Genomic DNA, 57,671 nt, shown 5'->3' with positions numbered 1-57,671 from the left:
TGGCCTCGTGCGAGCGGCCCGTCGTCCTCGTCCGTGCTGCCGAGCACAGCGAGGAGGAGGCGACGCCGGAGACCTCGGCACGCGAGGTCTCCGCCGTCTCTGGCCACCGTGACGTCGTCTTGGGCCTGGATCTGCACAAGCCCCATGACGCGGTGATCGACTACGCGATCGAGGCGGCTTCACGGCGCGCCGCACGCCTACGGATCATTCACGGCTGGACGCTGCCGCCCTACTACTACGGCGGTGCGCTCATGCCTGACCTGAACGACGGCATGGTCAAGCAGGTACGGAGCGAACTGTCCGACCTCCTGCGACCGTGGCAGGACAGGTACCCCGCTGTGGAGGTTCACGCGCAGGCCACGATCGGTGGTGCCGGGCGCCACTTGGTCGACGCCTCCTACGACGCCGCCCTCGTGGTGGTGGGCAGGCGGAGCCGTCGGGCGGCCGTAGGCGCTCATATCGGTCCGGTGACCCAGGCGCTGCTGCATCATGCCGTCGCTCCGGTGGCGGTGATCTCGCACGACTGACCGAGAAGGACTGCCCAGGACTGCGAACGCAACGAGGCAGACTTTCCCTGTCCGTTCCTCAGCCCGCCTGTACGCGGTGCGTGTGACACGCCGCTTGCAGGCGGACTGTTTCATCGCTGGTGGCCCTGGGGCATGTGGCGGTCGCTCCGATGGAGTCGACGTTCCACGCGTGGGCCGGGGCGGCGTGGGCGGACTGGCTGTTCATGCTGGGTCTGCTGGGGATCGGGCCGGCGTTGACGGCGGGGGTGGCGCTGCGTGTGGCGGCCTTCGCGGGGTCGGTGATGACGGCGTTGATGTGGGTGGCGGAGTGGGGCTCTCACCGCCGGGCAGCTCCCGCAGGTGGTCCTGCGCCTCGGACACGCGCCACACCTCCGGGCTGTCCGGGGACTGCGGCTCCATCAGAGGGCGTTCGCGTGAGCCTTCCCCCTACTCGATCGAGTACCGGGCGGCCGCAAGCCGTGTGTACGGAAGGGTCCGGTCGGCCCTGTCGGGTACCCGGTGAACGGGGCAGGGTGAGACGAAAGACCTCGCAGGGCTCTCCGTCGAGCCGACCATCGATCCGCAAGGGAACTCACGATGCGCGCCCATTCGCAACAGGTGTCCAGCCCGCTCTCGGGCGAGGAATTAAGGAGGCTGGACGCCCACTGGCGTGCAGCGAACTATCTCTCCGTGGGCCAGATCTATCTGATGTCCAATCCTCTGCTCACCGAACCGCTGCGCGCTGAGCACGTCAAGCCGCGGCTGCTCGGTCACTGGGGCACTTCACCCGGCCTCAACCTCGTGTACACACACCTCAACCGACTCATCCGCTCCCGGGGCCTGCAAGCCCTCTGCATCTGGGGGCCCGGTCACGGCGGCCCCGCCGTGGTGGCCAATTCCTGGCTGGAAGGGTCGTACACGGAGACCTACCCGGACATCACCCGGGACGCCGCCGGGATGGCCCGGCTGTTCCGGCAGTTCTCGTTCCCCGGAGGCGTCCCCAGCCACGTGGCCCCGGAGACGCCCGGCTCCATCCACGAGGGCGGGGAACTCGGCTACGCCCTCTCTCACGCCTACGGCGCCGCCTTCGACAACCCCGGCCTGCTGGTCACCTGTGTCATCGGTGACGGTGAGGCGGAGACGGGGCCGCTGGCCGCCTCCTGGCACTCCAACAAGTTCCTGGACCCCGTGCGGGACGGCGCCGTCTTGCCGATCCTGCACCTCAACGGCTACAAGATCGCCAATCCCACCGTGCTGTCCCGGCTTCCGGAGTCCGAACTCGACGAACTCCTCAAGGGATACGGACACGAGCCCATCCACGTCACCGGAGACGAGCCGGCCGCCGTCCACCGCGCGATGGCCCAGACCATGGACACCGCCGCGGACCGTATCGCCGCTGTTCAGCGCGCCGCCCGCGAGGAGGGGGAGATGGAGCGGCCCCGCTGGCCTTTGATCGTCCTGCGCACCCCCAAGGGCTGGACCGGCCCCGCCGAGGTCGACGGCCTTCCCGTGGAAGGGACCTGGCGAGCTCACCAGGTCCCCCTGTCGGCCGTCCGGGACAATCCCGACCACCTGCGGCAGCTCGAGGAATGGCTGCTCTCCTACCGGCCGCAAGAGCTGTTCGACGAGCACGGGGCACCTCGCCCGGACGTCCTGACGTGCGTCCCCGACGACGCACGCAGGTTGGGATCGACCCCGCACGCCAACGGCGGCCTGCTGGTGCGCGAACTCCCGCTGCCGCCTCTGGAGAGGTTCGCCGTCCCGGTGGACAAGCCGGGCGCGAACCTGCACGAACCCACTCGCGTCCTCGGCGACCTGCTGGAGTACGTCATGCGAGAGACCGCCGGCCGACGTGACTTCCGCGTCGTCGGCCCCGACGAGACCGCTTCCAACCGCCTCCAGGCCGTCTACGCCGCCAGCGGCAAGGCATGGCAGGCCCGTACCCTTGAGGTGGACGAGCACCTGGACCGCCACGGCCGGGTGATGGAGATTCTCTCCGAACATACCTGCCAGGGCTGGCTGGAGGGATACCTCCTCACCGGCCGGCACGGGCTGTTCTCCTGTTACGAAGCGTTCGTCCACATCGTCGACTCCATGGTCAACCAGCACATCAAGTGGCTGCGCGTGACCCGCCGGCTGCCGTGGCGTGCCCCCATCGCCTCCCTCAACTACCTGCTCACCTCGCACGTGTGGCGCCAGGACCACAACGGCTTCTCCCACCAGGACCCCGGCTTCGTCGACCACATCCTCAACAAGAGCCCCGAAGCCGTACGGGTCTACCTGCCGCCGGACGCCAACACCCTGCTCTCCGTCGCCGACCACGCCCTGCGCAGCCGCGACTACGTCAACGTGATCGTCGCCGGCAAGCAGCCCTGCTTCGACTGGCTGACCATGGAGGAAGCCCGGGTGCACTGCGCGCGCGGCGCCGGCATCTGGGACTGGGCCGGCACCGAGGACGGCACCCGGGAACCCGACGCGGTCCTCGCCTGCGCGGGCGACGTCCCCACCCAGGAGGTACTGGCCGCCGCACAGCTGCTGAGGCACCACCTGCCGGAGCTGGCCGTCCGGGTCGTGAACGTCGTCGACATCGCCCGACTGCTGCCGAGCGAGGAACATCCCCACGGAATGAGCGACTTCGAGTACAACGGCCTGTTCACCCCCGACAAGCCGGTCGTCTTCGCCTACCACGGCTACCCGTGGCTGATTCACCGACTGGCCTACCGCCGCACAGGCCACCAGCACCTGCACGTGCGCGGCTACAAGGAAATGGGCACGACCACCACACCGTTCGACATGGTGGTCCGCAACGACCTGGACCGCTACCGGCTGGTCATGGACGTCATCGACCGTGTCCCCGGCCTCGCGGTGCGCGCGGCGGCCGTGCGCCAGGGGATGGAGGACGCCCGGCTGCGCCACCACGCGTACATCCGCGAGCACGGTGTCGACCTTCCCGAGGTGGCCGACTGGACGTGGGACGGCTGACAGGAACCCCGAAGGGCCCGGACCGCGGACGTCGGATCCGCTGTCCGGGCCCTGCTGCGTCCGCTCCCCGGGGCGAGTGGGTGGCGCCCGCGGAGAACTGCCCGCCCGTCAGCGAGACCGGCTGAAGCCCCCACTTGGGCGGTCGGCGAAGGCTGGCACGGCGGGTCGGTACTCGCGGGGCTGGAAACTCAGGGCGTCCGTCAGCGATCTGTAGACATCGAAGGCGCCCGCCAGTCCGGTGCGGCGCATGATGTCGCGTAAGCGGTCGCTGCCGGAGACGAGACGCAGCCTGCCGTGCCGCTCACGGATCCGCGCGCGTGCCCTGCACAGCACTCCCAGCGCGGCGCAGGCCAGGAAGGGCACAGGACGGAGGTCCACGACCAGATCGGGGTGTGGGCATGCGGTGAGGGCGTCCAGCCGGGCCGTGACGATCGGTGTCACGGCGATGTCGAGGTCTCCACGCAGTTCCAGGACGGTCGTGTGGCCGACGGTGTACTCGGAGCGGATCGGGCCGGTGCGGGCGTGCTCGTGCGTCATAGGGACAGCCAAGACCAGGTGCTCGCCGGGCAGTAGGGTCCGATGGCCCATGCGCAGGGGCCCGTGCGACCCCTCGGGGCGTCAGCCCCGCCGGGCACGGCGAAGCCGCCGCGCGGAAGCTGTCAGGCTCCCGCGCGGCGGCCTCCGGCACGGCCTGTTCAGCCGTGGTACGCCGTGCGCATGAGTTCCTGCATGTCGTCGAGCATCGGCATGCGCGGGTTGGCCGGCGCGCACTGGTCCTCGTAGGCGTTGAGGGCCTGCTGGGGCAGGGCGTCGAGGAAGGCGCGCTCGTCGACGCCGAGGGCCTGGAACGTCGGCTCTATGCCGACGGCGTCGCGGAGCCGCTCGACGGCCGCGGCGAGTGACTCCACGCCCTCGGCCGGAGTGGCCGCGGGCAGCCCGAGGGTGCGGGCGATGTCCTGGAAGCGTTCGGGGGCACGGTAGTTCTCGTACTTGGGCCAGCCGGTCAGCTTCGTCGGGACGGTGCCGTTGTATCGGATGACGTGCGGCAGCAGGACCGCGTTGGTGCGCCCGTGCGCGATGTGGAACGTGGCGCCGAGGGTGTGCGACATGGCATGGACGATGCCAAGGAAGGCGTTGCCGAAGGCCATGCCCGCGATGGTGCCGGCGTTGTGCATCTTCTCCCGGGCCTCCGCGGCGTTGGCACGGTTGTTCACCGCCGCCTCGATGTTTCCGAAGATCAGGCGGACGGCGTGCAGGGCGAGGCCGTCGGTGAAGTCGTTGGCGTAGACGGACACGTACGCCTCGATGGCGTGGGTGAGAGCGTCGAAGCCGCTGTCGGCGGCGAGCGCCGGGGGCAGCGCGGTCGTGAGGAGGGGGTCGATGATCGCGACGCTGGGGGTGAGGGCGTAGTCGGCGAGCGGGTACTTCTTGCCGGTCGCGGGGTCGGAGATGACGGCGAACGGGGTGACCTCGGCGCCGGTGCCGGAGGTGGTGGGCACGCAGACCAGGCGGGCCTGCTTGCCGAGGGTGGGGAAGCGGAAGGCGCGCTTGCGGATGTCGGAGAACTTCTGCCGCATGTCCGCGAAGTCGATGCCGGGCTGCTCGTACAGCAGCCACATGACCTTGGCGGCGTCCATGGGGGAGCCACCGCCGAGCGCGATGATCGTGTCGGGGCGGAAGTCCCGCATGAGGTCGGCGCCGTGCTGGACGGAGTCGATGCTGGGTTCGGGCTGCACGTTGTCGATGATCTGGAGGGTGACCGGTTCCCGACGCCGTTGCAGGACGCGGCTGATCCGGTCGACGAATCCGAGGCGGGTCATAGTGGCGTCGGTGACGACGGTGACGCGGTGGACGTCCGGCATGGAGGTCAGGTAGCGGATGGCCTGCGGTTCGAAGTAGATCTTTGGCGGGACCTTGAACCACTGGAGGTTGTTGCGGCGGGTGGAGACCCGCTTGACGTTGAGGAGCTGGGCGGCGGAGACGTTGTTGGACACCGAGGTGCTGCCCCAGGAACCGCATCCCAGCGTGAGCGAGGGCAGCAGACCGTTGTAGATGCCGCCGATCGCGCCCTGCGAGGACGGCGAGTTGACGATGATCCGTACGGTCTTCATCCGCATGCCGTACGCCTCGGCCACGGCAGGCTGCTCGGTGTGGATGACGGCGCTGTGGCCCTGGCCGTGGAAGGCGACCATGTCGGCGGCGAGGTCGAACCCGCGGCGCTCGTCCTCGGCGCGCAGTACGGCGAGAACCGGGCAGAGCTTCTCACGGGTCAGCGGCTCGTCCGGGCCGACCCGTTCGGCCTCGACCAGGATGACCGAGGTCTCCGTCGGCACCGAGAATCCGGCCCGCTCGGCGATCCACGTCGGGCTCTGCCCGACGGCGGCCGCGTTGACCTTGGGTTCGCAGCCGGCGCCCGAACCGCCGGTGGCGGGAAAGAGGAAGGACTCCAGCTTCGCCTTCTCCTCCGGGGTGGCCAGATGGGCGTGCAGGGAGCGGAACTCGGTGATCGCGGCGTCGTAGATCTCCGTGTCCAGGATGACGGCCTGCTCGGAGGCGCAGATCATGCCGTTGTCGAACGACTTGGACAGCACCAGGTCGTTGACTGCCCGGCGCAGCTTGGCGCTGCGGTGGACGTAGGCCGGGACGTTGCCGGCACCGACCCCGAGGGCCGGCTTGCCGGCCGAGTAGGCGGCCTTGACCATGGCGTTGCCACCGGTGGCGAGGATCAGCGAGACGCCCGGATGATGCATGAGCGTGCGGGTGGCCTCGACGGACGGGGCCTCGATCCACTGCACGCAGTGTTCCGGTGCTCCGGCGGCGACGGCCGCGTCCCGCACGACGCGGGCCGCTTCGGAGCTGCACCGCTGGGCGGACGGGTGGAACGCGAAGATCACCGGGTTGCGGGTCTTCAAGGCCATCAGCGCCTTGAAGACGGTGGTCGAGGTCGGGTTGGTGACGGGGGTGACCGCGGCCACCACGCCCACCGGTTCGGCGATCTCCACCATGTCCTCGATGTCGTCCCGGCCGATGACCCCGACGGTCTTCGTGTGGCCCATGCTGTGCGTGACGTGCTCGCACGCGAACATGTTCTTGGCGGCCTTGTCCTCGAAGACCCCGCGCCCCGTCTCCTCGACCGCCAGGCGGGCCAGGGCGGTGTGCTGGTCCAGGGCGGCGACCGACGCCTTCTTGACGATGTGGTCGACCTGTTCCTGGGAGAGGGCCTCGTAGTCGGCGAGAGCCTTGAGGCCGGCCGTGACCAGACGGTCCACGGCGACCGCGGTGTCGGACGGGGCGTCGATCCCGACGCGGTCCTTGGTCCGCACGTCCTGTCGGGTCATGGTGGTGTGCCTCCGTTGTCAGGGACCGCCGTGCTCATGCGGCGGCTCGGGACGGGAGGGACACCGCGGGGGACCGGCGCCCCTCCCTGGCTCCACTCTCCGACGGGTCCCGGTGCCGTGGCAGGCGCCGAAGGGCCCCTCTCGCGTCCGTCCGGCCCGGCTCGGCAGGGACCGTCGGCCCTGGCCCGGCCGAGCCGCCGCACGGCAGCGGCGGCCGCTGAGGTCACGGGCTCCCGGTCAGGTGGGACGGGGTGGGTGACTCGCGGTCGTCGATGCGGAAGTCCAGGCCGTTCACCACGCCGACCACGCCGTCGAGCCGCCAGACGGCGTGCACGAGTTCCGGCACCTGGCTACGCGCTTCCACCCGGCCGTCGAGGGTGACGACGCCGTCGCGGACAGCGACGCAGACCGCGTCGGACGGCAGCCCCATCGCGGTCCCGACGATCTCCTCGCTCACCTGGCGGCGGATGTCGTCGTCCGCGCGCAGGAAGACCCGTAGCAGGTCACGGCGGGTGGCGATGCCGATGAGGCGGTCGGCCTCGTCGACCACGGGCAGTCGCTCGACGCCGCGGCGCTCCATGAGCCGTGCGGCGTCCGGCACGGTCTGCTCGGGGTGCACGGTGATGGCGGGAGTCGACATCACGTCGCCCGCCGTCACGCCGGGCGGCGGAGCGGGGCCGTCCCGGTGCGCCTGGGTGCGTACGAGGTCGCTGCCGGACAGGACGCCGAGGACCTTGTCGTCGGCGTCGACCACCGGCAGTCCGCTGATCCGGTGGTGGTCGAGCAACCGGACGACCTCCTTGAACGGTGTCGTCCGGCGGGCGTGCACGACGTCCCTGGTCATTACCTCGCCGACGATGTGAGCGGTCACGGCGGATCTCCTTCGCGGGCGCGGGCGGGGAAGGGCCGGAGCCCGGGTCGGCTCCGGCTCCCCGCCGGGTCGGGCGGGCGCCGTGTGGCGCCTACTTCTGCGGGCCGCCGCGCCACGGGGGCGGGGCGGCCGTCCGGCGGGTGGTGTCGCTTCGGTGGGTGACGCGCTCGGTGGCGGAGCGCAGCCGGTCGTGGAGCCGGTCGGCGAGTTCGCGGGCGCTCGCCTCACGTGCGTGGACGACGACGAGGTCGCTGCCGACCCGGATGTCGGTGCGGCCGGACCAGGGCAGTTCCACGTGGTGGGCCGATGCCCGCCGTACGCGCACCTCACCGTTCACGGGCGGCAGGCCGGGCCGGTCCAGAGCGGCGGCGACCTTCTCGTGGAGGTAGGCGAGAGATTCCTCGTCCACCTCGCCGTCGGCGCGGACCAGCACGGCGGCGGCGGTCTCACGGGCACCGATGTCCTTGGCGGTCATGTGTTCCACTCCCTGTGATCGTTCTGCGTCGCCTCAAGCCTGCTGCGCCGGTCGCTCCCGTCCCAGGGGCGACCGGCCCCGGGGGAGGAGCGGCCGGTCCCTGGCATGAGGGCCGAGCGGCCCCACCCCGCGGTTCACCTGCTGTCGCTCCTCTCGGTCTCCTCCAGCGCCGCCCGCCCCGCCTCCAGCCGCGCCACCGGCACCCGGAACGGCGAGCAGGAGACGTAGTCCAGCCCGGCGGTGTGGAAGAAGTGCACCGAGTCGGGGTCGCCGCCGTGCTCACCGCACACCCCGATCTTGAGGTCCGGGCGAGTGGCGCGGCCCTCGGCGACCGCGATGCCCACCAGCCGGCCGACCCCCTCGCGGTCGAGCGCCTCGAAGGGGGAGGTGGAGAAGACGCCCTTGTCCAGGTAGGCGGTGAAGAACTCCGCCTCGACGTCGTCGCGGGAGAAGCCCCAGGTCGTCTGGGTCAGGTCATTGGTGCCGAAGGAGAAGAACTCGGCTTCCTCGGCGATCCGGCCCGCCGTCAGGGCGGCCCTGGGCAACTCGATCATGGTGCCGACCGGGCAGTCGAGTACGACTCCGGCCGCCCGTGAGATCTCGGCCAGCACCCGCTGGACCTCCGCGCGCACGAGGCGTAGTTCACGGACGTCACCGACGAGCGGGACCATGATCTCCGCCTGGGGTGCGCCACCGGCCAACAGGCGCTCGGTCACGGCCTCACCGATCGCCCGGACCTGCATGGTGACCAGGCCGGGCACGACCAGGCCCAGGCGTACGCCGCGCAGCCCGAGCATCGGGTTCTCCTCGTGCATGCGGTTCACCGCGCCGAGCAGTTCGACGTCGTGCGCGTCCGGCTCCTCGCCACGGGCCTGTGCGGTGGCGATCCGCACCGCCAGTTCAGTGTGGTCGGGCAGGAACTCGTGCAGTGGCGGGTCCAGCAGCCGGATGGTGACCGGCAGACCGTCCATGGCCTCCAGGATGCCGACGAAGTCCCGCCGCTGAAGGGGCAGGAGGTCCGCCAGGGCCCGGTCGCGCTCGGCGTCCGTGCCGGCCAGGATCATCTGCTCGACCAGCTTGCGGCGTTCACCGAGGAACATGTGCTCGGTGCGGCACAGGCCGATGCCCTGCGCTCCGAACCGGCGGGCCCGGGCGGCGTCCTCCGGGGTGTCGGCGTTGGCCCGTACCTCCAGCCGCCGCACGGTGTCGGCGCGGGCCAGCGCCCGGGCCACCGCGTCGACCACGTCCACGCCCTGCGAGCCACCGCCGCCCCGGCCGTCCTCCAGATACCGGATCACCGCCGAGTCCATCAGCGGTACCGAACCGGCGTACACCGCTCCGGCGGAGCCGTCCACCGAGACGAGGGTGCCCTCCTCGACCACGGTGCCGTCCGCGGCGGTGAAGAGCCGGGCCTCGGTGTCCACGGTGAGGCCCTCGGCGCCGCACACGCAGACCTTGCCCATGCCGCGGGCGACGACGGCCGCGTGGCTGGTCTTGCCACCCCGGCTGGTGAGGACCGCCTGAGCGGCGATCATGCCGGGCAGGTCGTCCGGGGTGGTCTCCTGGCGGACCAATACCACCTTCTCGCCGGCCGCGGCGCGGCGCACCGCCTGGGCGGAGCCGAAGACCACGGTCCCGACCGCCGCGCCGGGAGAGGCCGGGACGCCGTGGGCGAGTGCGGTACCGGTCGCCGAGGCGTCGAAGCGGGGGAACATCAGCCGGGCCAGGCCCTCGCCGCTCACCCGGGCCAGCGCCTCGTCCGGGGTGATGAGCCCTTCGTCGGCCAGCTCGGCCGCGAGGACGAAGGCGGCCTCGGCGGTGCGCTTGCCGACCCGGGTCTGGAGCATCCACAGGGTGCCGCGTTCGATGGTGAACTCGATGTCGCACAGATCCCGGTAGTGGCGTTCCAGGGTGCGCATGTGCGTGCGCAGCCCGTCGTAGGATCTGGCGTCCAGGCGCTTCAGCTCGGCCAGCGGCACCGTGTTGCGGATGCCGGCGACGACGTCCTCGCCCTGCGCGTCGGGCAGGTAGTCGCCGTACAGGCCGGAGTGGCCGGTGGCCGGGTCGCGGGTGAAGGCGACGCCGCTGCCGGAGTCGGCCCCGAGGTTGCCGAAGACCATGCGCTGGACGGTGACGGCGGTACCCAAATCGTCGGCGATGTGCTCGCGGCGCCGGTACAGGCGGGCGCGTTCGCCGTTCCAGGACTCGAATACGGCCAGGACCGCCCGGCGCAGCTGCTCGGCGGGGGACTGGGGGAAGTGGTCACCTGTCTCCAGGTGGATCAGGTTCTTGTACGTCTCGACCAGCTCGGCCAGGTCGGATGCCGTCAGGTGCACGTCGTCCTGGACGCCGCGCAGGTCCTTGAGGAGGACGAGGGACCGACTGAAGCGGGAGGAGTCGACGCCCATGACCGTGCTGCCGAACATCTGGACGAGGCGGCGGTAGGAGTCCCAGGCGAAGCGTTCGCTGCCCGAGACCTTGGCGAGCCCCAGAACGGAGTCGTCGTTGAGGCCGATGTCGAGGATCGTCTCCATCATGCCGGGCATGGAGAACTTCGCGCCGGAGCGGACGGACAGCAGCAGCGGGTCGTCCGGTTGCCCCAGCGAACGGCCGGCGGAGGCTTCGAGGGCGGACAGGTGTGCGGAGACCTCCTCCCACAGGCTCGCGGGTTCGCTGCCCGTCTCCAGGAAGGCGCGGCATGCCTCGGTGGTGAGGGTGAATCCCGGCGGTACGGGGAGCCCGAGCCGGGTCATCTCCGCCAGGTTCGATCCCTTGCCGCCGAGGAGACCGGCCATGTCACGGCCGCCCTCAGTGAAGTCGTACACGTAACGGACCATGACGCTGCGCTCCTCAAGCGTTGGGGCGTGATGATTCCAGCGTCGGACGGGGGCGGGCCCGGCGCGAGGTGCCGGCCGTCCCGTGTGAGGGACCGGTCGGCCCCCGATGAGCCCTTGCCGTTCCGGAGGGACCATCGGCGCCCTGGCGGGGCTGTACGGCCCGTGGACCACCGGCGCGGCCGGGCCGAGGCTCGAGGTCATCGGAATTCGACGAACAGGGAGGGGACCCGTCATGCCGCACGACATCGTGGTGGGGATCGACGGATCGACGGAGGGACTCGCCGCCGCGCACTGGGCGGCCCGGGAGGCTCAGCGGCGAGGAACGGGGCTCGGCGTGGTCCACGTCTGGCACCGCCATCCCCGCCCCGCGCCGTACGTTCCCATGGACAGCACCGAGGGCGACTGGGCGGAGCATCTCCTGGGCGAGGCTGTGAGCAGTGTCCGGGCCGCCCATCCAGGGCTACGGATCACCGGCCGACTCGTGTGCGACGCCATGGTGGCCGGCCTGCTGAAGGCCGCGGCCGACGCCGACCTGCTGGTCCTCGGCTCCCGTGGCCTCGGACCTGTGGGCGGCTTCCTCACGGGCTCCGTGTCCCAGAGAGTCGTCGGCCGGTCCCCCCACCCGGTCGTCCTGGTCCGCGCGGGACGGTCCGCCGCCGACGAGCACCTGCCGGTTGCCGACGGCGTCGCCCCGGAGGAGATACCACAGACGCCCTACCGTCACGTGGTTCTGGGGCTGCAGACGGATCGTCCTTGCGACGAACTGATCGAGTTCGCCTTCGAGGCCGCCCTCCGGCGTGGCACCGGCCTGTCAGTGGTCCACGCCTTTCGGACCGCCTTCCGGCCCGCTTCCGTTCCGTCCGTGCCTCTGGAGTCCGCGGCCCCGGAGGGCCCGGCTCCCGTTCCTTGGCCGCAGGCTCAGGCGCTGGCGGACCAGGAGCGCACCGTGGCGGCGGTGCTGCGTCCCTGGCGGGTGAAGTACCCGACCGTCCCCGTGACCGAGACGGTCACCGAGGGGCGCGCCGCGGTGGTTCTGGTGCGGGCCGCTCAGGACGCGGGCCTCCTGGTGGTGGGCCGCCGCGGGGTCGATCACCAGGTCGGTGTCTCCACGGGGCCGGTCACGCACGCCGTCCTGCACCACGTCGGATGTCCCGTCGCCGTGGTTCCGCACGACTGAGACCACGGCTGCCGGTCGGGGCCGAAGGTCCCGGCCGGTCGGGGCCGTACGGAACCACCCGGTGACCTGTCCGGCACTCCTCGCCGCGCACCCGTACGACGAGCATCGACAGTGACAAGACCGTACGACGAGAGGACCTGTGATGACCGCGACGGTGACAGCCGGCCCCCGGACCGCCGACGCCTGGCGGCAGTTCGCCGGGAGCCGGTGGCGTGAGCGCATCGACGTGCGCGACTTCATCCAGGCCAACTACACGCCCTACGAGGGCGACGCCTCCTTCCTGGCCGGCCCCACGGACCGCACCCGCGCGGTCTGGGAGAAGGTCAGCGCGCTGTTTCCGGAGGAGCGGCGCAGGGGGATCCTCGACGTGGACGCCGCCACCCCCTCGACCATCACCTCGCACGCCCCCGGCTACATCGACCGCGACCGCGAGCTGATCGTCGGCCTGCAGACGGACGCCCCGCTGAAGCGGGCGATCATGCCGGGCGGCGGCCTGCGCATGGTGGAGAACGGGCTGAAGGCGTACGGCTACGAGCCCGATCCGTTCGTCACGAAGGTGTTCGACTCCTACCGCAAGACCCACAACGCGGGCGTCTTCGACGCCTACACCCCCGCCATGCGCGCCGCCCGCAAGGTCGGCATCATCACCGGTCTGCCCGACTCCTACGGCCGCGGCCGGATCATCGGGGACTACCGCCGCGTCGCCCTGTACGGCACTGACCGGCTCACCGAGGCCAAGCGCGCCGAGCGGACCCTGCTGGACGCCCGGCCGTCCACCGCCGACGTCGTCCGCGACCGCGAGGAACTGGCCGAGCAGATCCGGGCGCTGGGCGAGCTGGCCGAGATGGCCGCGTCCTACGGCTGTGACGTCACCCGGCCCGCGGCTACCGCGCACGAGGCCGTCCAGTGGCTCTACCTCGGGTTCCTCGCGGCGGTGAAGGAGCAGAACGGCGCGGCCATGTCGCTGGGCCGTACCTCCACCTTCCTGGACGTCTACCTCCAGCGCGACCTCGACGAGGGGCTCCTCGACGAGCGGCGGGCCCAGGAGCTGATCGACGACTTCGTCATCAAGCTGCGCATCGTGCGCTTCCTGCGCACCCCCGAGTACGACGCCCTGTTCTCCGGCGACCCGACCTGGGTGACGGAGTCCATCGGCGGCATCGGCGTCGACGGCCGCCCGCTGGTCACCCGCACCTCCTTCCGCTTCCTGCAGACCCTCTACAACCTCGGCCCCGCCCCGGAACCGAACCTGACCGTCCTGTGGTCGCCCCGGCTGCCGGCCGGCTTCAAGGAGTTCTGCGCCCAGGTGTCCATCGACACCAGCGCCGTCCAGTACGAGTCCGACGACCTGATGCGCCCGCGCACCGGCGACGACACGGCCATCGCCTGCTGCGTCTCCGCGATGGCGGTGGGCAAGCAGATGCAGTTCTTCGGCGCCCGCGTCAACCTCGCCAAGGCGCTCCTGTACGCCGTCAACGGCGGCCGGGACGAGATGACCGGCGACCAGATCACCCCGGAGATGCCGCCGCTGTCCGGCGAGTACCTGGACTACGACCAACTGTCGGTCGCCTACGACCGTGTACTGGACTGGCTGGCCCAGACCTACGTCGACGCACTCAACGTCATCCACTACATGCACGACAAGTACGCCTACGAGCGCATCGAGATGGCCCTGCACGACCACCCGGTGCACCGGTTCCTGGCGTGCGGCATCGCCGGCCTGTCCGTCGCCGTGGACAGCCTCTCCGCCGTCAAGCACGCCCGCGTGAAGGTCATCCGCGACGCGACCGGACTGGCTGTGGACTTCCACACCGAGGGCGACTTCCCGGCGTACGGCAACAACGACGATCGGGCTGACGCCCTCGCCGTCGAGCTGGTGGAGTCGTTCATGGCGAAGGTGCGCGAGCACCCCACCTACCGCGACGCCGAACACACGCAGTCGGTGCTGACCATCACCTCCAACGTCGTGTACGGCAAGCACACCGGCAACACCCCCGACGGCCGCCGCGCCGGACAGCCCTTCGCTCCCGGCGCCAACCCGATGAACGGCCGCGACCGGCACGGCGTGGCCGCCTCCGCCCTCTCGGTGGCCAAGCTGCCCTACGAGGCGGCCCGCGACGGCATCTCCCTGACCACCACGATCACCCCGGAAGGGCTGGGCCACGTCCCCGAGGAGCGGGCCGGTCACCTGGTCGGCATCCTCGACGCCTACATGTCCGCGGGCGGCTTCCACATGAACGTCAATGTGCTCGACCGCGCCGTGCTGGAGGACGCGATGGAACACCCTGAGAAGTACCCCGAGCTGACGATCAGGGTCTCCGGCTACGCCGTGAACTTCGTCCGCCTGTCTCGCGAGCAGCAGCTCGACGTGATCAGCCGCACCTTCCACGGATCGCTGTGAGCACGGTGCTTCCGACCGTGGCACCGGGATCGGTCACCGGACGGATCCACTCCTGGGACCTGTCCACCGGCGTGGACGGTCCCGGTACCCGGTTCGTCCTCTTCACCAGCGGCTGCCCCCTGCGCTGCCTCTACTGCGCCAACCCCGACACCTGGCACATGCGCGACGGCCGGGAGGCCACCGTCGACGAGGTGATGGCGGAGATCGACAAGTACCGGGACTTCCTCGTCACGGCCGGCGGGGGAGTGACCCTCACCGGCGGCGAACCCCTGCTCCAGCCGGCCTTCACCGCGGCGGTCCTGCGCCGCTGCAAGGAGGCCGGCCTGCACACCGCCCTCGACACCTCCGGCTTCCTCGGCGCCCGCGCCACGAACACGCTCCTGGCCGACACCGACCTGGTGCTGCTGGACATCAAGTCGTTCGACGTCCCGACGTACCGGAAGCTGACCGGCGGCGCCCTCGCCCCCACCCTGAACTTCGCCACTCGCCTCGACGGGCTGGGCAAGCGCGTGTGGATCAGGTACGTCCTGGTGCCCGGCTGGACCGACGACGAGGACGCCGTCGACGGACTCGCCGAATTCCTCTCCGGCCTCGCCTGCGTGGAGCGGGTCGACATCCTGCCGTTCCACAAGCTCGGCGCCGCCAAGTACGACGCCCTGGGCATCCCCTTTCCCCTGCGTGACGCCCCGGTCCCCGATCTGGCGCTGGTGGACCGGGTACGGGGCCAGTTCCGCGAGCGCGGCCTCATGGCCCACTGACGCAGGCGAAATCGGGGCCGACCGGCCCTGGACCTCGGCCATCCTGGGAAGAAAGGATTTCGACACAGACCGAGGCATTGCGAGGAGCATTCGATGGCGCACAGCGAGCAGGGCGACAGCACGGGAAGCCCGATCAGGGTCTTCCTTCTGGACGACCACGAAGTGGTACGACGCGGGGTGCACGACCTGCTGGACGACGAACCGGACATCACCGTGGTCGGAGAAGCCGCGACGGTGGAACAGGCGCTGGTCCGGGTCCCCGCCCTGCGCCCCGACGTAGCCGTCCTCGACGTGCGCCTGCCCGACGGCGACGGCGTGACCGTCTGCCGAGAGCTGCGGTCGCAGATGCCGGACCTGGCCTGCCTGATGCTGACCTCCTTCGACGACGAGGAGGCGCTGCTGGACTCGATCATGGCGGGGGCGGCCGGATACGTCCTCAAGCAGATCCAGGGCTCGGACCTGGTCTCGGCCGTGCGCACGGTGGCCCGCGGCCAGTCGCTGCTGGACGCCAGCGCCACGACCAAGCTGATGGCACGGCTGCGGGGCGGCGGGCAGCAGCCGGCCGAGGAGCCGGAGATGCTGCCGGGTCTCACCGACCGGGAACGCGAGATCCTCGAACTGATCGGCGAAGGACTCACCAACCGGCAGATCGGCCAGCGGCTCTACCTGGCCGAGAAGACGGTCAAGAACCACATCTCCCGCCTGCTCGCCAAGCTCGGCGTGGAACGCCGTATCCAGGCCGCCGTCATCGCCACCCAGGCACGCGACCGGATGCGCACCGAAGGGCAGTAGCGGGACGCACCCGCCGGCCGGCCCCGCACCCCGTCCTCCGTCGGGGGGCCGAAGGTCCCCACAATCCACGCCCGCCCGGCCCATACCCGCACGGACTCCCGGGCGGCAGGCTGAGAGCGATCCCGGAACACCGCCGGGCATCGCCGCACCAAGGGGAGGATGGAAGACATGACCGTGCGAGTGGGTATCAACGGCTTCGGCCGGATCGGCCGGAACTACCTGCGTTGCGTCCTGGAACGCACCGGCGCCGCGGCAGCGTCGCTGGAGGTGGTGGCGGTCAACGACGTCACCTCCCCGGCGGCGCTGGCGCACCTGCTGACGTACGACTCGACGTACGGCCGGCTGAACCGCCCCGTCGAGCACGACGAGACCTCGCTGACCGTGGACGGACACCGCATCGCGGTGACCGCCGAGCGTGACCCGGCCGCGCTGGACTGGGGCGGCCTCGGCGTGGACGTGGTGATCGAGTCCACCGGCCGCTTCCGCACCCGCGACCAGGCCGGACTGCACCTGGCGGCCGGCGCGCGCAAGGTACTCCTGTCCGTGCCCGGCAAGGACGTCGACGCCACGATCGTCATGGGCGTCAACGAGGGCACGTACGACCCGGAGAACCACCACGTGATCTCCAACGCCTCGTGCACCACCAACTGCGTGGCCCCCATGGTCAAGGTCCTCGACGACCACTTCGGCGTCGTCAAGGGACTGATGACCACGATCCACGGCTACACCAACGACCAGGTGGTCCTGGACGGACCCCACAAGGACCTGCGCCGGGGCCGCTCGGCGGCGGTCAACATCATCCCCACCACCACCGGCGCCGCCCGCGCCGTCGGCCTGGTCCTGCCCGAGCTGGCGGGCACGCTGGACGGCAGCGCCGTGCGCGTACCGGTCGAGGACGGCTCGCTGACCGACCTGACCGTGGTCCTCGGCCGGGAAGCGAGCGCCGAGGAGATCAACGCCGCCTACCGCGAGGCCGCCGAGGGACCGCTGAAGGACGTCCTGAGGGTGTCCGACGCCCCGATCGTCTCCCGCGACGTGGTCGGCGACCCCGCCTCCTGCGTCCTGGACGCCCCCCTCACCCAGACCCACGGCGACCTGGTCAAGGTCTTCGGCTGGTACGACAACGAGTGGGGCTACACGAACCGCCTGCTCGACCTCACCTCGTACATCGCGGCCCGACTGCCCCGGAGCTGACGGTTTCGGCCAGTCGGCCTCGCGGCTGCGCTGATCTCTTATCGTCTCCCTGTTCGAGCCGCTACCGTGGCAGGTGCACGGTGAGGCTGCCGACATGCGGTGAGGCGTTGGAGGAGCAGCGGTGGAGAACGCCGATGAGGCCCACGAGGCACGGGTGCGGCTGCCCCAGCTGCGGCTGGACGAGCTGCTGGGGGAACTGCAGGCCCGGCTGGACGCGGCGCGCGGCACCCGGGACCGGGTCCACAGCCTTCTGGAGGCCGTGCTGTCGGTCGGCCGCGAGCTCGACCTGGAGCAGGCGCTGCGCAGCATCGTCGAGGCAGCGGCGGCCCTGGTCGACGCGGAGTACGCGGCGCTCGGGGTGATCGGTCCGGACGGCAAGCGGCTGTCCGCCTTCCACACCGTGGGCGTCGACGCGGAGCAGATCGCGCGCATCGGCCCCTATCCGGAGGGCCACGGCATCCTGGGCGAGCTGATCCGCCACCCCGAGCCGCTGCGCCTGGCCAAGCTCGCCGACCACCCTGCCTCCTACGGGTTCCCGGCCCACCACCCGCCGATGAACACCTTCCTCGGCGTACCGATCCGGGTGCGCGACCACATCTTCGGCAACCTGTATCTGACGGAGAAGCGCGGCGGGCAGCAGTTCGACGAGGACGACGAGTCGGTGCTGGCGACGCTGGCCGTGGCGGCCGGCGTCGCGATCGACAACGCCCGTCTCTACGAGGAGTCCCGGCTGCGCGAACGCTGGCTCCAGGTGAACGCCGAGATCACCCACACCCTGATGTCCGGCGCGGACCAGGGCGGGGTGCTGCCGCTGATCGCCGAACGCGCCAGGGAGATCACCGCTTCCGCCCTGAGCGTGGTGGCCATGCCGGTGAGCGGAACCGACAACCTCGCCGTCGAGCTCGCCGTCGGCCGGCAGGCCGACGTATGGCGCGGGATCGTACTGCCCACGGAGGGCACGCTCATCGGGCAGGCGTTCGTTCAGCAGGCACCGGTCAGCAGCCCGGACGTCTCCTGCGACCCCCGGGTCTCAGCCGGTTCGCCACGCTTCGAAGGGCTCGGACCGGCCGTCGCCGTGCCGATCGGCACGGGCGACGAGGCCCGCGGTGTGGTGCTGCTGGTCCGGCAGTCCGGCGGCCGGGAGTTCTCCGAGAAGGAGACCGAGCCGCTCCAGGTCTTCGCCGCCCAGGCCGCCGTCGCGATGGAGCTGGCGGTACGACGCGCGGACGCCGAACAGATAGCCCTGCTGGAGGACCGCGACCGGATCGCCCGCGACCTGCACGACCTGGCCATCCAACGGCTTTTCGCCACCGGCATGACCCTGCAGAGCGCCGGTCGCCGGGTCCAGGACTCCATGGCCTCCGAGCGGATCCTGCGGGCGGTGGACGACCTCGACGAGACCATCAAGATCATCAGGTCGACGATCTTCGGCCTCCGCTCCCGCGACGACGACGCGGCGCCCGGCCTGCGCTCCCGCGCCGTGCGCGCGATCGGCGAGGCCGCCCCGCTCCTCGGCTTCGCTCCCAGCGTCCGCATGGAGGGCCTCCTCGACACGCACGTGCCCACCCAGACCGCCGACCACGTCATGGCCGTCCTCACCGAATCCCTGACCAACGTCGCCCGGCACGCCTGTGCCGACCGCACCGACGTCGTGCTGGAGACGGACGGCAAGCAGGTCCGTCTGACGGTCACGGACAACGGCGTCGGCATTCCGGACGGGGGCCGCCGCAGCGGTCTGACCAACATGGCCGAGCGAGCGCAGAAGCTCGGCGGCGACCTGGAGCTGGAAAGCCCGGGTGGCAAAGGGACGCGCCTGGTGTGGCAGGCGCCGCTGGCGCAGTCCCCGGACACGGCGGAGAGCGGCCGGACCCCGCGGTGACGCACGGTGTCGGCGGGTGAGCGGCACCTTGACGCCCCTGCCGAACGGGCACGGCCGCACCGGGACCATCGGCACACGGCGCGCGGGTCCCCCGGCCCATGACGGCGGACCGCGACCGCGGTCCAATTGAGGTGCCGAGGCGGACGACCGGGGCCGGCCCGGCCCGCCGGCCCGGCTCGGGTGGGTGGAGCAGCCGCGTCGAGCACGCTTGAGGCTCGAGGGCAAGGCACCCGGCCGGGAGACGTCATGGAGATGACCAGCCGCTGCGGACGCACCATCAACGTCACACGGCTCGCGCCCCAGGATCTGCCGGCTCCCATGGGACGCGTCGTCCTGGACACCGCCCGTGCCCCGCACGACAGCCGGGCCCCGTGGCTGTCGCTGACGGCCGAGGAGGCGCGGCGCCTGGCCGGTCTGCTGCTCTTCCAGGCCGCCGCCGTGGAGCCCGCCCCTGACGGGCCGGCCGGACGCGTCGACGTGACGCCTGTCGCCGGCGACGCCTTCGAAGTGCGGGTGCGGGGACACGTCCTGACCGTCGACCAGCCACGGACCGACGGTGGCAGGGACACGGCGCCCACGCCCGTGGAACTCTTCATCGCGTCCGTGGCCTCCTGCACCGCGCACTACGCGGGCCGGTACCTGGACCGGCATGGCCTCAGCCGGGACGGCCTGACCGTCCGGGCGGACTTCCGGATGGCCGACGACCGCCGCGCACGGGTCGCCTCCCTGTCGATGACCGTCCACGCCCCGTCGCTGCCCGCCGAGCGGCTGGCCGCGCTGCGTGCGGTGGTCTCGCACTGCACGGTGAGCAACACACTGGCCGACGCTCCCGACATGCGGGTGCACGTCCGATGCGAGCCGGAAAGTGCGGAGACACCACAGGCCGTGGAACACGGGCACGTCGACGCGGGGTGACAGGCGCGGCAGACGGGCACGGAGTGTTCACGCTGACCGACTTCTGCACGGCAGAGCACCGCCCGGTCGCGTCGTCGACGGGACCGGGCGGCACGCGTGTTCACACGTCGGCCTCCACTACCTCCTCGACCGGGCGGCGCGGTGACGCGGGACCCTCGGGCCCGTACCCGAGCCGGATCACCATCTGCGTGTACACGCGAGGACCGTCGGCCGGCAGACCGTCGAGGGCCCGGCGCAGATCGGGCCACTCCATGGCCTGGTGAAGAAGCGACGCGCGCACCCCGCGCCGGGTGGCCAGCAGAAGCACGTGCTCCAGGGCCTGGCCGGCCCGCAGCCAGTCCGTCCGCCGGTCGTGTGCCGTGGACAGCAGCGCGAGCGTCGGACGCGTCTCGAAGGCACGGGCGGGCAGCACCTCCGGGTGCCGGTGGGCCCCGAAGTCCCGCATCGGCATGCGGTCCAGCGCGTCCTGCGGGCCCACGGCCGCTGACGGAAGTCCCAGCGACTGCGAGTGCGGACTACTGACGAGTCGGCGGCTTTCGGCTGCCCGGTCGGCGTCCGCCCGGTTGCGCCACTCCGCCTCCCGCGTGGCGCGCAGCACCCGTTCGGTGTCGTTGCGCCCCGGGAAACGCAGGGTCGCGCCCTCCAGATGGGCGGCCTCGGCCAGCTCGGCGAGCAGGTCCGACGGCAGCGGTCGCCCGGAGAAGGGGAAACGACTGCTGTGCCTGCGCCACACCGCCTCGTACAAGCCGGTCGACGGCGCACCACGCACCGCTTCGGCGAGCCGCACCGTAGCGAGCAGAGCGGGACGGTCCGGGCACGGGATCAGCCGGGTCACCGGCTCCCAGCCGAAGTGGGCGGCGGCGACACGCAGGTTGAGAACCGCGCAGCCCACGGACACATGCACGGCGCGGCCCACCGGGTCGGTGTGGCGCAGCGCCCGGTCAGCGGCGGCCTCGATCCGTACCGTGCGGGTGTCGGTATCGAGCCGGAAGCGCCAGGGCTGGGTGTTGTGCAGGGACGGCGCGGCCACGGCAGCCGCGACCAGCCGCTCCACGGCCGGAGCGTCGAGGGTTGTCGAGCTCATCGGGACTCCTTCCCGCCCGCGTCCGAGGGCGGCTGGGCTGGTGGGTGAACCCTTCCCAGCCTTTGTCCCCGCCGGCGCGCGCGTAAGGGGCCGTCCGGTCACCGCCCGGCACCGTTCGGCCTTGTCGTTCCGTGGTGGCCGAAGGTCCCTGTGGATTGGGGCTGTTGAGTCCCTGGGGTGTGGACCTTCGGCGTCGGGTGCGGGGTGGTGGGGTCCGGGAGAGTGAGTGGTGTCAGGAACCAGCCGGATCTTCTCTGAAGGAGTCACTGTCATGGCCGTGCACCAGTCCACGCACCGTAGTTCGGGTTTCCGTCTGCCGTCGTTCCGCCGTAACGGCGTCGTTTCCGCGCCCAGGGCGGCGGGGTCGGTGCAGGCCGGCGCGCTTACCGCTCGGGCCTGTGTGTTCGCGTCGGCCCGGGTGCTGATGGGGTTCGTGTTCCTGTGGGCGTTCCTGGACAAGACGTTCGGGTTCGGTTACGCCACCGCGTCCGGGAAGGGCTGGGTCGACGGGGGTTCGCCCACGGAGGGCTTCCTGGGGCATGTCGCCGTCGGTCCGATGGAGTCGACGTTTCACGCGTGGGCCGGTGCGGCGTGGGCGGACTGGCTGTTCATGCTGGGTCTGCTGGGGATCGGGCTGGCCCTGACCGCGGGGGTGGCGCTGCGTCTGGCGGCCTTCGCGGGGACGGTGCTGATGGCGTTGATGTGGGTGGCGGAGTGGCCGCCGGCCAAGCACTTGTCCGACGGGTCGGCGAGCATGTCGACGAACCCGTTCGCCGACTACCACGTGGTGTACGCCGTGGTGCTCATCGCCCTGGCCGCGGTCTCGGCGGGTGACGCGCTGGGTCTGGGCCGGTGGTGGGCGCGGCTCCCGATCGTCCGCGACCACGCGTGGCTGCGCTGAACACGACTGGTGGGGGCGGGACCACCCACGGACCCGCCCCACCAGCCTGCCGGCAGGGACCGTCGGCCCCACCCCGGGACCACAGGCCCCTGCCCCCCGGGACCGCCCGAAGAGACGCTGAGAACAGAACCAATGACACAGGAGGTGGCCGGCATGGCCCGTACGATCACCGTAGGACTCGACGGATCGCCCGAGAGCCGGGCAGCCGCGGAGTGGGCGGCCCGCGAGGCCACGCTGCGCCGGGTGCCGGTACGACTGCTCCACGTGTGGCAGCCGGTACCGGAGCCCATGGCCCAGGCTCCGCTCCTCGGCGCCGAGACCCACCAGCACTGGACCGAGCGGATCCCCCGGGACACGGCCGAGGGCTTGCGGCTTCGGCACCCCGGGGTCGAGGTGATTACCGAGCAGGCGGCCGGCACCCCGGCAGACGTCCTGCTCGCCGCCGCCCGTGACGCGGAACTGCTGGTACTGGGATCGCGCGCCCTCAGCGGGCTCACGGGTTTCCTGGTCGGATCCGTCGGCCAGTCCGTGATCGCCCGTACCGAGGCGCCGGTGATCCTCGTCCGAGCGGGCGAACAAGCCGCCGACGAACACCTCAAGGACCCCGCCGGCATACCGTCGGCCGCCACTGGCTTCCGGCCGGTGGTCGTGGGACTGGACACCGGCAGCCCCGACGAGACCGTCCTCTCCTTCGCCTTCGAGGAGTCGCGGCGCCGTCGGGCTCCACTCATTGCCGTGAGGGCCTGGAACCTGCCGTCTTCCTACACCTACAGCGTCGCCGCCGGATTCGACCCGCGCGAGGAACTGGCCCGCGCCCAGGCCGAAGCACTCACCGAGGTGCTGCTGCCCTGGCGGGAGAAGTACCCGGACGTCGAGGTGACCGAGGCTTGCCGCCTCGGCAGTCCCGCGGAGCACCTCATCGACGCGGCCCGCGACGCCTCCCTCGTCGTCGTCGGCCGCCGCATCCGCCGCAGCCCGTTCGGCGTGCACATCGGCGCCGTCGCCCACGCGGTCATGCACCACGCCACCACCCCCGTCGCCGTCGTCGCGCACGCCTGACGCGGCCCACCGAAGACGAGCACAGAAGGAGCAGCACCATGAAGGCAGCGGTCGTCCGGGAATTCGGCAAACCCCTGGTCATCGAGGACAGGCCCGATCCGGGGCCCGGCCCGGGGCAGGTGCTCGTAGCCGTCGAGGCATGCGGTCTGTGCCACACCGACATCCACGCCGCGCACGGCGACTGGCCGGTCAGGCCCACCCCGCCGTTCGTCCCCGGGCACGAGGGCGTCGGCCTGGTCGAGAAGCTGGGCGCCGGCGTGACCCACCTCGCCGTCGGACAACGCGTCGCCGTGCCCTGGCTCGGCAAGGCGTGCGGACGGTGCGAGCACTGCCGGTCCGGCTGGGAGACCCTGTGCGAGGACCAGGTCAACACCGGGTACGGCTGCGACGGCGGGTACGCCGAGAAGATGCTGGCCTGGGCCGACTTCGCCCAGCCGGTGCCCGAGGGCGTCAGCGCCCTCGACGCCGCCCCGCTCACCTGCGCGGGCGTCACCACCTACAAGGCACTGAAGGTCGCGGACGTCGGGCCCGCCCAGCTCGTCGCCATCTCGGGCGTGGGCGGACTCGGACACCTCGCGGTGCAGTACGCGAAGATCGCCGGAGCGCGGGTCGCCGCGATCGACGTCACCGACGACAAGCTGCAACTGGCCCGGGAGCTCGGCGCGGACATCCTCATCGACGCCCGCACGCAGGACGTCGCCGCCGAGCTGAAGCGACACGGCGGCGCCCACGCGGCCCTCGCCCTCGCGGTGAACCCGGCCGCGTTCCAGGCCGTCAACTCCGGTCTGCGGCGCGGCGGGAAACTCGTCATGGTCGCCCTGCCGGCGCACGGCACCCTCCAGGTCCCGATCTTCGACACCGTCCTCAACGGCACCTCGGTCATCGGCTCCATCGTCGGCACCCGGCAGGATCTCGCCGAGGTCTTCCAGCTCCACGCCGAGGGCCGCACGAAGGTCATCAGGGAGACCCGTCCGCTCGCCGCCGTCAACGACTGCATCGACGAGGTCCTCGGCGGACAGGTCAAGGCCCGGATCGTGTTCGACCTCAACGCGGGAGGCTGAGAACGATGTTCCTGCCCATGGTCGTCGGAGTCGACGGCTCCGAGTCGAGCCTGCGGGCCGTCGACTGGGCAGCCGACGAGGCCGCCCTGCACGGAGTACCCCTCCGGATCGTCCACGCCTACCGCTGGGACCGCTACGAGGGCGCCTTCCTCGCCCGGGAGCTTGGCAAGCCGTCCGGTCACGTCACCTCCGACGACATCCTCGTCGTCGCCACCCGCCGCGCCCGTCGTCACCACCCGGACCTCGCCGTCACCACCGCGGCGGTGGCCGAAGAACCGGAGTACGTCCTCCTGCGCGAAGCGCGCAACGCCTCCGCCGTGATCGTGGGCACCCGCGGGCGCGGCGAACTCGCCGACCTCCTGCTTGGCTCCGTCAGCCTGGCCGTGGCCACCACGGCGGACTGTCCGGTCATCGTGATCCGCGGAAACCACGCCAACCGGGCCGCTGACGGCCGGCGCGGCCGCATAGTCCTCGGCGTGGCCGACGCACCCACCGCGGCGGTGCGCTTCGCCTACCAGGAGGCCCGGCGGCGCGGCGCCGACCTGGACGCGGTACGGGCATGGCGATGCCCCACCCACGACACGGTCGACCACCCGCTGCTCGCGGGCACGCCCGAGCAGGTGCACGAGGAACGGGCGGCCAAGGAACTGGAGGCCGCACTCGCCGACGCCCCGGCGGACGTACGCCTGCGCCGCCACACGGCCGAGGGCCCCGCCCGCCGAGTGCTGCTGACCGCCTCGCACGAGGCGGACCTGCTGGTCGTCGGCCGACGGCGTCCCGGGCAGTTCGGGCACCGCCTCGGCCGGGTCGCCCACACGCTCCTGCACCACTCCGCCTGCCCGGTCGCGGTCGTACCCGACACGGCGTGACCGCCCGGAGGCGCCACCCGGGACGACCGGCGGGAGACCGGGGACCGACCGGCCCCGCGGACACCCCCGGTCAGTCCCTGGGCACGACCGACGTCGTGACAGACGCTCGACAGGCCAAGGACCCGAGCGGCTCGAAGGAGAACCGCCATGAAGGACGACACGCCACCCCGCCCCGCAGTCCACGCGCTGCTCACGGACGGCACCACCGTCCGCATCCGCGCCGTCGAGCCCGGGGACCACGACCAACTGGAGGGGCTCTACGCGGAGATGTCACCGGACAACCGCCGCCTGCGCTTCTTCTCAGCCGGCTCCCGCTCCGCCGGCCTGGCCGCGGACACCGTGTGCGCGCCGGCCCGGCCCGGACACCGGGCCCTGCTCGCCGAACGCGCCGGACAGGTCATCGGCCTCGTCGAGTACCACGCCGCCGCCGACGCGCCGCACACCGCCGAACTCGCCGTCGCGGTCGCCGACGGCCTGCACCACCGGGGTGTAGGAACCCTGCTCGTCGAGCACCTCGTCTCGGCCGCCCGGACCGACGGCATCACCGCCTTCACCGCCGACGCCCTCAGCGACAACCACGAGGTACTGCGGCTCTTCGCCGACCTCGGCCTCACCACGACCCGGAGGCGCACTGCGCCATTGACCTGCACGTCGACGAGACCTACCTGACGGCCTCGGAGGCCCGGGGGCGGACCGCCGACGTGGCCAGCCTGGAGCCGCTGCTGAAGCCGCGCTCCATCGCCGTCGTCGGGGCCGGCCGCCGTCCCGGCTCGGTGGGACGCGCCCTGCTGCACCACCTCCACGAGGACGGCTTCACCGGCCGCCTGTTCGCGGTCAATCCCGCCACCACCGCCATCCTCGGCGTACCGTCCTACCCCTCCGTCGGCGCCCTTCCCGTCGCCCCCGACCTCGTCGTCGTGGCCAGCCCGGCCGAGACCGTGCCGGCCGTCGCCGAGGAGTGCGGCAAGGCGGGCGTACGCGCCCTCGTCGTGGTCTCCGCCGGACTGGACACGGAGCAGTCCGAGGCCCTGCTCACCGCCTGCCGGACCCAAGGGATCCGCCTGGTCGGCCCCAACTGCCTCGGCGTGGCCAACACCGCCCCCGGGTACCGTTTCGACGCCACCTTCGCCGCCGCGCACCCGCGTGCCGGGACCGCGGGGGTCGCCGTGCAGTCCGGCGGCGTCGGCATCGCCCTGCTGGAGGGACTGTCCCGGCTGGGCATCGGCGTCTCCACGTTCGCCTCGCTCGGCGACAAGTACGACGTCAGCGGCAACGACCTGCTCCAGTGGTGGGAGAGCGACGGCCACACCGACCTCGCCCTGCTCCACCTGGAGTCCTTCGGCAACCCGCGGGCCTTCTCCCGCACTGCCCGGCGGGTCACCCGACGCATGCCGGTACTGACCGTCGATGCCGGACGCACCGACGCCGGCCGCCGCGCCGCCGCCTCCCACACCGCCGCCGCGGCCACCGGGACGATGACCCGCCAGGCACTGTTCACCCAGGCCGGCGTCACCGCGACCCGCTCCGTCGGCGAGCTGCTGGAAGCGGCGGCCCTGCTGCACGCACAGCCCCTGCCGGCCGGCACCCGCGTCGCCGTGCTCACCAACGCCGGCGGCGCGGGAGTCCTGGCTGCCGACGCCTGCGCCGAAGCCGGCCTGACGCTCAACCCGCCCAGCCCCGAACTGGCCGACGACCTGATCGCCGCGCTGCCCGCCGGAGCGAGCGCCGGCAATCCCGTGGACGCCACCGCCGCCGTGACCGAGGACGCGTTGCACACCTGCGTCGAGCGGCTCGCGGGGCACCCGTCCGTCGACGCGGTCCTGGTGGCCCTCGTCCCCACCGCGGTCGCCGCCGCGACGGGCGACGACCTGGTCCGGGCCGTCACCCGAGGGCCCGGCCGCCGGGCCAAGCCCGTCATCGTCGTACGTCTGGAACAGGATCTGCCGGTCACCCTGGTGCCCGTCACCGACGGCGAGGCGATCCCCTCGTACGCCGAACCGCAGGCGGCGGCACGGGCGCTGGCCCACGCCGCCCGTCGGGCCGCCTGGCTCGCCCGGCCCATCGGCACCGTCCCGGACGCGGACGACATCGACACCTCCCGCGCACACGCCCTGACGGACGACTTCCTCGCCCAGCGAACGGAGGGAGGCTGGCTCGACCCGCGTGTCTGCGCCGAACTCCTCTCCTGCTACGGCATCCCTCAGCAGCCCTGGGCCTGGGCCGAGACCGAGGACGACGCCGTACGCGCCGCCGAGCGCCTGCGCGGCACCGACGGCCGAGTGGTCCTCAAGGCACACTGGCCCGGACTCGTGCACAAGAGCCTCCAGCACGCCGTCCACCTCGACCTGCGTGACGAGGCCCAAGTACGCACGGCGTTCCAGGACCTGCGAACCCGCTTCGAAGGACTCATGACCGGAGTCGTCGTCCAGCCCCTCGCACCCCGCGGCACCGAGCTGTTCGCCGGCGTCGTCCAGGACGGCGTCTTCGGCCCCCTCGTTGTCTTCGGCCTGGGGGGCACGGCGACCGAGGTGCTCGCCGACCACGCTGCCCGCCTCGCCCCGCTCACCGGTCAGGACGTGCACGACCTGATCACCGGCCCGCGCTGCGCCCCCCTGCTCTTCGGCACGCAAGGTGGCGGACCCGTCGACCTGGAGGGGCTGGAACAGGTACTCCACCGGCTGTCCCGGATGGCCGTGGACCTGCCGCAGCTCGCCGAGGCCGACTTCAACCCGGTCCTCGCCACACCCGGCGGGATCACCGTTCTCGACGCGCGGATACGCCTGCTGCCCCGTCGGCCGCAGGACCCCTATCTGCGCCGACTGCGCTGAGGAGGAACAGACATGAGGAACCAGAAGGTCGGCTCCGTGATGACCACCGAGGTGATCCGCGCCGAGTACGGCACTCCCTTCAAGGCCGTCGCCGGGCTGCTCTCGGAACACCGCGTCAGCGGACTGCCCGTGGTGGACGACGGCCAGCACGTCATCGGCGTCGTCTCCGAGACGGACCTGATGCTGCATCAGGCCGCGACGCCGCTCGCCTACGAGCCGCCCCCGCGGTTCCGCCTCGCACGGCTGACACCCCGCGCCCGTAAGCAGGCGGCCAAAGCCCGGGCCCGCACGGCCGGCCGCCTGATGACCGCGCCCGCCGTCAGCGTGCACGCCGAGGACACCGTCGTGGAGGCCGCCCGCACCATGGTCGAGCACCGGGTGAACCGGCTCCCGGTACTCGACGAGGACGACCGCCTGGTCGGCATCGTCACCCGGCACGACCTGCTGCAGACCTTCCTGCGACCCGACGCGGAGATCCGCGAGGAAGTGATCCGCGAGGTGCTGCAACGCGGACTGTGGCTGGTCAACGGCAGCGTCGACGTCACCGTCACGGAAGGAGTCGTCACGCTGGAAGGCCAGCTGGAGCGGAAGAACGAGAGCGAGATAGCGGTGGCCATGACCCGTAGGACCGACGGAGTCGTCGACGTCGTCGACAGGCTGACCCACCGCTTCGACGACTCCGAGATCCGGGACGACACGCGCGTGCCGGGTGGCGTCGCGGACGACTGGCTGCGGCGCCTGTGAGAGGAGACGGACCACCATGGAGCAGAAGGTTCTGGTCGCCCACGGGACGGCCAACGGATCGACGCAGGAGATCGCCGAGACCGTGGCGGAGGTGCTGCGGACGACGGGGATCACGGCCGAGGTGCTGCCCGCCCGGTCGGTGACGGAGCTGGACCGCTATGAGGCTGTGGTGGTCGGCGGTGCCCTGTACGCCGGGCGCTGGCACAAGGACGCCAGGCGCTTCGTACGGCGGCACCGCGGAGCTCTGGCGCACCGGCCGGTGTGGTTCTTCAGCTCCGGACCGCTCGACTCGACGGCCTCGCAGCGGGACATTCCGCCCGTGCCGGGCGTCAAGAGGGCCATGGCCAGGCTCGACGCTCGCGGGCATGTCACCTTCGGCGGTTGCCTCACCGAAGGCGCGCAGGGTCGCATCGCCCGCATGATCCTCCGCAACGGCAAGGGCGGTGACTTCCGCGACTTCGCCGCGATCGAAGACTGGGCGATGGGTGTGGCGAAGGAGCTCGGTGCCATGACACATCGGTGAACGGCCCTGGGGGTACGGCTCCGTCGTGCCCCAGCGCCCGGTCTCCCGGCGCCGACTGGCGCGGGACCGTGCGCAGCGTTCGTGAGTACTACGGCCCACACGGGTCCAGTCGGCGCGTTCCGCGGGCGAAGCCGCCGCGAGACCCCCATCGGGACGAAGGCGTCCTGCGACAGATCAGGGACTGTCGGCCCTCGCCACCGCCGCTCACCTCGTTAAGGGTGGGAGTCCGCGCACCGGACGACACACGGAAAGACGACCGACTGATGTATCGCAACGACGGATTCCGCGAGCTGAACCGGCAGGAAAGCCTGCAGCGGCTGGCCGACGCGTCCGTGGGGCGGATCGTGCACACCCGCGATGCCCTGCCCGCCGTCCTGCCGGTCAACTTCCTCCTGGAGGAGAGCGGTGCCGTGCTGTTGCGCACGTCGGCCTCCTCGGAGCTGGTCCGTGCCATCGACGGCGTCGTAGTCGCTTTCGAGGCCGACGAAGTCGACGCCGCGACGCACTCCGGCTGGAGCGTCGTCGTCACCGGCCTCGCCTCGGTGGTCACCGATCCCGAGGAACACGAGCAACTGATCCGCACCGGTCCCCGTTCCTGGGTGCCCTGGCCCGTGGAGGTCTTCGTGCGCGTCGAGCCGGAACTGGTCACCGGACGGGAGCTGGTCGGCGGACGCACCCTGTACGGACTGGAACTGCCGTCCTGAGCCCGCGTTCTCAACACAGTGCGCGTGGCCGGCTACGCAGACGGCCACGCCCTGTGTGTCAGCCCTGTGTGGGAAACGGCCGGACACAGGGCGGTCAGTGGGCCGGGGGGGCGCGTAGGCGGATGACGGGTGCTCAGGCAGCCGAGGTCCGCGGCGCCGTACGGTCGGCCTCCGTCGAGCGACACCCTGCCCTCGGGAACGCGGACCTCAATCCTGACCACGTCTTCGTACTGGACCGTCGCGCCAATGTCCTCGACTTCGGGATGACCAACGTGATCTTCAGCTTCGTCATGGGACTGGTCATCGCCACGTTCGGCATGTATGGCCGGGTGTCCAGCAAGCTGTCGCACGACAACCCCTACTGGCAGCGTCGTCATCCCGAGCAGGCGGCTCGGGAACGAGAGGCGGCCGCCGCCCTGCCGGACGCGGAACGGGGCGGGCACGCTCTGCCCGCAGGACAGGGCCCCGAGGGCGCGAGGGCACCACGATCACCCGCCCGGCGTCCTCCCAGGGAAGGGATGCGCTGACGGCCGGTCCGCGTGCGGGGCCGAGGCGCCCGGCGGGGGCTACGGAGCGTGGCTGCGTTGACGCGCGTGATGCTCCCGCCAGCGGTCGGTCAGCTGCGTCTTCACGTTGAACGCCCTGGTCGCGGCACGGTCGGCCGCTGAACCGCGGGAGGGCAGGAGGCCGATCTGGCGGCCCAGTTCGGCGCCGTCGAAGACGGTTCGGGAACGCCGGATGCGTCCGGTGTCCACTTCGACGAAGTCGACACCCTGCAGGGCGATGTGCCGTTTCGTGGGGGCGAGACCCTGGTACGGCGCTCCGTCGAAGGTACCGGTCATGCGCCATTCCACCGCTGCGTACCGGTCGTCTCCGACGGCGTGTTCCATGGTCATCACCAGGTCGGGCATGGCCAGGCGGATCTCCTCGAAGTAGCGCCGCACAGCCTGTCGGCCCCGGCGCAGACCCACGGGCACGACGTCGTAGACGACATCCTCGTGGAGGAGATCGGTGAAGTGGTCCAGATGCCCGGTGGCCACGGACCGGAACGCCGCTCGGGCCACGTCGGCGGGGTCGACGCTGTGCGCTGTTACATTCACGGCCGCCTCCTGAAGTCGGTGGAGGGCACGCGCCCAAAGCCCGGCGGAGTGCCTGACGGAATCACTGCCGGTTTCCTTTCCAGACTGGATCCTCAGCACGTCCGGTGCACCCCGGCGGCCACGGTCCGTGGCCCTTGCGACGCTGCGCTCCCGTGCCGGCCGGGCTACCCGGGCGGTCGTCGCGGCAGGCGCACGGTGAACGTGGTGGTGCCCGGGGCGCCGGTGACGGTCGCGGTGCCGCCGTGTGCGGCGGCCACCGCAGCGACAATGGACAGCCCGAGGCCCGTGCCGCCCCCGTCGGTGCCGCGGGGGCCGTCTCCGTGGACGAATCGGTCGAAGAGGTGGTCGCGCAGGGCGGGCGGGACACCCGGGCCGTCGTCGGTCACCGTGAGGCAGGCCGTGCCGTCGTCGTCCCGTCGTACACCCACGGTCACCGCGGTACCGGGAGGTGTGTGCAACCGGGCGTTGGCCGTGAGGTTCGCGAGAAGCTGGTGAAGGCGGTGCCGGTCGCCCGACACGATGACCGGCTCCTGCGGCAGTTCCAGGGACCACCGGTGATCCGGACCGGTGGCGCGCGCGTCGTCGACCACGTCCAGCACGAGCCGCGTCAGGTCGACGGGTTCGTCTTCCAGGGGGCGGCCGGCGTCCAGCCGGGCGAGCAGGAGAAGGTCGTCGACCATGGCGCCCATCCGGGCGGACTCCGCGGCGATCCGCTCCAGCGCGCGGCTCACCTCGGGTGGCAGGGGACCGGGGTGGAGCAGGGCCAGCTCGGCGTGACCGCGCACCGAGGCCACGGGGGTGCGCAGTTCGTGACTGGCGTCGGCGGAGAAGCTGCGCAGACGTTCCTCACTGCGCTGGCGCTGGGTCAGGGCATGCTCCACGTGGCCCAGCATCCGGTTGAACGCGGTGGTGACCTGGTCGACCTCCTCGCTGCGTGGCCGGGTGTCGGGGGCGCGCGCGGGCAGCGCGACCGTCCCGCTCGCGAGGGGAAGCTCACTGACCCGGGTCGCGGTGTCGGCGATGCGGCTGAGGGAGCGCAGGGACCAGCGCACCCAGAGCGCACCCGCGACGCCGGCACCGACGAGCGCCAGCCCGAAGACGCCGCCCGCGACGAGTTCGAGCCGGTGGACCGCCGCTTCGACCGGCTCCAGCGGCAGGCCGGTGATCAGCGTGTCGCCGTCCCGCCCCTGCCATGCCCTCATCCGGTAGTCGCCGAGGCCGGTCAGCTCGACGCTGTGGCCCTGTCCGTCCGTGGGCACAGCCGCGAGGGCCCGGGCGTCGTCGGCGTCGACCTCGAGGGTGACAACGTCAGCCGGTGCGTCGCCCTGTCGGACCACGGCGGCGTTGGTCACCCGGCCGTCCGCGATCCGGACCCCCAGTGTCTCGGCGGCCTGGCGGCGGGTGTCACCGCGTTCGTCTCCGTCGTGGTCGTCGTGGTCCGTGTCCGGGTGCTCCAGACTCGCCGCGAAAGCGCTGCCCGTGTCGGCCAGCTGCTGGTCGAGGCGGTCGGTGAGGAATCCGTTCAGTTCCAGTACGGCCGCCCCGCCCACCGCGGCGCACGCGACGGCGAGCAGCACGAGCAGCCCGGCGGTCAGGCGGGCGCGCAGCGTATGAAGGCGCGGCCACCTCACCGGGGCGCCGGCTTCAGGACGTATCCGGCGCCCCGCACCGTGTGGATCATCGGAGCGCGGCCCGAGTCGATCTTCTTGCGAAGGTACGAGATGTACAGCTCGACGACGTGGGCACCGCCTCCGAAGTCGTAGGACCAGACCAGATCGAGAAGCTGCGTCTTGCTCAACACCTGACGAGCGTGCCGCATGAGGCAGCGCAGCAGCTGGAACTCGGTCGGCGACAGGTCGATCAGGTCGCCGCCCCGGGTGACTTCGTGCGCGTCCTCGTCCAGTTCCAGGTCCCCGACCACGAGCAGGGAGTCGGTCGCCCGCTCGCGTGTCATCCCGGCGCGGCGCAGCAGGCCGCGCAGTCGCGCGACGAGCTCCCCGAGGCTGAACGGCTTGGTCACGTAGTCGTCGCCGCCCGCCGTGATCCCGGTGATGCGGTCCTCGACGGCATCCCGCGCCGTGAGGAACAGCACGCACACGTGCGGCTGCTCGGCGCGCAGGTCGCGCAGGACCGACAGCCCGTCGCGGTCCGGCAGCATGATGTCCAGGACGACGGCGTCGGGCCGGAAGGCGCGGGCTTCGCGGACGGCGGCGTCCGCCGAGGCCGCCGTGCGGACGTCCCAGCCCTCGTAGCGCAGGGCCCCGGTGACGACCTCGGCGAGATCGGGTTCGTCGTCGACGACGAGGACGCGCACGGGGGTGCCGTCGGCACGGGTCAGGACTGCGCTGGGTGTGTTCATGGCCGTCCCAGCATCCCCCGTAACCCTCTGGATTTCCTCTGAAGGCCTTCTGCGCCCCCTCGTACCGTCATGGTCGGGGTGCGGCTCAGAGCCGGCTCAGAGGTCGCGGCGCCACAGTGGACAGCCCCTGCCCGAGGAGACGTCCATGACCACCGCGACCGACCGACCGCCCCCGGCGCGGCACCGCGCCTCCGCCACGCCGTGGCGGGCATCACCGGCCGCGGCGCTCCAGGCGGCCGCATGGGCCGGAGGCATCGCCGTACTCGCGCTGTGGTGGAGGGACACGGGCTCGGTCGTCGGCGCGGCCGGCTGGCTCACCGGTGCCGGGCGCATCACGGGGCTCCTGTGCGGTTACATGTGCGCCCTGCTGGTCGCCCTGACGGCGAGGGTGCCGTGGCTGGAGAGCCGGGTGGGCAGTGACCGTGCCGCGCGCTGGCACGCCTCGGCGGGTCGCTGGACCATCGGCCTGCTCCTGGCGCACCTCCTGCTGATCGTCCTCGGCTATGCGGCACAGGCACAGGTGGGGGTGTTGAGAGAACTCGGCACGATCGTGTTCGATCTGCCGGAGATGCTCAAAGCCACGGCAGGCGCCCTGATACTGCTCGCCGTCGGCTACACCTCGGTGCGCGCGGTACGCCGCCGGATGCGCTACGAGACCTGGTACCACCTGCACTTGTTCACGTACGCGGCGGTCTTCCTCGGCTTCTCGCACCAGCTGGCCTCGGGCGCCGACTTCGTGAGCAACCCGCCCGCTCGCGCCGCCTGGTACACGCTGTACATCTCCGTGGCCTGCCTGGTCCTGTACTTCCGTGTCCTCGTCCCGGTGCGGCTCAATCTCCGGCACCGGATCCATGTCGAGGCCGTCGTGCCCGAGGCGCCCGGTGTGTACTCCGTCTGGATGCGGGGTCGCCGGCTCGACCGGCTGGACGCCCGGCCCGGGCAGTTCCTGCGCTGGCGCTTCCTGACCCCCGGCTTGCGGGGTGCCAGCCATCCCTACTCGCTCTCGGCTGTGCCGCGCGACAACCTGATGCGCATCACCGTCAAGACGCTCGGCGATCACAGTGCGGCCGTCGCCGCCCTCCGCCCCGGCACCCGGGTGTGGGCGGAAGGGCCGTACGGAGCCCTCACCGCGGCACGACGCAGCCGCCGCAAGGTATTGCTGATCGCGGGTGGCACCGGGATCACCCCGCTGCGCACGTTGTTCGAGACGCTGCCCGCCGCGCCCGGCGACCTGACGCTGCTCTACCGGGCGCGAACCCCGGAAGAACTGGCGCTGAGCGGGGAACTGGAAGCCGTCGCCGCCGCACGCGGCGCCCGTCTCGTGTACGTCCTCAACAACCCGGACGGCTCGCGCGTCCGGATCACCGCGGAACGGCTCAGGGCGATCGTGCCGGACGTCGACCGGCACGACGTGTACCTGTGCGGGCCGAGGGGGCTGTCCCTGGCCGTGTACGACGCCCTGCGGGACGCCGGGGTGCCCGCGTCCCGCATCCACCACGAGTCCTTCGAACTGTGAGCTCCGCCATGCGCGCCCACCCCGTCCGCCGCACCGCGCTGACCTGCGCCGCCACCGTCACCGTGACGGTCCTCGCGCTGTCCCTCAAGCCTCACCATCCGCCGGTCGGCGCCCTGCCGCCCGCCACGACGCCCACGCCCAGCAGCGGTACCGGCACGGGGGGAACGTCCTCCGGAACCCGTACGGTCACAGGTCCCACGGTCCAGACCCGCTACGGACCCGTTCAAGTGCAGCTCACGCTCGACGGTTCGCGGATCGTCGCCGCGCGCGCCGTGCAGTCTCCCGGCGGCGACCCGCGCAGCCGGCAGATCAACGCCTCGGCGGTCCCCGTTCTCATCAGGGAGACGCTGAACGCCCAGGGCGCCCACCTCGACGCCGTCTCGGGCGCGACCTACACGAGCGAGGGCTACATGAGCTCTCTGCAGAGTGCGCTGGACCAGGCTCGTGCGTGAGCCGGAACTGCACCGCGTGGTGCACACGATGGGCACGGTGTTCTCCTGCACGGTGCGCGCCGAACCCACGCCCAGCCTCCGCCGAGCCCTCGACGCGGCCGAAGGCCTGCTGCACCACGTCGACGAGGTCTTCTCGCCCTTCCGGCCGGACAGCGCCGTCAGTCGCGTCAGGCACGGGCGGACCGTGCCCGAGGAGTGGCAGATCGAACTGCGTGAAATCGTCACCCTGTGTGCCGACGCCCACCGGCGCACCGGCGGCCGGTTCGCGGCGTGGCGCTCGGGAGCCTTCGACCCGAGCGGTCTCGTCAAGGGATGGGCGGTGGAGCGTGCGGCGCTCCTGCTCCGCGAGGCGGGAGCGGAACACGTCTGCCTCAATGGGGGAGGCGATGTGCAGTTGTACGGCGGGCCCTGGCGCGTAGGCATCGCGCATCCCCTCCGGCCCGGCTCCTGTGCAGCGGTGCTCGAGTCGCCCGGAGGCCCGCTGGGAATCGCCACCTCAGGGCCCGGCGAGCGGGGATGCCACATCGTGGACCCGAACACCGGTGCCCCGCCCACGGACGGCCTCGCCTCGCTGACCGTGACCGGTCCTTCGCTCACGGAGGCCGACGTGCTCGCGACGGCGGCGTACTGCATGGGCGCCGAAGCCCGCGAGTGGCTGGGCGCCCTGCCCGGCGTCGCCGCGTTCGCGGTGATGCCGGACGGACAGACCTGGACGACCGGCAAGGGATGAGCGGGAAGGCGGTCCGCCGGGCGTCGGGACCGATGCCGACCTGCTTTCGCCGCACGGGTCGGCCGAAGGGACCCTCGGTCGTGTCCGGGGACGAGTGGCCCCTGCCCCGGCGCCCCCGTTGCGCGACACGCTGGAGTCGGAAGGGCCGACACGGGAGGTGTGCGACATGACCCGCACGATCACGGTGGGAATCGACGGCTCGCCCGAGAGCCACGCCGCCGCCGAATGGGCGGCCCGCGAGGCCGAGCTGCGCGACCTGCCGGTACGTCTGCTCCACGTGTGGGAGCCGGCTCCCACGGTCCTGGCCCAGGATTCCATCCTCGGCGCGAAAACCCACCAGTACTGGGCCGAGCGTGTCCCGCAGAAGGTGGGCGAAGGGCTCCGGCTGCGCCACCCCGGTGTCATGGTGACCAGCGATCAGCGGTCCGGCCCACCGGCGGACACGCTGGTCAGGGATGCCGACGAGGCGGAACTGCTGGTCCTCGGCTCGTGCGCACCCAGCGGACTCGGCGGCTTCCTGGCCGGTTCCGTCGGACAGTCCGTGATCGCCCACAGCGAGACTCCCGTGATCCTCGTACGTGCCGGTGAGCAGGCGGCCGGCGACCACGTCGTGGATTGTGTCGGTGCGCCGTCCGCGGCCACCGTCCTTCGGCCGGTCGTCGTCGGACTCGACATCGGCAGTCCCGACGACGGCGTGCTCTCCTTCGCCTTCGACGAGGCACAGCGCCGCGGCACGGCCGTGCACGTGGTCAGCGGCTGGCAGCCACCGCCGTACTACCCTTCACTGGCCGCCGATGGCGTACCGGACCAAGGGGTGGCCTGCAGGAGGGCCGCCGACCTCACCCGGCTGCTCCTGCCCTGGCGGCAGACGTACCCGGATGTCGAGGTCGTCGAGGAATCCCGCCCCGGCAGCCCCGCCCACCTTCTGGTCGACGCGTCGCACGAGGCGTCCCTGGTGGTCGTCGGGCGGCGCATCCGGCCCAGCCCGCTCGGCGTGCACATCGGTGCGGTCGCCCACGCGGTGCTGCACCACGTCGGTGCCCCCGTCGCCGTCGTGGCCCATCCCTGACGCATCCCGGTCGAGAGGAGGGGCGTCATGTATCTGCCTCTAGTGGTCGGGGTCGACGGCTCCGAGCCCAGCCTGCGAGCCGTCGACTGGGCGGCCGACGAGGCCGCCCTGCACGCAGTTCCCCTCCTGGTGGTCTTCGGGACCCTGTGGGAGCGGTACGAGGGCGCCGCCCTCGCCCGCGAGCTGGACGGGGCCTCCGCCGACGCAAGGGCCGACGACATTGTCGAGGCCGCCGCCCGGCGTGCCCGGCGACGGCATCCCCACCTCGTCGTCACCACCGAGACGGTGCCCGACGAGGCCGAGCACGCCCTGGTCTGCGCGGGGCGCAACGCGTCCATGATCATCGTGGGCAGCCGAGGCCGCAGCGGCATCGCCGACAGACTGCTGGGCTCCGTCAGCCGGACTGTGGCCGCCGGGAGCGACTGCCCGGTCGTCGTGCTGCGCGGCAACCACGACAACCGCGCCCTCGGAGGAGGGAACGGCCCCGTCGTCGTCGGTGTCGGCGAGCCGTCGGCGTCCGTCCTGCGGCTCGCCTTCACGGAAGCACGTCTGCGTGACGTGCCCCTGGCCGCCGTTCGGGCCTGGCGCTGTCCCGCCCACGAGGCGATCGATCACCCCCTGCTGGCGGGAGAACCCGTCCGGCCGTACGAGCAGCGGGCAGCCAGGGAACTGGAAGCAGCTCTGGAAGACGCACCGCCCGACGTCGCCGTGCGCCGGCACACCGTCGAGGGCCCGGCACGCGCGGTGCTGCCCGCCGCTTCGGCGGAAGCCGACCTGCTGGTGATCGGCCGTCGCACCCAGGGGCGGCTCGGTCGGGTCGCCCACGCCGTCCTGCACCGCTCGGCCTGCCCGGTCGTCGTCGTGCCGGAGCGGACGTGAGCACGCCGAGCGGGCCCAGGGCCGACAGGCGGCGGGCGGGGGCCGACCGGCCCAAGCGGCGTCCGTGCTGCCGGGGCAGTCTGGAGTTGTGGGGCAATCCCCGTCGTACCGACGGTCGTGGGCCCGCCCGGCGCGGACCGGTCACCGTGACCCCGGATGCTCCCGAGCGCTAGGAGAGTGAGCATCACGATGAAAGGCTACGTATTCCACGGTCCGGGCCAGTCCGCGTGGGAGGACACACCCGATCCGGAACTCAAGGAGCCCACCGACGCCATCGTGCGGGTCGACGCCGTCACCATCTGCGGGACGGACCTGCACATCCTGAAGGGGGACGTCCCCGAGGTGCGGCCCGGAACCGTCCTCGGCCACGAGGCGGTCGGCGAGATCGTCGAGGTCGGCACGGACGTACGCACCGTACGGCCGGGTGACCGCGTCCTGGTGTCCTGCATCACCGCCTGCGGACGGTGCCGATACTGCCGTGAGGGCGTCTACGGCCAGTGCCTCGGCGGGGGCGGCTGGATCCTCGGCCATCTGATCAACGGCACTCAGGCGGAGTACGTGCGAGTCCCGTACGCGGACCTCTCCGTGCACCCGCTGCCGGGCGCGGTCACCTACGAGGACGCCGTGCTGCTTGCCGACATCTTCCCGACGGCCTACGAGGTGGGCGTGCTCAACGGGCGCGTCCGTCCCGGCGACACGGTCGTCGTGGTGGGCGCCGGCCCCGTAGGACTCGCCGCGGTCGCCACGGCACGGCTGTTCGCACCCGAGCGGATCGTCGTCGTGGACCTGGCCACCGCCCGGCTGGAGGCCGCCCGCAAGCTCGGGGCCGAGGCCGTGGCGGACGCCCGCGAGGACCCGGAGCAGCTGGTCGCCGACCTCACCGGGGGCCTCGGCGCCGATGTCGTCATCGAGGCCGTGGGCGTTCCGGAGACGTTCGAGATGTGCACCCGGATGGTGCGCCCGGGCGGGCACGTCGCCAACGTCGGCGTGCACGGCAGGCCGGCGATCCTGCACCTGGAAGCCCTGTGGACCAAGAACGTCACCGTCACCACCGGCCTGGTCGACACCCGCTCCACGCCGACGCTGCTGCGCATGACGGCAGCCGGACGGCTCCCCACCGGCCAGCTGGTGACCCACACCTTCCCGCTGGAGCGCATGGAGGAGGCGTACGAGGTCTTCTCCGCGGCCGCCGACACGGGGGCGCTGAAGGTGGTCCTCGGTGGCCCCCAGCGCGAAGTCGTCGCCGCGGACGCGGTCTGACACGGCCCGGCCCGTCCGGCGGCGGGCGTCGCGTTCGCCGGGCGCGCCGCCGGACGCGTCGGAGCCGGTCACCAGCGGGGCACTCCGCAGGAAGACCGGCGTGCGCGGTCTCGATCTTCGTCCGGACCGGAGAAGGAAGGCGTACCCACCACACGCATACGCGAGAGACGTACGAGGCTCGATCTCCAGGGCCATCACAGGCTTACCCACCGTGAGGTGGTATGTGGTCCCCACGCCTGGGGGCCGCTGGGTGCGCCGGCCGTTCGGCATCGGCCAGCCGAAGGCGTGCACCAGTCGCAGTGCGGTGCCGCGTGATTCCGCCCTCACGGGCCGCCTCCCCACCGCTGCGAAGCTCGACGGGAAGCCGCCCGCCCCCACCACCACGGCAGCCGTCATGACCGGGCACCTTCCCTCTTGGTGAGCTTCAGGAGGATCACTGGTGTCGCCGGTGGGGGACGAGGAGCACCGGGCAGTTGGCGTGGTGCAGGACGCCCTGACTGACGGAGCCCAGGAGCATGCCGCGGAAGCCGCCGTGGCCCCGGGTGCCCACGACCAGACCGAGGGCGTGCTCAGCGGCCCTGCTCAGTTCCTGGACCGGGCGTCCTTCGACCACCTCATGGGGCGGGGGTGTGCCAGACGTACAAGGCGCGCAGGTTCGCGCCGCGCAGTTCCGCCTCGTCGAACGCGAAGTCCATGGCGGCAGCCGAGTCGGCGCTGCCATCCACGCCGACGGCGAAGTACGGCGGTTGTTGAGTCGTGTGCTCGTCCTCGCGCAGGACGACGACCGGGCATGCCGACCGCCCGCTCAGCGGCAGCGAGACAGGGGCGGAGGAGAACAGTTCACGTGCGGCTCCCGACTGCCGTAAACCGACTACCACAAGGGTGGCGTCGTGCGGCTGCTCCGCCGGAACCCATGCGGGGCCCCCTCGGCCAGCAGCGCGGAGCCTCGGCGCGAGCCCGGAGGAGCGCTTCCTCCGCGTCCGCCCCAGCCTGAAGTGATCTCGGGCCGAATTGGGCAGGGAGGCATCCAGGGGCAGACGCGCGGGCCGGGGCCGGCGCAGTGGACGGCCCGAAGCGTCAGGTCGCGGACTTCCGCCTCACGTGCCGTCCATACGACTGCTTCGAGACCTGGCGCCGAACCGTCCGCGCCCATGCCCATGAGACCGATCATCATTCCTCCTTCCGCCTCGCGGGCTCCTCACCACCCGAGCACCTTCGACGCCGCATCCGCGGAACGCCGCACGACGCGCCCTGGTTCAACTGGCCGCGCGTCCCCACTGGGAACCGACGTCCCGCCACTCGTGCTCCCACGCGGCGCGACGGCGGCGGTTGAGGATGATTCGCACGCCGTAGTAGCCGGCGGCTGCCGCCGTGACGACGGAGAAGGAGGACGCGGCACCCATGAACGCCGCGTCCACCCCCGCCTGGGTGGCGGCGGGCGGCGCCGTTGTCAGGTGGTTCTGGCGATCCGTCCAGACCGTGACCCTCGAGCCCGCCTTCATACCCTCGTCGACGGGGATTTTGCCCGAGTGCCGGGTGCCGTCAGGTGCCGTCCACCGCACGGTGGCGTCGATCCGGCCTCCGGTCGTCCCCGTGGACAGGGAACTGCTGGACACGTCCGAAACGAGGGTGGCGGTCGCGGAGTGCCGCTCCGCGCGTCGTTGTGCGGCGCTGTGTGCCGCGGCGTGCGCCCCCAGCACTCCGGCCACGGGACCCGCGAGGGCGATGACGAGCCAGACGATCAGGAGGATCCAGGCCTCGAGTACGTCCTCGCGGCGGCGCAGCGGATTGCGGCGCCAACGCCACAGGGACCGCCGAATGGTTGTGCCTGTGCGCATCGTGACCACCTCCGGCTGTCGTCTTCAGCCTCACGCAGCGGCGGTCTGTGAACCAGGGGCCGTTCGGGCACCGCCTCGGGACCCGGTGGGTCGACCGGCCCCGGACCTCTCGGGGCTGAGGGCCAGGGGGGAGCGGGGCCGCCGCTCCGGCGTGGACCGTCGGATTCCGACTCATGGCGTTCCCGGCTGCAGCGTGCTCGGGGCGAGCCCGGCCGAGGGGTTCGACGTCGCGTGCGGCCTCCTCGGCCGGACACGTGCAGGTCGACCGAGACGACGCCGTCGACGCCCAGGTGCGACCGCTCGATGACGGGAACGAGCTGCTGATTGTCCAAGCGGCCCTCGACGGTGCACCTGGCCTTCTTCCACGTGCACCGTCATGTCGGTGGGCGCCAGACCCGGCATCCGGATCAGGACGTCGCGGGACATCTCCTCCGGCAGGGCGTCGTCCAGCTCCTCGACCGTGACATTCCCACCGGCGGAGCGGTCCGTCGGCTCGGGGAGCCGGACCGGCCCGGCGGGATCGGGGCGCCGAGCGACCTTGCGGACCAGATCCGCCTGCGACACGACGTCGACGGGGCGACTGATGTCGTCCACCACTGGGACGGCGGAGACGTCGTTGTGGGTCAGGGCCTCGGCGACCGCCTTGAAAGAAATGTCAGTTCGACCGCGGACAACGGGCCGGGACATGAGATCTCCTACCGCTCGGTGCTGCCCCTGACTTGGGCACTTCGTGCCGGACTTCGTGCCGACGACGAGGGCCGTCCGGCAGGTCCGCCGGGACCGTCGGCCGTCTGGTGGGCGCGGCGACCGCGCGCGAGGCTGGAGTGAGGAACCCCTTCAACGGAGAGGGCGCGGTCATGTACGCACACCTCGGCGACCGGCTGATCGTCGAAAGCCCGTCCACCGGCGTCACGCGGCGGGACGGGGAGATAGTCGGCCTCCACCACGACGACGGAACTCCGCCCTACGACGTGCGCTGGTCCGACACTGGGGATGTCACTCTGGTGTTCCCCGGCCCCGACGCACGTGTGAACCATGGGTCAGAAGAAGTGAGGGGGTCGGAGGGAGCGCTTTCGGGCGTGCCCCGGGGCGAAGAGGTCGAATCCCCCCTGGCCGCTGCCGAGGCCGGCGACGTCGGTCGACGCCTGGCCGCGGCGCGCCGACGCAAGGGGCTGAGCCTGGAGCAGGTGGCCCAACGGGCCCGGATGGCGCCGCAGTACCTGGCCTACCTGGAGACGCACACCGCGGATCCGGGATTCGGCAGCCTCGTGCGACTGGCCGATGCCCTGGGTACGACCTACGTCGAGCTGCAGGGAGGCGGCGCCGACCGTCTACCGGGGCAGGGAGTGGCACTTCGCGACCCGATGCTGCGCGACCTCGACGAGGAGGAGTGCCGCGCTCTGCTCTCGACGCACGGAGTGGGCCGCCTCGCGCTGAACACACCCGACGGCCCAGCGGTCTTCCCCCTCAACTATGTGGTGTCGGAGGGAGACATCGCGTTCCGTACCGACCCCGACGCGGCCACTGCCGCGGCCGTGGACAGCCAGGTGGCCTTCGAGGTCGACCACATCGACGAACCCATGAGTCAGGGATGGAGCGTCCTCGTGGTCGGTCGATGCCGGGCCGTGGCGGATGCGGAGGAGGCACGTCGGCTGGCGGAGCACGCGCACACCGAGCCATGGCCCGGCGGACGACGCACCATGTGTCTCGCCGTGGAGACGGAACGTCTGACAGGACGCCGTATCACTTCCGTGTCCGGCTCCTGAGACTGGTGGTGCTCGCACGGCGCACGAGGCGGGGCCGTCCGGTCCCGGAAACACGCGCCCGGGTGGCGTCGGACCGGACCGGACCGGGACCGGCCGACGCGGTGAGGCCGACGGGCGAAACCCGGCGGGAGACGAGATGAAACTGCACACACACTGTGGTCGTACGATCAATGTCACCCGGTTCACTCCCCGGGGGCTGCCCAAACGGATGGGGCGCGTCGTCCTGGACACGTCCTTCGCCTCCTACGACGAGGACGAACTGTGGACGTCGCTCACGGCAGAGGAGGCCAGGCGTCTCGCCGGTCTGCTGCTGTTCCAGGCAGCCGCCGTGGAACCGGAGCCCAGTGCCGCACCCGGAGTCGTTGACGTGGTGCCGGTCGTCGCAGACGCCTACGAGGTCCGGGTCCGTGGGCATGTCCTGACCGTCGACCAACTGCTCGCCGACGGAGGAAAGGACACCGCTCCCACGCCCGTGGAGCTGTTCGTGGCGGCGGTGGCTTCGTGCGCCGCGCACTACGCGGGGCGCTTCCTGGACCGGCACGGTGGCGGTCGGGACGGCTTCTCCGTCCGTGCCGGGTTCCGCATGGCGGACGACCGGCCGCCGCGCGTTGCGTCGTTGCGCCTGACCGTGACGGCCCCCAGCCTGCCGGCGGAGAAACTGGCCGCCCTGCGTGCGGTGGTGTCGCACTGCACCGTGACCAACACCTTGGCCCAGGCGCCCGAGGTGATGCTGGAGGTGCGCGGGACACCGTCCGGGGAGACCGCCCTCGGCACGGAGACGAGCGCACGCTGAAGCTGAGCGGGTAAGACGGTTCCCGTCCGTCGTGACCGCCTCGCGGCCGACGGTGCGAGGATCCGGCGTTTCCGGGTGGCCACCGGCTCAGTCGCCCGTCGGCCCGCCGGTGAGACGGATCAGTGAGCCGGGTCGGTCTCCGTTTCCTGGCGGACGACGACGACGGGGCAGGCCGCGTGCTGAGCGCAGCGCTGACTCACCGAGCCCAGCATCGCCCGCGCGAAGGCGCCCCTGCCCCGGCGGCCGACCACGAGGAGTTCGGCCCCTTGGGAAGCGCGGATCAGGGTCTCGGACGGGTCGCCCTCCACGATGACCTCCCGGAAACCCGGCGGCCGTTCGCCGGGGAAGGTGGCATCCAGCTCCGCCGCGAAACGCTCACGCGCCTGCTCCAGGTCGAAGTCGGGATCGATGGCCGGACCGGCGAAACCAACGGCGGACGGTGTGTCCCAGACGTGGATCGCCTCCACCACACCACCGACGGAACGTGCATACCGATCGGCCCAGCGCAGCGCGGCGTAGGAGGACGGAGACCCGTCCACACCCACGACCACCCGTGCTGTCGGCTCAGAGGACTGCATGGTCACCTCACTCACAAGCGTCGTCCGCCCCTGTCCACGCTGCCCGGTAGCACGCCACCGCGCCAGCGGAGAGAGGGCCGGCCCGACTTCGTGCCAGGACCACGCAAGCGGAGGCTAGGACGAGCGGAGGCGCTCGGAGAGGCCCTCGGTCAGCTCGGACAACCGTTCGGAGAACACGGCTCTTGCCGGCCGGGGAGCCCGGATACGCACAGCGTCGGCGGGAAGGCTCGCCAGGTCCGTCGTCAGCCGCGCGTGTCCCTCCGGCAGGGTGTCCGGTGGGCCGAGACGCCGGCCGTTGCGCATGACCGTGCGCAGCAGTGGCTCCGCCCCGGCCGGACCCGGTTCGTCCCACAGGGCGATGACGTCGTCACCACCCGGGCGCCGGAAGACCTGTTTGCATCCTGGCGACGTCACCTTGGCGGACGACAGTTTCATGACCGGGCGGCCGTCGTACTCCACGAGCTTGTACGCCGAGTCCAGATACGGAGCGTCCGCCGACGTGCCGACACGGGTCCCGACCGCGTACACGTCGATGGGCGCTCCGGAACGGGTGAGGGCTTCCACCACGTTGCTGGTTCCCGCGAAACCCGTGAGCGACGCCGTGCGCGCGGCCTGCATTCCGGCGGAGGTCCCGTGGGTGCGGCGCAGGGAGAAGTCGATCACCGGACGTCCCGCGGCGGCCAGGACGGACCGTACCGCCTTCGACGCCACGGCCGTCTGATGCGAGACCTGGTTGAGCAGGAAGGTCTCCACGAGCTGAGCCTCCGCGAGCGGCGCGGTGACTTCCAGCAGTGGTTCTCCGGCGAACACGACACGTCCCTCGGGTATGGCGCGGACCTCGCCGGCGAACGTCGTCCCGCACAGCGGGGACAGGTCGGCGTACGGCCGGTGCAGCGCGGAGGCGAAGTCCTCCACGTCCGCCGAGGTGACGCGGAAGGCGCTGAGGTAGTCGAGCGCCGGTTCGATGCCCGCGCTGACGAGAAACCCGCGTTCGGGGGGCAGGTCACGCACGAACAGACTGAACGTCGCGGGCCGGCTCATGTCTTCGAGTAGGTAGGACAGGGCCATGGTGACTTCGTACAGATCCGTAGTGGTCACATCCGACATGGTCCTCACCCGCCCGTAGCCACTCGTGCCCGGTCACAACAAGCCTCACCGGCGACCCGGGGCGTGGGGAAGGGCCAGCCGGCCACTCCCCGTGGCCACCCGGCCCCATGCGTCCGCCGAGACGGTGACGGACCCTGTAGGTGTCGGGACACTCTTCACCCAGGTGGAAGGAAGCCATGGACGGCCACGTCTACAGAGTCGACGACGTCATGACCCACAGGGTCATCGCCCTGGCCGGTGGAGCGACGTTCAAGGACATCGTCAGGACCATGGAGACGCAGCGGATCAGTGCACTTCCCGTCATCGACTCCGGAAGCCATGTGATCGGCGTCGTCTCCGAGGCCGACGTGCTGCGCAAGGAAGAATTCCGCGACAGCGACCACAAGCGCGGCCCCCGGAGCCGGACCCCCGGGGCACTGGCGAAGGCGAGGGCAGTCACCGCGGAGGACCTGATGACCACTCCCGCCGTGACCGTCCAGCCGGAGGCACCTGTGGCCCGGGCTGCCCGCCTCATGGCACGTCACAGGGTCAAGCGCCTCCCCGTCGTCGACCAGGAAGGCGTACTCCAGGGCATCGTCAGCCGCGCGGACCTGCTCAGGGTGTTCCTGCGGTCCGATCCCGACATCGCCGAGGAGGTCCGCCGGGAGATCGTCGGGAGCCGGTTCCCGGAAGGACTCGGATCGGTGCGTGTGGAGGTGCACGAGGGAGTCGTCACCCTCACCGGCCGGGTGCCGGACACCTCGCTCGTTCCGCTGGCCGAACGGCTGGTGCGCTCGGTCGAGGGCGTCGTGGACGTGCGGTGCGCGCTGACTGGCCCCCGGCACCGCCCGGTCACGGAACCGGATCTCATGCAGGAGGAGCACAGGCACACGTCGGAGGGCAGGTGATGGGTGGGGCGAAGGCGAACATCCGGCCACTCGCGCCCTGTCCGTCGCACCATGGACATCGCCGGCGGCGGTCCGTCAGCTCTCGACAAGCTCACCACGGGTGCGTACCGGTACGAGACGGACTCCGGGGCGGTGATCGCCGTACGCGTAGACGTGAATCGCCATCGACGCAGGTCGGACTGAGTTCGAGCTGGGCATGTACGCGATGGGTCCCTTCATCTCTCGGCCGGGGCTTCGACGTCCGTCGGCTTCCACCGGACGTCGACGACACCCTCCACGGCGCGCACCAGGCGGGCGGCCACGGGCACCAACGAGGTGTCCTTGACCCTTCCTCTGAGAGTGACGAGGCCGTCCGACACCTCCACCCGGACGGCGTCCGCCGGTGAGGGGAAGAGCGGTGCGACGACCTCCTGGCCGACCTCTTCGGCGATGTCGTCGTCCGTGCGCAGGAACACCTTCAACAGGTCGGCTCGGCTGACGACACCCTCGAGAAGTCCCTCGGCGTTGACGACGGGCAGCCGCTTGACCTTCCGTTGCGCCATGACGCGCGCGGCCTGGGCGAGGGTGGCGTCGGGATGGACGGTGACGGCCGGAGCCGTCATCACGTCCGCCGCGGTCAGACCGCCCGCCTTGGCCAGATCGGTCAGGCGGCGCATCTGAGTGAAGCGGTCCGGGTCACTGTCCCGGAACTCCTCCTTGGGCAGCAGGTCGGCCTCGGAAACGAGACCGATCACTCGTCCCTCGCCCTCGAGTACGGGCAGGGCGCTGACCTTCCACTGGTCCATGAGCGCGATGATGTCCTTGAACGGAGCCTGTGGACCCACGGCCACGGCCGTGTGCGTCATCACGTCACTCACCGTGTGAGGGCTGTTGAGCATGGCTTCCTCCTCGGCCCGGTCTGAGGAGCCGTACTCACGGCAGGATTCCGCTGCCGTGCGGGGCGTACAGGTCCAACAGACGGATGCGCGTCTTCTGCAGGCGGTCGGCCACCACCTGTCCGACCCAGGTCGCGACCGCCCGGCCGAACTCGGGGTGCTCGGCACTCACGGTCAGGATGGTCTTCGCGTCGAACTCCCAGGCCCGTACCGGACTGAGTGCCTCGGCGCCCAGGTGCCACTGGTACGGCGGGAAGTGCCAGGACCAGCCGAGCAGTTCGCCGTGGCCCAGCGAGTCGACGACGGCGTTGCGGCCGTCGGGGACGCGGATGTCCAGAACGACCGTTCCAGTGCGGATGATCCAGAAGCGATCGGCCGGCCGGCCCTCTTCGAACAGCCGCGCACCCGACGGGAACGAGACTTCGCGCGCGAGTCGCAGCAGACGTTCGCGGTGCTGCGCCGGCATGGCTATGGGGAGGGTGGTTGTGGAGGTCATCGTTTCGTCTCCTTCCCGCGGTCCTCGGGGAGCGGTCGTTCGGGCGGCTGCCCTGTGCGGCTGCTCTTCCCCGGTACCAGCCTGTCGCGTGTGCGCCCCTGGCACCACGGGCCTTCCGGGCACTGCCGAGGGACCGTCGGCCCCGGGCAAGTGGGGCCATCCGGGTGCCACGACGGAGAGAGCAGCCCGGCCCGGGCAGAGGGTGAGGGTCCGGGCCGCCGCAGATGCCGCACAAGGGATGTGCAGCCAGGGCGCATCAAGAGGGGGAAGGGCATCCGCTTCTCGCGGATCCTGATCGCACGGTGCACGGATTCCGACCGTTTCCCCGTGTCCCTGCTGTCCTTCCCGCCACCTCCAGCACACCACGCGGATCGCCGGGGTGGAAGGGCCGACCGGCCCCATCGTGCTGCCGCCCTACGCGCCTCGCACAGGCACGCACCAGATCCCGCGTACGCCGATGGCGCACCACGTTCTTCGCCGGGACCTGAGCCGGGGGACAGGCCCTAGTAGGGCATCCGTCGGCCCGACGGCGTGCGCAGGTCAGGAGGATCCGGCCGTCGTGGCGGTCGGGGCCGCTTTGTCACCTGGATCCGTTCCATCACGATCGCCTCGTCTCGCGCTGCCCCTGTCTGCATGATCCCTCCGGGGGCCTGCTGCGGGCCATGGGTCCGCCGACCTCGGTACGGGGCAGAGTCGGCCTGTCCCGGTGGGTCGACCGGCCCAGCTCCGTGACTGGCGACGGGGAACAACGCGAAGGTGACCATCTGCCCATCCGCCGCCTTCCGTCGTGATGGCCCGCGGAGCGCGGCGGACACACCCCCGCCGGAGAACCGGTCACTGGGGCCGAAGGTCCCTCGTAGTGACCCGATCGCCCCTGCCGGACCCGGGCGCCCGGTGTCACCGTGAAGGTGCAGCCCCGGCTGCGCGAACCGGCAAGAAGACAGAAGGGCGGTGGGGAAGATGGCACTTCCCCTGGTGGTAGGCGTCGACGGCTCGGACGGCAGCCTCCTGGCCATCGACTGGGCGGTCGACGAGGCACAGCGCCGTGGGCTTTCATTGCGCTTGGTCTACGCCTCGCTCTGGGAGCGGTACGAGGGAGCACTGCCGGCGATGGGCCGAGAGCGCCCCTCCGAGCAGGTGATGGCTGAGAACATTGTCGGCACCGCTGCGGAGCGCGTCCGGCGATACGATCCCAGCCTCACGGTCGAAACCGACACGGTGCCGGCCGAAGCGGTGTCCGCCCTCCTGGCCGAAGGCAGGCACGCCGCCGCCGTGGTCACCGGATCACGAGGTCGTGGCGAGCTGAAGGGGGCCCTCCTCGGCTCGGTCAGCCTCGCCGTCGCCTCCCGGTCCGACTGCCCGGTGGTCGTCGTCAGGGGTGAGAAGTCGGCGCTGTCCGGCTCCCACGAGCGTGTCCTGCTGGGCGCCGGCGACCCCGACACCAGCGGTGCGGCCGTGCGGTTCGCTTTCCGAGAGGCCGATGCACGAGGTTGCGAGCTGGATGTCGTACGGGCCTGGCGGTGCCCTGCGTACGAGAACGCCGACGACGGGGCACCGAGCGGAGACTCCGAGGATCAGCACGAGCAACGGGCATCCGCTCTGATCGACACTTTGGTGGCCGAAGCCGCTGCGGAACACCCGGGCGTGAGGGTGCGCAAGACGACGATCGAAGGGCCGGCCCGCAAGGTACTCGTCCACCAGACGGCCGCCGCCGACCTCGTCGTCCTTGGGGCACGCCACAGGTCGGGACACTTCGGTCTTCAGCTCGGGCGGGTCACCCACACGCTGCTGCAGCACGCGGCCTGCCCGGTCGCCGTGGTGCCACAGACGACCTGACGCCTTCGATGTGCGGCCTCGGAACCCGAGGCCGCGTCGGGGGCCCTCACACAAGTGAGCCGCGTGGTCGCGACGTACGTCTGCCGGTCCGGGGAGACCGCGCGTAGCCCGTCGACGGAGGCGTTCCGACGGCCTCACCGGCTTGTCCGCGCCACCCTCAGCCTGCGCCTGACCTGCTCGAACCATTCTCATGGGGCGCGCGTGAAGAAGTCCGCGCGCCGGGTACTCCAATAGCCTCGGAAGCCGGGAGGAAGACCATGCGTTACGGCCGCGCCATCACGCTGGAAGGGCCCTTCGAGCAGGTGCAGCAGGACGTCCGCCAGGCCCTGGCCGACCAGGGTTTCGGAGTCTTGACCGAGATCGACGTACAGGCCACCCTCAAGGCCAAGCTGGACCAGGACATGGAGCCCTATTTGATCCTCGGAGCCTGCAATCCGCCTCTGGCGCAGCGAGCGCTGGACGCCGACCGCTCCGTAGGGCTCCTCCTGCCCTGCAACGTCGTCGTCCATGGCGACGGCGACTGGGTGATTGTGGAGGCCATCGACCCCGAAACCATGGTCACCCTCACGGGTCTCGACGCCATGGCGCCGGTCGCCGAGGAGGCCGGCCGCCGTCTCGAGGCGGCACTGAGTTCACTCGGGCCATCGGCGCCCTGACCGCCGCGGGCAGGGCATTGGAAGCACAGCCGGTTCGGCGGGGGTCCACGTCACGGGGCCAAGGAGAAGTAGCTCTCCTCCTCCTGGGTGAAGTGCAGGCGCAGCACGGTGTTGAGGCCGTACAGGCAGGAGCGGAGGTCGTCCAGCTGTTCGGGGGCCAGGCCGCCGTTGGCGCGGGCGAGCTGCAGGTGGGTGGCGATGCGGCGGGACAGACGTCCGATCTCGGTGTGCGCGCGGCTCATCGTGGCGGTGGACTCGGGGCCACCGAGGGACGGGGCGAGGGCCGGGTAGAGCTCGTGCTCCTCGGCGTACTCGTGCGGCAGGAGCCGCTCGGTGAGCAGTCGGTGTGCCTCCTCGACGCTCGCGAGGGCCGTCGGACCGGGAGCACGGGAGAGTCGGTCCGCGGCGGCGCGCACTGATTGGAGGACGTCCTGCAGTGCGTCGTGCTCGGCGGCGAAGCGGTGGATGAGGGCTTCGGCGGCAGGCGCGAGGACGACCTGCTCGCTACGGCCGGCGCGCAGGGCGCGCAGCGCGTTCAGGATGACCGCGATGTCGATGCCCTCTTGCAGTAGGGCGCCGACGGTGGGCTGGATCAGGCCGAGAGCGGCTGCGGCCATGGCGGCCAGCGACAGCAGCATGCCTCCGAGGGCGCTCTGCACAGCGATACGGCGTGACCGCTGAGCGATGACAACGGCGTCGGCAAGGCGGTCGACGCGGTCGGTGGTGAGCACGATGTCGGCGGCCTCGGAGGACGCCGTGGAGCCTCGGGCTCCCATGGCGACGCCGATGTCCGCAGCGGCCAGGGCGGGTGCGTCGTTGACCCCGTCTCCGACCATCACCGTGACGGCGTGTTCACGTTCGTCGCGCACGGCGGCCACCTTGTCGGTGGGACCGAGTCCGGCGCGGACGCCGTCGAGTCCCAGTACGGCCGCCACCTCTTGAGCCGTGGCCGCTCGGTCGCCCGTGAGCATCACCAGTCGTGCGATGCCGGCGGACCGGAGCCGACGCACGGCGTGCGGAGCGTCGTGGCGCAGGGGGTCACGCAGCAGGACGGCGCCGGTGAGGTGCTCGTCGACAGCGAGCCACGTCACGGTCGCTCCGTCGAGGAGGGCGCGGTTGTCGACCGCCTTCGCCCAGGCCGGCCGCGCCTGGGCGTCGTCCCGACCGATGAAGACCCGGTGACCGTCGACGATGCCCCGCGCCCCGCGACCCGGCTCCTCCGTCACCTCGGTCGGCTCCGACAGCTCCAGTCTCCGGTCCCGTGCGGTGTCGACGAGGGCCTGGGCCAGCACATGGGGGGAGAACTGGTCCAGCGAGGCGGCCGTTCGCAAGACCTCCGTCGGCACGTGACCCGGTGCGGCCACCACGTCCCGGACGCAAGGGCGGCCCACGGTCAGGGTCCCCGTCTTGTCCAGCAGGAGGGTGCGGGCCCGGCCCAGGTTCTCCAGTGCTCCACCGTCCCGGACGACCACACCGCGGCGAGAGGCACGGGAGAGACCGGAGACGACGGCGACCGGGGCGGCCAGCAGCAGGGGGCAGGGGGTGGCGACCACCAGAACGGCGACCGCGCGCACCGCGGAGCCACTGACCAGCCACGCCAGTGCCGCCGTGGCGAGGGCCAGCGGAAGGAACCAGGCAGCGTACCGGTCCGCCAGCCGCACCACCGGCGCCGATTCCGCGCCGGCCTGGCGGGCGAGGCGCACGATGCCGGCGTAGGTGCTGTCCTGTTCGGTGGCGGTGGCGCGCAGGTCGAACGCGCCGCCGGCGTTGACCGCGCCGCTGCGTGCCACCTCACCCCGGTGCCGCGTGGCCTGGAGCGGTTCACCGGTGAGCGCCGACTCGTCGAGGACAGCTTCGGCGCTTTCGACGCGGCCGTCGACCGGGACGACCTCACCCGGGCCGACGACCAGTGCGTCCCCGGCAGCGACCTCTCCCAGCGGCACCCTGACCACGTCGTCGTCGGTGCGACGGCGTGCCGAGCGAGGGGCGTGCGCGAGCAGGGAGTGCAGGTCGTGGTAGGCGCGGCGCTGAGCAGCTTCCTCCAGAGTGCGGCCCGTGGCCAGCATGAGCGCGATCAAGGTCCCGGCCAGGTACTCACCGACGGCCAGGGTGCCCCCGAGCGCGAGTACGGCGATCAGGTCCACGCCCGCGTGCCCGCGCCGGAGTGCGACCAGTACCCAGCCCACCGCGGGGACGAAGGCGGACACGGTACCCAGCCCCCAGAAGAGGTCCGCCAGGCCGGTGGCGTCGAGGAAATGGGCGACGCCCCCACCCACCAGAGCCGCAGTCGTGACAACGAGGAGGCCGTGCTCGAGTCGGGGGGATGCGAGCGCCGCCGTCGAGCTGCGCACTCGCGCGACGAGGAGGAAGCGGTTCATGGGCACCTCGGTCCGTGCGGCGCGTCAACGTCGTTCCGCTCCTTCCATGGAAGCGCGGCGCGTCCCCCGGGGCGAGTGACGATCGGCCCCTCATAGGGACGGTCGGACGTTGTCGGACGTCAGCCCGGCTCCATGTAGGGACGCCGGAACACCTTGGCCTGGTCCGGGCCCCAGGGCCGGACAGCTGCCAGAGCCTGGGCGACCGCGGAGCCCAGGGAGCCGCTGGTGTCGACGCCGACCGCCTCGGCCCATGGCTGTTCTTCGGCCGCCATGGCGTCGGCCACGCCGAGGTCGGCATCGGACGCGCCGGGGGTACGGGTGGTCAGGCGGGCAGCTGCCACGGCACCGGGCACGTGGCAGTGCAGGGCCACGAGGTCGGCGCCGGCGTTCTCGGCGGTGCGCCGCGCTGCCTCGCGCTGGGCCGAGTCGACCCACGTGGCGTCCAGAACCACGGATTCGCCCATGGCCAGAAGGGCCGCTGCCCGCTCCAGCAGTTCGGCGTAGGTCCTGGCCGTCCACTCGGGGGTGTACAGCCCCTCGCCGTAGTCGGCCGCGGCGGTCTGCTGCGCGGAGAGCCCCGCCATCTCCTTGCGCAGGCGGTCACTGCTGAGCAGTACCGCTCCGAGACGGTCGGCCAGCGCGCCGGACAGCGTGGACTTCCCCGTGCCCGGCAGTCCGGCGACGAGCGTCAGGCCGACGGCCGAGGCCCTCAGATGGCGCAGCGCCATCAGGACGAGCCGCCGCGCCGCCGCCTGCGCGCCGGGCGCGCCCTGCCGCGCCTGGATCAGGGACACTTTGGCTCGGACGAAGGCACGGTAGGCGACGTAATGGTGCCACAGGGACGGCGGCGCGGGGTCACCTGAGTACTCGCTGTACTGGGTGAGGAAGAACGCCGCGGACTCGGGCGCACCGAGCAGTTCGAGGTCCATGGCCAGGAACGCGGCGTCGTCGAGACCGTCGACGTACCGGAGATGGTCGTCGAACTCCAGGCAGTCGAGGATTCGCGGCCCGTCGTAGAGGCAGAAGATGTCGTCGGCGAGGAGGTCACCATGCCCGTCGAGCACCCGGTCCTGTTCGATGCGCAGATCGAACAGGGGCTTGCGTCCCGCGAGATAGCGGCGGACCAGCCGTTCGACCTCCGCCGTCTCGCCCGGCGTCGGACCCTCGGTCGCCATGGCGTCGACTTGCGCGAAGCCGGCCTCCCAACGCGACGCCAGGGCGTCCCGTGTGCCCTGGTCCGCGATGCCGGGACCACGGGGCGCGGTGGCGTGCCAAGCGGCCAGTTGTCTGGCGACTGCCCGTAGCGCCTCATCGACGGGTTCTCCCGTCCGTACGAGGTGAGACAGGCGGCGATCATCGGGCATACGCCGCATCACCACGAGCGGCTCGGCCTCTTGCTCACCCGGGGTACGGAGCTCGCCCAGGCCCATGTACACGTCCGGAGAGAACCGCCGGTTGAGGTCGATCTCGCGCTCGCACACGGCGCGACGCGACGACAGGGCGGTGTAGTCCAGGAACCCCAGATCCACCGGCTTCTTGCGCTTGTACACGCGATCTTCCACGAAGAAGACCACCGCGGTGTGCGTCTCGCGGACGTCCGCGCGCTGTGCCACGGCCGGATCCTCGCGGCGCCCCGGCTCAGACACAGCGAACCTTTCGTGCGGCAGGGCCCGCACCGACGGTTGACGTCATCACAGGCAGCCTCCGCTCTGTGTGAACATGCTGCGTTCTCCTTGAGGGGTACCTCATCGCCCTTCGTGCTGCATCCGGGCGTGGCCGGCCCAGTGCGTCGCCCGTGCCGGCCGGCCCGCGTGGGGGAGAGCGTCCCTCAGCCGATACTCAATACATCCGGTACGGGCCGTCGAGGCGTGGCCGGCCCCTTCGGTCCGTAGCCCAGACGAAGCACCATCTGTACATGGCCGACCCCTGATCCGGGGTCCCGGGCCAGCAGGCGTAGCTCCCGGTCCTCCAGCGGATGCGAGGTCAAGGACGTGGACAGACCCGCCAGGGTGCTCTCCAGCAGAACGCGTTCCAGCGCCTGGCCGGCCATCAGCCAGTCCCTGGGTCCGTCGCTGCGGGTACCGAGCAGAGCCAGACGGGGAGTGCGCTCGAAGTCCGCATCTCCTCGGTCGGGCACCTGCCCACGTCCGGAAAAGTCGCGCACCGGGGCCTTGCCGTCCCGCCTGCGCGGCCCGAAGGCGTACGCGGGGACGCCGTCGACAGCGGTGTCCACCCCACTGCCCAGCCTTGTCCAGCGCACCAGGTCCTCGTTACCTTCCGCGCGCACCAGGTCGCGGCTCTCGGCATCGCGGACCAGTTCGAGCAGGGTTTCGACGTGCCACGCACCTGGGAAGAGCAAAGTCGCCCCTTCTCGGGCCGCGGCCGCTTGCAACGTGGCCCGGACGCTCTCGGGGACGTCTTTCTCGGAGAACGGGTGACGGCTTGTGCGCCGCTGTCGTATCGCCGGGTGCAGCCGCCACAGATCCTTCTCCTGCGGTGCCTCCGACAGATCGGCCAGCTGAACGGACGCGAGAAGCAGCGGGTCCCGCGGGTCGGGAAGCAATCGGGTACGTGGCACCAGGGACGCGTGCACCGCGGCGACGCGAAGGTTGAAGAGAGCCGCCCCGCAGCCGATGTGCAGCGCCCGGTTCCCGGGGTCGGACCGGGGCATGGCCCGATCCGGGTCGGCGCGCAACAGTACGAGACGTTCGGCTGCGAGGAAACGGAAACGCCACGGTTGCGCGTTGTGCATGGACGGGGCTGCCGTGGCTTCGGCCACCAAGGTGGTCACCGTCCGCTGGTCGAGTTGAACCTGAACCATGGAGCCCTCCTGGTGACCCCGCCGACGGCCCGGCCCCCGACCGGACATCAGGGTGCTGAGGTTGTCTTCCGTCGGCTTCCGTTCTGTGCTCGCGGCGCCCGCAGGACGTGCCACGGTCGTCTCGGCGCACGACTTACTTCGCCACCTCCAGTGTTCATCGAGCGTGCGGTCAGCGGGAAAGGCCATACGGGCCACCCATCGGTTCCGCCCGGCCCCGGCCCGCGGGACCTTCGGCGCGCACGAGTCCCGTGCGGAAACGGGTCCGGCCACCCGCCGTGCGGTCGACTCCGCCGCGGTTCACTGCGCTGGCGAACGGACGGTGCTTCTGTTCCTCTTGAAGGAAGGCGGAAGGAATGGAGCGGACAGTCGTGCACGCCGATCCAGAACGGTCAGGTGACAGGGCTCAGCCCTCTTCCGAGGCCGGCCGTATGGCCGACCGGATAGCGGTGAGGCGCCAGCAGCTGGGCATCTCTCGCGACGAGCTGGCCCGGCGAGCGGGCATGTCCACGACGTATTTGGGGGAGATCGAGAGTCGGGCCGGCGACTTCGACCCCGGGGCGCTCGCACGGCTCGCGGTCGTGTTGGAGATGCCCTACGAAGAGCTGACGACCGGCCGGACCGACGCACCGCCGGGTCGGGGAGGGCCGGCCGCGCATCCGGTCCTGGTGCGGCTGTCCGAGCAGGAGTGCTGGCAGCGGCTGGGAACGCACGGCATCGGACGGATCTCCTACACGGCCGACCCGGGCAAGGAAGCTCCGGTGGTGGTGCCGGTCAACTTCCTCGTGGACGGGCGAAGCGTTGTCTACCGCACGGATCCGGCCGGCGTGGCGGGCATCCGCGCCGGAGAGCCAGTCGCCTTCGAGGCCGACCACGTCGACGAGCAGACCGGCTTGGGCTGGAGCGTCCTGCTGGCAGGCACCGCCGAGCACCCGGCTGAACACGAGTCGCTGGAGACCCTGGCACGAAGGCGCGGGGCCGGCCCCTGGGCGGGGGGAAAGCGCGACTTGTGGGTCCGTGTCCTGCCGCACCAGGTCAGTGGCCGCGTCATCCAGTCCCTACGGGAAGCGTAGGCGTCGCCCGTGTCCGCCGGTCCGCGTCCGACGCGCGTTTCTGGCCTTGTGCACCGGCGGTCCGGTTCTGCGGATGCGCGGCAGCTGTACTCCGAACGGCAACCGGGCACCACCGGGACCTGGTTCGCATCGCGGTTGCCCGGACCGGGTGCTTCACAGGCGCCGGTGAGGCATCAGCCAGTCGCAGGCCCACTCGACCGCTGATCTTCGGCACCGGGTGAAGCCCCAGACTGACGGGTGCGTTGAACGGCTTCCAGGCCGATTCAGAGGATGCCTCCGTGTGCAACGAAGTGCCTACCTGGCGCATCGTCAGGTAAGTCAGCATCTGGTCAGCATGGGTCCTCGCACTCTCCGAGGCAGGCGTCAGCCGGATTCTCCGCGGAAGCGCAGGTGGGGAACCTTCTTGCCCAAGAGGGATCGATGTTCCTCAGCATCTTCGAGTGTGAGGAGTGTCGGTGTAGAGTGAATAACGCCCCTGACCAGCAGAAAGCTGGCGGGGAGCCGTCACATAGGAGTCCAAAGTGCTGCGCACTGTTCTCAAGTCCAAGATCTAGCATCTGGGTGTTTGCGCAGGTCAGAAGCATTGTGGGGCCGCTCAGGTCAGCAAACGGTCAGCATCGGGCGCGAGGGCGTCCTGGCTTGCTGACCTGGCGATCGCCGCGGCGGGGCCCTGGGCGCGGATGGCTGGCACCCGTCTGGAAGGTGCGTCACGTGGCTCGTCAGCTCGCCCGCGGTATGGGCTCGTTGTTCAAGGACTGCGGCTGTGCCAAGCCGACCCTGTGCCCGCAGCCGTATACGATCCGTTTCCGCAACGGTCCGGGCAAGCGGTCGAGGAGGGTGGCTTTACTGCGCGGGACGATGCAGTCGAGCGCTTGACGCAGATCTGTGCGGAGAAGAAGCTGACGGGGCCGTCCGTCGCGGAAGCGTGCCGGGAGTTGGGGCGGAAGGCAGCTGCGGAATGCGCGTAGCGGTGGCGGCCCCGTCAGTGCCGGATGACCGAAAATTCCCCGGGCGAGCACGTCAACAGCTCCATCAACGTCCATATCGTTTCGCGCCGCGGGTCACGGATGCCGATATCCGTAACTCCCATAGTGGTGGAGCGTTTCCTGGACAGTTGGGGCCCGACGGCGTCGGCCGGGGCAATCAGGTCAACATCCTGCGCACGCTCGAGGCGATTCTGCGGGACGCCGGGGGGCTATGGCGGGATGACCCTGCTCTGGAGTTCGCGTTGGCACTCCAGCCGTAGATCGTGATCACTAGTGAGTCCCAGCGGCGGCGGTGACGGGCTCGTCAGGCAGGGACGGCTT

The 57,671-nt window shown here is 71.4% G+C and carries 46 protein-coding genes and 4 pseudogenes (1 of these 50 only partly in view); 31 read left to right on the top strand and 19 right to left on the bottom strand.

The annotated features are described in order from the left end of the window. From B9W62_RS04520 to B9W62_RS04510, 3 genes and pseudogenes are all read left to right on the top strand, one after another. Positions 1–527 carry the 3' portion of a universal stress protein gene (locus B9W62_RS04520; protein ID WP_087805404.1) on the top strand. It extends 394 nt beyond the left edge of the window, so 527 of the gene's 921 nt are visible here — the last part of the coding sequence; the start codon falls outside the window, past its left edge; its stop codon occupies positions 525–527. 125 nt (positions 528–652) lie between these two features. Further along, a pseudogene (locus tag B9W62_RS40565) lies at positions 653–838 on the top strand (hypothetical protein); the annotation flags it as partial. A gap of 265 nt (positions 839–1,103) precedes the next feature. After that, a complete protein-coding gene (locus tag B9W62_RS04510) occupies positions 1,104–3,488 on the top strand; it encodes a phosphoketolase family protein (RefSeq protein ID WP_087805402.1) in 2,385 nt (794 codons plus the stop codon). Positions 3,489–3,596: 108 nt separating this feature from the next. On the opposite strand, the gene B9W62_RS04505 is transcribed toward B9W62_RS04510, so the two are convergent. The 5 genes from B9W62_RS04505 to ppdK form a co-directional block, all read right to left on the bottom strand. Beyond that, the gene (locus B9W62_RS04505; RefSeq protein ID WP_087811740.1) at positions 3,597–4,025 is read right to left on the bottom strand and encodes an STAS domain-containing protein; all 429 of its coding nucleotides are present in this window, start codon (positions 4,023–4,025) and stop codon (positions 3,597–3,599) included. Positions 4,026–4,183: 158 nt separating this feature from the next. After that, on the bottom strand, positions 4,184–6,826 hold the full coding sequence (adhE, locus tag B9W62_RS04500) for a bifunctional acetaldehyde-CoA/alcohol dehydrogenase (RefSeq protein WP_087805400.1): 2,643 nt from the start codon (positions 6,824–6,826) through the stop codon (positions 4,184–4,186). A 223-nt stretch (positions 6,827–7,049) separates the two neighbouring features. Beyond that, positions 7,050–7,670 (bottom strand): CBS domain-containing protein, encoded by a 621-nt coding sequence (locus tag B9W62_RS04495; protein WP_087811739.1) that lies wholly within the window; start codon positions 7,668–7,670, stop codon positions 7,050–7,052. Positions 7,671–7,788: 118 nt separating this feature from the next. Next, complete coding sequence (locus tag B9W62_RS04490) at positions 7,789–8,172, bottom strand: hypothetical protein (RefSeq protein ID WP_087805398.1); 384 nt, start codon at positions 8,170–8,172, stop codon at positions 7,789–7,791. A 134-nt stretch (positions 8,173–8,306) separates the two neighbouring features. Further along, positions 8,307–11,009 (bottom strand): pyruvate, phosphate dikinase, encoded by a 2,703-nt coding sequence (gene ppdK, locus B9W62_RS04485; RefSeq protein ID WP_087805396.1) that lies wholly within the window; start codon positions 11,007–11,009, stop codon positions 8,307–8,309. A gap of 232 nt (positions 11,010–11,241) precedes the next feature. Between ppdK and B9W62_RS04480 the strand changes: the two genes are divergently transcribed. From B9W62_RS04480 to B9W62_RS04450, 7 genes are all read left to right on the top strand, one after another. Continuing rightward, on the top strand, positions 11,242–12,186 hold the full coding sequence (locus B9W62_RS04480) for a universal stress protein (protein ID WP_087805394.1): 945 nt from the start codon (positions 11,242–11,244) through the stop codon (positions 12,184–12,186). A 142-nt stretch (positions 12,187–12,328) separates the two neighbouring features. Further along, positions 12,329–14,587, top strand: a complete 2,259-nt coding sequence (pflB, locus tag B9W62_RS04475; RefSeq protein WP_087805392.1) for a formate C-acetyltransferase — start codon at positions 12,329–12,331, stop codon at positions 14,585–14,587. 17 nt (positions 14,588–14,604) lie between these two features. Further along, positions 14,605–15,345, top strand: coding sequence for a pyruvate formate-lyase-activating protein (pflA, locus tag B9W62_RS04470; RefSeq protein ID WP_087811738.1), 741 nt, complete (start codon positions 14,605–14,607; stop codon positions 15,343–15,345). Between the two features lie 93 nt (positions 15,346–15,438). Beyond that, entirely contained in the window at positions 15,439–16,137 is a 699-nt protein-coding gene (locus B9W62_RS04465) for a response regulator (protein ID WP_087805390.1), read from the top strand. Positions 16,138–16,305: 168 nt separating this feature from the next. After that, a complete protein-coding gene (gene gap, locus B9W62_RS04460) occupies positions 16,306–17,331 on the top strand; it encodes a type I glyceraldehyde-3-phosphate dehydrogenase (RefSeq protein ID WP_179235342.1) in 1,026 nt (341 codons plus the stop codon). A 121-nt stretch (positions 17,332–17,452) separates the two neighbouring features. Then, positions 17,453–19,210 carry a sensor histidine kinase gene (locus B9W62_RS04455; RefSeq protein WP_087805386.1) on the top strand — a complete coding sequence of 586 codons (1,758 nt, stop codon included), beginning with the start codon at positions 17,453–17,455 and terminating at the stop codon, positions 19,208–19,210. Between the two features lie 246 nt (positions 19,211–19,456). Beyond that, positions 19,457–20,125, top strand: a complete 669-nt coding sequence (locus B9W62_RS04450) for an OsmC family protein (protein ID WP_239109681.1) — start codon at positions 19,457–19,459, stop codon at positions 20,123–20,125. Positions 20,126–20,225: 100 nt separating this feature from the next. On the opposite strand, the gene B9W62_RS04445 is transcribed toward B9W62_RS04450, so the two are convergent. Continuing rightward, positions 20,226–21,209, bottom strand: coding sequence for an Acg family FMN-binding oxidoreductase (locus B9W62_RS04445; protein WP_179235341.1), 984 nt, complete (start codon positions 21,207–21,209; stop codon positions 20,226–20,228). A gap of 271 nt (positions 21,210–21,480) precedes the next feature. Here B9W62_RS04445 and B9W62_RS04440 point away from each other — a divergent pair, with 271 nt between their 5' ends. The 9 genes and pseudogenes from B9W62_RS04440 to B9W62_RS04400 form a co-directional block, all read left to right on the top strand. Further along, positions 21,481–22,110: a DoxX family membrane protein gene (locus B9W62_RS04440; RefSeq protein WP_179235340.1), complete on the top strand. Its 630-nt coding sequence runs from the start codon at positions 21,481–21,483 to the stop codon at positions 22,108–22,110. A gap of 153 nt (positions 22,111–22,263) precedes the next feature. Continuing rightward, positions 22,264–23,169: a universal stress protein gene (locus B9W62_RS04435; RefSeq protein ID WP_087811734.1), complete on the top strand. Its 906-nt coding sequence runs from the start codon at positions 22,264–22,266 to the stop codon at positions 23,167–23,169. Between the two features lie 38 nt (positions 23,170–23,207). Then, the gene (adhP, locus tag B9W62_RS04430; RefSeq protein WP_087805385.1) at positions 23,208–24,230 is read left to right on the top strand and encodes an alcohol dehydrogenase AdhP; all 1,023 of its coding nucleotides are present in this window, start codon (positions 23,208–23,210) and stop codon (positions 24,228–24,230) included. Between the two features lie 5 nt (positions 24,231–24,235). After that, a complete protein-coding gene (locus tag B9W62_RS04425; protein ID WP_087805383.1) occupies positions 24,236–25,099 on the top strand; it encodes a universal stress protein in 864 nt (287 codons plus the stop codon). Between the two features lie 147 nt (positions 25,100–25,246). Then, positions 25,247–27,927, top strand: a pseudogene (locus B9W62_RS04420) (GNAT family N-acetyltransferase). A 12-nt stretch (positions 27,928–27,939) separates the two neighbouring features. Further along, positions 27,940–28,671 carry a CBS domain-containing protein gene (locus B9W62_RS04415; protein WP_087805381.1) on the top strand — a complete coding sequence of 244 codons (732 nt, stop codon included), beginning with the start codon at positions 27,940–27,942 and terminating at the stop codon, positions 28,669–28,671. A gap of 16 nt (positions 28,672–28,687) precedes the next feature. Further along, on the top strand, positions 28,688–29,194 hold the full coding sequence (locus B9W62_RS04410; RefSeq protein WP_087805378.1) for a flavodoxin domain-containing protein: 507 nt from the start codon (positions 28,688–28,690) through the stop codon (positions 29,192–29,194). A 263-nt stretch (positions 29,195–29,457) separates the two neighbouring features. Beyond that, entirely contained in the window at positions 29,458–29,898 is a 441-nt protein-coding gene (locus B9W62_RS04405; RefSeq protein ID WP_087805376.1) for a pyridoxamine 5'-phosphate oxidase family protein, read from the top strand. Between the two features lie 218 nt (positions 29,899–30,116). Then, positions 30,117–30,425: pseudogene (locus B9W62_RS04400) on the top strand (DUF4383 domain-containing protein); the annotation flags it as partial. Between the two features lie 39 nt (positions 30,426–30,464). Here the strand turns inward: B9W62_RS04400 and B9W62_RS04395 are convergent. The 3 genes from B9W62_RS04395 to B9W62_RS04385 form a co-directional block, all read right to left on the bottom strand. After that, positions 30,465–30,998: an ester cyclase gene (locus B9W62_RS04395; protein ID WP_256976180.1), complete on the bottom strand. Its 534-nt coding sequence runs from the start codon at positions 30,996–30,998 to the stop codon at positions 30,465–30,467. Between the two features lie 164 nt (positions 30,999–31,162). Beyond that, positions 31,163–32,629: a sensor histidine kinase gene (locus B9W62_RS04390; RefSeq protein WP_087805372.1), complete on the bottom strand. Its 1,467-nt coding sequence runs from the start codon at positions 32,627–32,629 to the stop codon at positions 31,163–31,165. Further along, positions 32,626–33,357: a response regulator transcription factor gene (locus tag B9W62_RS04385; RefSeq protein WP_087805370.1), complete on the bottom strand. Its 732-nt coding sequence runs from the start codon at positions 33,355–33,357 to the stop codon at positions 32,626–32,628. Before B9W62_RS04385 ends, B9W62_RS04390 begins: the two co-directional genes overlap by 4 nt. A gap of 145 nt (positions 33,358–33,502) precedes the next feature. On the opposite strand from B9W62_RS04385, the gene B9W62_RS04380 reads away from it, so the two are divergent. From B9W62_RS04380 to B9W62_RS04355, 6 genes are all read left to right on the top strand, one after another. Further along, a complete protein-coding gene (locus B9W62_RS04380; protein ID WP_087805368.1) occupies positions 33,503–34,873 on the top strand; it encodes a ferredoxin reductase family protein in 1,371 nt (456 codons plus the stop codon). A gap of 8 nt (positions 34,874–34,881) precedes the next feature. Further along, complete coding sequence (locus B9W62_RS04375) at positions 34,882–35,325, top strand: FMN-binding protein (RefSeq protein WP_087811732.1); 444 nt, start codon at positions 34,882–34,884, stop codon at positions 35,323–35,325. Then, positions 35,318–36,055, top strand: coding sequence for an FAD:protein FMN transferase (locus B9W62_RS04370; protein ID WP_256976179.1), 738 nt, complete (start codon positions 35,318–35,320; stop codon positions 36,053–36,055). The genes B9W62_RS04375 and B9W62_RS04370 overlap by 8 nt, the downstream gene beginning before the upstream one ends. A 166-nt stretch (positions 36,056–36,221) precedes the next feature. Then, positions 36,222–37,124, top strand: a complete 903-nt coding sequence (locus B9W62_RS04365; RefSeq protein ID WP_179235339.1) for a universal stress protein — start codon at positions 36,222–36,224, stop codon at positions 37,122–37,124. A gap of 27 nt (positions 37,125–37,151) precedes the next feature. Further along, positions 37,152–38,003 carry a universal stress protein gene (locus B9W62_RS04360; RefSeq protein ID WP_087805364.1) on the top strand — a complete coding sequence of 284 codons (852 nt, stop codon included), beginning with the start codon at positions 37,152–37,154 and terminating at the stop codon, positions 38,001–38,003. A gap of 189 nt (positions 38,004–38,192) precedes the next feature. Then, positions 38,193–39,263 (top strand): zinc-dependent alcohol dehydrogenase family protein, encoded by a 1,071-nt coding sequence (locus B9W62_RS04355; RefSeq protein WP_087805362.1) that lies wholly within the window; start codon positions 38,193–38,195, stop codon positions 39,261–39,263. Between the two features lie 433 nt (positions 39,264–39,696). On the opposite strand, the pseudogene B9W62_RS41175 reads toward B9W62_RS04355, so the two are convergent. From B9W62_RS41175 to B9W62_RS39465, 3 genes and pseudogenes are all read right to left on the bottom strand, one after another. Then, positions 39,697–39,958, bottom strand: a pseudogene (locus tag B9W62_RS41175) (universal stress protein). Positions 39,959–40,519: 561 nt separating this feature from the next. After that, positions 40,520–41,101, bottom strand: coding sequence for an Rv1733c family protein (locus B9W62_RS04345; RefSeq protein WP_087805360.1), 582 nt, complete (start codon positions 41,099–41,101; stop codon positions 40,520–40,522). Between the two features lie 171 nt (positions 41,102–41,272). Beyond that, positions 41,273–41,788: a CBS domain-containing protein gene (locus B9W62_RS39465; protein WP_256976177.1), complete on the bottom strand. Its 516-nt coding sequence runs from the start codon at positions 41,786–41,788 to the stop codon at positions 41,273–41,275. 170 nt (positions 41,789–41,958) lie between these two features. On the opposite strand from B9W62_RS39465, the gene B9W62_RS04335 reads away from it, so the two are divergent. Together B9W62_RS04335 and B9W62_RS04330 are read left to right on the top strand one after the other, a co-directional pair. Beyond that, a complete protein-coding gene (locus B9W62_RS04335; protein ID WP_179235338.1) occupies positions 41,959–42,867 on the top strand; it encodes a pyridoxamine 5'-phosphate oxidase family protein in 909 nt (302 codons plus the stop codon). A 136-nt stretch (positions 42,868–43,003) separates the two neighbouring features. Beyond that, positions 43,004–43,660: an OsmC family protein gene (locus tag B9W62_RS04330; RefSeq protein ID WP_239109667.1), complete on the top strand. Its 657-nt coding sequence runs from the start codon at positions 43,004–43,006 to the stop codon at positions 43,658–43,660. Positions 43,661–43,779: 119 nt separating this feature from the next. Here the strand turns inward: B9W62_RS04330 and B9W62_RS04325 are convergent, their stop codons facing one another. Both B9W62_RS04325 and B9W62_RS04320 read right to left on the bottom strand, forming a co-directional pair. Continuing rightward, entirely contained in the window at positions 43,780–44,238 is a 459-nt protein-coding gene (locus B9W62_RS04325) for a universal stress protein (RefSeq protein ID WP_087811731.1), read from the bottom strand. Positions 44,239–44,352: 114 nt separating this feature from the next. Continuing rightward, entirely contained in the window at positions 44,353–45,345 is a 993-nt protein-coding gene (locus B9W62_RS04320) for a beta/alpha barrel domain-containing protein (RefSeq protein ID WP_087805354.1), read from the bottom strand. A 209-nt stretch (positions 45,346–45,554) separates the two neighbouring features. On the opposite strand from B9W62_RS04320, the gene B9W62_RS04315 reads away from it, so the two are divergent. Then, positions 45,555–46,232, top strand: a complete 678-nt coding sequence (locus tag B9W62_RS04315; protein ID WP_087811730.1) for a CBS domain-containing protein — start codon at positions 45,555–45,557, stop codon at positions 46,230–46,232. A 215-nt stretch (positions 46,233–46,447) separates the two neighbouring features. Here B9W62_RS04315 and B9W62_RS04310 read toward each other — a convergent pair whose 3' ends face one another. Continuing rightward, the gene (locus tag B9W62_RS04310; protein WP_164141779.1) at positions 46,448–47,110 is read right to left on the bottom strand and encodes a CBS domain-containing protein; all 663 of its coding nucleotides are present in this window, start codon (positions 47,108–47,110) and stop codon (positions 46,448–46,450) included. 34 nt (positions 47,111–47,144) lie between these two features. Then, the gene (locus B9W62_RS04305) at positions 47,145–47,603 is read right to left on the bottom strand and encodes a cyclic nucleotide-binding domain-containing protein (protein WP_164141777.1); all 459 of its coding nucleotides are present in this window, start codon (positions 47,601–47,603) and stop codon (positions 47,145–47,147) included. Positions 47,604–48,563: 960 nt separating this feature from the next. Between B9W62_RS04305 and B9W62_RS04300 the strand changes: the two genes are divergently transcribed. Both B9W62_RS04300 and B9W62_RS04295 read left to right on the top strand, forming a co-directional pair. After that, positions 48,564–49,439 (top strand): universal stress protein, encoded by an 876-nt coding sequence (locus tag B9W62_RS04300; RefSeq protein ID WP_179235336.1) that lies wholly within the window; start codon positions 48,564–48,566, stop codon positions 49,437–49,439. A gap of 257 nt (positions 49,440–49,696) precedes the next feature. Beyond that, a complete protein-coding gene (locus tag B9W62_RS04295) occupies positions 49,697–50,095 on the top strand; it encodes a DUF302 domain-containing protein (RefSeq protein WP_087805348.1) in 399 nt (132 codons plus the stop codon). 50 nt (positions 50,096–50,145) lie between these two features. Here B9W62_RS04295 and B9W62_RS04290 read toward each other — a convergent pair whose 3' ends face one another. The 3 genes from B9W62_RS04290 to B9W62_RS04280 form a co-directional block, all read right to left on the bottom strand. After that, the gene (locus tag B9W62_RS04290) at positions 50,146–52,473 is read right to left on the bottom strand and encodes a heavy metal translocating P-type ATPase (protein ID WP_087805346.1); all 2,328 of its coding nucleotides are present in this window, start codon (positions 52,471–52,473) and stop codon (positions 50,146–50,148) included. A 119-nt stretch (positions 52,474–52,592) separates the two neighbouring features. Beyond that, complete coding sequence (locus B9W62_RS04285) at positions 52,593–54,119, bottom strand: bifunctional aminoglycoside phosphotransferase/ATP-binding protein (RefSeq protein ID WP_087805344.1); 1,527 nt, start codon at positions 54,117–54,119, stop codon at positions 52,593–52,595. A gap of 182 nt (positions 54,120–54,301) precedes the next feature. Beyond that, positions 54,302–55,294, bottom strand: coding sequence for an Acg family FMN-binding oxidoreductase (locus B9W62_RS04280; protein WP_087805342.1), 993 nt, complete (start codon positions 55,292–55,294; stop codon positions 54,302–54,304). 353 nt (positions 55,295–55,647) lie between these two features. Between B9W62_RS04280 and B9W62_RS04270 the strand changes: the two genes are divergently transcribed. Further along, complete coding sequence (locus B9W62_RS04270) at positions 55,648–56,364, top strand: helix-turn-helix domain-containing protein (RefSeq protein ID WP_179235335.1); 717 nt, start codon at positions 55,648–55,650, stop codon at positions 56,362–56,364. Positions 56,365–57,671 lie beyond the last annotated feature (1,307 nt).

Origin of the sequence: Streptomyces sp. CS113, from assembly GCF_002188365.1 — a bacterium.
GTDB lineage: Bacteria > Actinomycetota > Actinomycetes > Streptomycetales > Streptomycetaceae > Streptomyces > Streptomyces tendae.
Note: the sequence above shows the minus strand (reverse complement) of the source record. Positions and strands in the feature narration are given on the sequence as shown.

Bases quoted from the DNA above. Each gene is read 5' to 3' on its own strand.
- B9W62_RS04330 (WP_239109667.1), top strand. From the start codon at position 43,004: ATGAAACTGCACACACACTGTGGTCGTACGATCAATGTCACCCGGTTC.
- pflB (WP_087805392.1), top strand. From the start codon at position 12,329: ATGACCGCGACGGTGACAGCCGGCCCCCGGACCGCCGACGCCTGGCGG.
- B9W62_RS39465 (WP_256976177.1), bottom strand. From the start codon at position 41,788: ATGTCCCGGCCCGTTGTCCGCGGTCGAACTGACATTTCTTTCAAGGCG.
- B9W62_RS04505 (WP_087811740.1), bottom strand. From the start codon at position 4,025: ATGACGCACGAGCACGCCCGCACCGGCCCGATCCGCTCCGAGTACACC.
- B9W62_RS04380 (WP_087805368.1), top strand. From the start codon at position 33,503: ATGACCACCGCGACCGACCGACCGCCCCCGGCGCGGCACCGCGCCTCC.
- B9W62_RS04295 (WP_087805348.1), top strand. From the start codon at position 49,697: ATGCGTTACGGCCGCGCCATCACGCTGGAAGGGCCCTTCGAGCAGGTG.
- B9W62_RS04435 (WP_087811734.1), top strand. From the start codon at position 22,264: ATGGCCCGTACGATCACCGTAGGACTCGACGGATCGCCCGAGAGCCGG.
- B9W62_RS04375 (WP_087811732.1), top strand. From the start codon at position 34,882: ATGCGCGCCCACCCCGTCCGCCGCACCGCGCTGACCTGCGCCGCCACC.
- B9W62_RS04320 (WP_087805354.1), bottom strand. From the start codon at position 45,345: ATGTCGGATGTGACCACTACGGATCTGTACGAAGTCACCATGGCCCTG.
- B9W62_RS04360 (WP_087805364.1), top strand. From the start codon at position 37,152: ATGTATCTGCCTCTAGTGGTCGGGGTCGACGGCTCCGAGCCCAGCCTG.
- B9W62_RS04385 (WP_087805370.1), bottom strand. From the start codon at position 33,357: ATGAACACACCCAGCGCAGTCCTGACCCGTGCCGACGGCACCCCCGTG.
- B9W62_RS04355 (WP_087805362.1), top strand. From the start codon at position 38,193: ATGAAAGGCTACGTATTCCACGGTCCGGGCCAGTCCGCGTGGGAGGAC.
- B9W62_RS04415 (WP_087805381.1), top strand. From the start codon at position 27,940: ATGAGGAACCAGAAGGTCGGCTCCGTGATGACCACCGAGGTGATCCGC.
- B9W62_RS04345 (WP_087805360.1), bottom strand. From the start codon at position 41,101: ATGCGCACAGGCACAACCATTCGGCGGTCCCTGTGGCGTTGGCGCCGC.
- B9W62_RS04510 (WP_087805402.1), top strand. From the start codon at position 1,104: ATGCGCGCCCATTCGCAACAGGTGTCCAGCCCGCTCTCGGGCGAGGAA.
- B9W62_RS04315 (WP_087811730.1), top strand. From the start codon at position 45,555: ATGACCCACAGGGTCATCGCCCTGGCCGGTGGAGCGACGTTCAAGGAC.
- B9W62_RS04450 (WP_239109681.1), top strand. From the start codon at position 19,457: ATGGAGATGACCAGCCGCTGCGGACGCACCATCAACGTCACACGGCTC.
- B9W62_RS04480 (WP_087805394.1), top strand. From the start codon at position 11,242: ATGCCGCACGACATCGTGGTGGGGATCGACGGATCGACGGAGGGACTC.
- B9W62_RS04465 (WP_087805390.1), top strand. From the start codon at position 15,439: ATGGCGCACAGCGAGCAGGGCGACAGCACGGGAAGCCCGATCAGGGTC.
- gap (WP_179235342.1), top strand. From the start codon at position 16,306: ATGACCGTGCGAGTGGGTATCAACGGCTTCGGCCGGATCGGCCGGAAC.
- B9W62_RS04325 (WP_087811731.1), bottom strand. From the start codon at position 44,238: ATGCAGTCCTCTGAGCCGACAGCACGGGTGGTCGTGGGTGTGGACGGG.
- B9W62_RS04495 (WP_087811739.1), bottom strand. From the start codon at position 7,670: ATGACCAGGGACGTCGTGCACGCCCGCCGGACGACACCGTTCAAGGAG.
- B9W62_RS04290 (WP_087805346.1), bottom strand. From the start codon at position 52,473: ATGAACCGCTTCCTCCTCGTCGCGCGAGTGCGCAGCTCGACGGCGGCG.
- B9W62_RS04410 (WP_087805378.1), top strand. From the start codon at position 28,688: ATGGAGCAGAAGGTTCTGGTCGCCCACGGGACGGCCAACGGATCGACG.
- ppdK (WP_087805396.1), bottom strand. From the start codon at position 11,009: ATGGTCCGTTACGTGTACGACTTCACTGAGGGCGGCCGTGACATGGCC.
- B9W62_RS04445 (WP_179235341.1), bottom strand. From the start codon at position 21,209: ATGAGCTCGACAACCCTCGACGCTCCGGCCGTGGAGCGGCTGGTCGCG.
- adhE (WP_087805400.1), bottom strand. From the start codon at position 6,826: ATGACCCGACAGGACGTGCGGACCAAGGACCGCGTCGGGATCGACGCC.
- B9W62_RS04280 (WP_087805342.1), bottom strand. From the start codon at position 55,294: ATGGTTCAGGTTCAACTCGACCAGCGGACGGTGACCACCTTGGTGGCC.
- B9W62_RS04440 (WP_179235340.1), top strand. From the start codon at position 21,481: ATGGCCGTGCACCAGTCCACGCACCGTAGTTCGGGTTTCCGTCTGCCG.
- B9W62_RS04335 (WP_179235338.1), top strand. From the start codon at position 41,959: ATGTACGCACACCTCGGCGACCGGCTGATCGTCGAAAGCCCGTCCACC.
- B9W62_RS04305 (WP_164141777.1), bottom strand. From the start codon at position 47,603: ATGACCTCCACAACCACCCTCCCCATAGCCATGCCGGCGCAGCACCGC.
- B9W62_RS04310 (WP_164141779.1), bottom strand. From the start codon at position 47,110: ATGCTCAACAGCCCTCACACGGTGAGTGACGTGATGACGCACACGGCC.
- B9W62_RS04490 (WP_087805398.1), bottom strand. From the start codon at position 8,172: ATGACCGCCAAGGACATCGGTGCCCGTGAGACCGCCGCCGCCGTGCTG.
- B9W62_RS04425 (WP_087805383.1), top strand. From the start codon at position 24,236: ATGTTCCTGCCCATGGTCGTCGGAGTCGACGGCTCCGAGTCGAGCCTG.
- B9W62_RS04300 (WP_179235336.1), top strand. From the start codon at position 48,564: ATGGCACTTCCCCTGGTGGTAGGCGTCGACGGCTCGGACGGCAGCCTC.
- B9W62_RS04405 (WP_087805376.1), top strand. From the start codon at position 29,458: ATGTATCGCAACGACGGATTCCGCGAGCTGAACCGGCAGGAAAGCCTG.
- adhP (WP_087805385.1), top strand. From the start codon at position 23,208: ATGAAGGCAGCGGTCGTCCGGGAATTCGGCAAACCCCTGGTCATCGAG.
- B9W62_RS04365 (WP_179235339.1), top strand. From the start codon at position 36,222: ATGACCCGCACGATCACGGTGGGAATCGACGGCTCGCCCGAGAGCCAC.
- B9W62_RS04270 (WP_179235335.1), top strand. From the start codon at position 55,648: ATGGAGCGGACAGTCGTGCACGCCGATCCAGAACGGTCAGGTGACAGG.